Origin of the sequence: Aquabacterium sp. J223, from assembly GCF_024666615.1 — a bacterium.
In the GTDB taxonomy this organism is placed as follows: domain Bacteria; phylum Pseudomonadota; class Gammaproteobacteria; order Burkholderiales; family Burkholderiaceae_C; genus J223.
This window is the reverse complement of sequence record NZ_CP088297.1, coordinates 4,576,206-4,631,274: the sequence shown is the minus strand read 5'-3', so window position 1 is coordinate 4,631,274 and position 55,069 is coordinate 4,576,206. Positions and strand designations below refer to the sequence as shown.

At 72.4% G+C, this 55,069-nt stretch carries 52 protein-coding genes, 2 tRNA genes and 2 pseudogenes (2 of these 56 only partly in view); 28 read left to right on the top strand and 28 right to left on the bottom strand.

The features are described 5' to 3' along the window. The 6 genes from LRS07_RS21790 to LRS07_RS21765 all read right to left on the bottom strand — a co-directional run. Positions 1-691, bottom strand: partial view of a prepilin peptidase gene (locus LRS07_RS21790; RefSeq protein WP_409450578.1) — the 5' portion only. 251 nt of this gene lie to the left of the window's left edge; only the first 691 of its 942 coding nucleotides appear in the window; the start codon lies at positions 689-691; the stop codon falls past the left edge of the window. Positions 692-697: 6 nt separating this feature from the next. After that, the gene (locus LRS07_RS21785) at positions 698-1,939 is read right to left on the bottom strand and encodes a type II secretion system F family protein (protein WP_260499998.1); all 1,242 of its coding nucleotides are present in this window, start codon (positions 1,937-1,939) and stop codon (positions 698-700) included. Between the two features lie 31 nt (positions 1,940-1,970). After that, positions 1,971-3,722 carry a type IV-A pilus assembly ATPase PilB gene (gene pilB / locus LRS07_RS21780; RefSeq protein WP_260499997.1) on the bottom strand — a complete coding sequence of 584 codons (1,752 nt, stop codon included), beginning with the start codon at positions 3,720-3,722 and terminating at the stop codon, positions 1,971-1,973. 136 nt (positions 3,723-3,858) lie between these two features. Next, entirely contained in the window at positions 3,859-4,188 is a 330-nt protein-coding gene (locus tag LRS07_RS21775) for a hypothetical protein (protein WP_260499996.1), read from the bottom strand. A 115-nt stretch (positions 4,189-4,303) separates the two neighbouring features. Next, a tRNA-Pro gene (locus LRS07_RS21770) sits at positions 4,304-4,380 on the bottom strand. 16 nt (positions 4,381-4,396) lie between these two features. Beyond that, positions 4,397-5,326, bottom strand: a complete 930-nt coding sequence (locus tag LRS07_RS21765; RefSeq protein ID WP_260499995.1) for a polyprenyl synthetase family protein — start codon at positions 5,324-5,326, stop codon at positions 4,397-4,399. Between the two features lie 421 nt (positions 5,327-5,747). Here LRS07_RS21765 and rplU point away from each other — a divergent pair, with 421 nt between their 5' ends. From rplU to proB, 4 genes are all read left to right on the top strand, one after another. After that, on the top strand, positions 5,748-6,059 hold the full coding sequence (rplU, locus tag LRS07_RS21760; RefSeq protein ID WP_260499994.1) for a 50S ribosomal protein L21: 312 nt from the start codon (positions 5,748-5,750) through the stop codon (positions 6,057-6,059). Positions 6,060-6,095: 36 nt separating this feature from the next. Beyond that, positions 6,096-6,353 (top strand): 50S ribosomal protein L27, encoded by a 258-nt coding sequence (gene rpmA / locus LRS07_RS21755; protein WP_260499993.1) that lies wholly within the window; start codon positions 6,096-6,098, stop codon positions 6,351-6,353. Positions 6,354-6,444: 91 nt separating this feature from the next. Continuing rightward, positions 6,445-7,509, top strand: a complete 1,065-nt coding sequence (cgtA, locus tag LRS07_RS21750) for an Obg family GTPase CgtA (protein WP_260499992.1) — start codon at positions 6,445-6,447, stop codon at positions 7,507-7,509. Positions 7,510-7,537: 28 nt separating this feature from the next. Next, positions 7,538-8,659, top strand: coding sequence for a glutamate 5-kinase (proB, locus tag LRS07_RS21745; RefSeq protein WP_260499991.1), 1,122 nt, complete (start codon positions 7,538-7,540; stop codon positions 8,657-8,659). A gap of 21 nt (positions 8,660-8,680) precedes the next feature. Here proB and LRS07_RS21740 read toward each other — a convergent pair whose 3' ends face one another. After that, entirely contained in the window at positions 8,681-9,283 is a 603-nt protein-coding gene (locus LRS07_RS21740; RefSeq protein ID WP_260499990.1) for an RNA pyrophosphohydrolase, read from the bottom strand. 184 nt (positions 9,284-9,467) lie between these two features. Between LRS07_RS21740 and LRS07_RS21735 the strand changes: the two genes are divergently transcribed. Beyond that, positions 9,468-11,213 (top strand): proline--tRNA ligase, encoded by a 1,746-nt coding sequence (locus LRS07_RS21735; RefSeq protein WP_260499989.1) that lies wholly within the window; start codon positions 9,468-9,470, stop codon positions 11,211-11,213. Beyond that, positions 11,210-11,833 (top strand): lytic transglycosylase domain-containing protein, encoded by a 624-nt coding sequence (locus LRS07_RS21730; RefSeq protein ID WP_260499988.1) that lies wholly within the window; start codon positions 11,210-11,212, stop codon positions 11,831-11,833. The genes LRS07_RS21735 and LRS07_RS21730 overlap by 4 nt, the downstream gene beginning before the upstream one ends. A gap of 3 nt (positions 11,834-11,836) precedes the next feature. Here the strand turns inward: LRS07_RS21730 and LRS07_RS21725 are convergent, their stop codons facing one another. From LRS07_RS21725 to hemA, 6 genes are all read right to left on the bottom strand, one after another. Then, complete coding sequence (locus LRS07_RS21725) at positions 11,837-12,418, bottom strand: UbiX family flavin prenyltransferase (RefSeq protein WP_260499987.1); 582 nt, start codon at positions 12,416-12,418, stop codon at positions 11,837-11,839. A 4-nt stretch (positions 12,419-12,422) separates the two neighbouring features. After that, complete coding sequence (gene grxD, locus LRS07_RS21720; protein WP_260499986.1) at positions 12,423-12,746, bottom strand: Grx4 family monothiol glutaredoxin; 324 nt, start codon at positions 12,744-12,746, stop codon at positions 12,423-12,425. A gap of 122 nt (positions 12,747-12,868) precedes the next feature. Next, positions 12,869-13,438 carry a hypothetical protein gene (locus tag LRS07_RS21715; RefSeq protein ID WP_260499985.1) on the bottom strand — a complete coding sequence of 190 codons (570 nt, stop codon included), beginning with the start codon at positions 13,436-13,438 and terminating at the stop codon, positions 12,869-12,871. Positions 13,439-13,569: 131 nt separating this feature from the next. Next, positions 13,570-14,415 carry a peptide chain release factor N(5)-glutamine methyltransferase gene (prmC, locus tag LRS07_RS21710; protein WP_260499984.1) on the bottom strand — a complete coding sequence of 282 codons (846 nt, stop codon included), beginning with the start codon at positions 14,413-14,415 and terminating at the stop codon, positions 13,570-13,572. Beyond that, complete coding sequence (gene prfA, locus LRS07_RS21705) at positions 14,412-15,509, bottom strand: peptide chain release factor 1 (protein WP_260499983.1); 1,098 nt, start codon at positions 15,507-15,509, stop codon at positions 14,412-14,414. Before prfA ends, prmC begins: the two co-directional genes overlap by 4 nt. An 81-nt stretch (positions 15,510-15,590) precedes the next feature. Continuing rightward, a complete protein-coding gene (gene hemA, locus LRS07_RS21700; RefSeq protein ID WP_260499982.1) occupies positions 15,591-16,937 on the bottom strand; it encodes a glutamyl-tRNA reductase in 1,347 nt (448 codons plus the stop codon). Positions 16,938-16,986: 49 nt separating this feature from the next. On the opposite strand from hemA, the gene LRS07_RS21695 reads away from it, so the two are divergent. The 5 genes and pseudogenes from LRS07_RS21695 (at position 16,987) to LRS07_RS21675 (ending at position 22,481) form a co-directional block, all read left to right on the top strand. Beyond that, complete coding sequence (locus tag LRS07_RS21695; RefSeq protein WP_260499981.1) at positions 16,987-17,262, top strand: hypothetical protein; 276 nt, start codon at positions 16,987-16,989, stop codon at positions 17,260-17,262. Then, positions 17,259-18,602 carry an adenosylmethionine--8-amino-7-oxononanoate transaminase gene (bioA, locus tag LRS07_RS21690; protein ID WP_260499980.1) on the top strand — a complete coding sequence of 448 codons (1,344 nt, stop codon included), beginning with the start codon at positions 17,259-17,261 and terminating at the stop codon, positions 18,600-18,602. The genes LRS07_RS21695 and bioA overlap by 4 nt, the downstream gene beginning before the upstream one ends. Next, a pseudogene (gene bioD, locus LRS07_RS21685) lies at positions 18,599-19,269 on the top strand (dethiobiotin synthase). The gene bioA and the pseudogene bioD overlap by 4 nt, the downstream one beginning before the upstream one ends. Positions 19,270-19,280: 11 nt before the next feature. Further along, the gene (gene bioF, locus LRS07_RS21680; protein ID WP_260499979.1) at positions 19,281-20,462 is read left to right on the top strand and encodes an 8-amino-7-oxononanoate synthase; all 1,182 of its coding nucleotides are present in this window, start codon (positions 19,281-19,283) and stop codon (positions 20,460-20,462) included. A 105-nt stretch (positions 20,463-20,567) separates the two neighbouring features. Then, a complete protein-coding gene (locus LRS07_RS21675; protein WP_260499978.1) occupies positions 20,568-22,481 on the top strand; it encodes a sensor domain-containing diguanylate cyclase in 1,914 nt (637 codons plus the stop codon). On the opposite strand, the gene miaB is transcribed toward LRS07_RS21675, so the two are convergent. The 3 genes from miaB to LRS07_RS21660 all read right to left on the bottom strand — a co-directional run bounded on the left by miaB (position 22,478) and on the right by LRS07_RS21660 (position 24,622). After that, complete coding sequence (miaB, locus tag LRS07_RS21670) at positions 22,478-23,833, bottom strand: tRNA (N6-isopentenyl adenosine(37)-C2)-methylthiotransferase MiaB (RefSeq protein WP_260499977.1); 1,356 nt, start codon at positions 23,831-23,833, stop codon at positions 22,478-22,480. The two genes, LRS07_RS21675 and miaB, sit on opposite strands and share 4 nt — an antisense overlap. Continuing rightward, positions 23,830-24,225, bottom strand: coding sequence for a hypothetical protein (locus tag LRS07_RS21665; RefSeq protein ID WP_260499976.1), 396 nt, complete (start codon positions 24,223-24,225; stop codon positions 23,830-23,832). The genes miaB and LRS07_RS21665 overlap by 4 nt, the downstream gene beginning before the upstream one ends. 73 nt (positions 24,226-24,298) lie before the next feature. Further along, positions 24,299-24,622: a thioredoxin family protein gene (locus LRS07_RS21660; RefSeq protein ID WP_260499975.1), complete on the bottom strand. Its 324-nt coding sequence runs from the start codon at positions 24,620-24,622 to the stop codon at positions 24,299-24,301. Positions 24,623-24,748: 126 nt separating this feature from the next. Between LRS07_RS21660 and LRS07_RS21655 the strand changes: the two genes are divergently transcribed. Then, complete coding sequence (locus tag LRS07_RS21655) at positions 24,749-26,245, top strand: MFS transporter (RefSeq protein WP_260499974.1); 1,497 nt, start codon at positions 24,749-24,751, stop codon at positions 26,243-26,245. A gap of 131 nt (positions 26,246-26,376) precedes the next feature. Here the strand turns inward: LRS07_RS21655 and LRS07_RS22400 are convergent. Together LRS07_RS22400 and LRS07_RS21650 are read right to left on the bottom strand one after the other, a co-directional pair. Then, positions 26,377-27,063, bottom strand: a pseudogene (locus LRS07_RS22400) (hypothetical protein); the annotation flags it as partial. Between the two features lie 159 nt (positions 27,064-27,222). Further along, positions 27,223-27,414, bottom strand: a complete 192-nt coding sequence (locus LRS07_RS21650) for a hypothetical protein (protein WP_260499973.1) — start codon at positions 27,412-27,414, stop codon at positions 27,223-27,225. A 117-nt stretch (positions 27,415-27,531) separates the two neighbouring features. Here LRS07_RS21650 and LRS07_RS21645 point away from each other — a divergent pair, with 117 nt between their 5' ends. The 6 genes from LRS07_RS21645 to LRS07_RS21620 all read left to right on the top strand — a co-directional run bounded on the left by LRS07_RS21645 (position 27,532) and on the right by LRS07_RS21620 (position 33,717). After that, positions 27,532-28,713: a hypothetical protein gene (locus tag LRS07_RS21645; protein ID WP_260499972.1), complete on the top strand. Its 1,182-nt coding sequence runs from the start codon at positions 27,532-27,534 to the stop codon at positions 28,711-28,713. Then, complete coding sequence (locus LRS07_RS21640) at positions 28,710-29,843, top strand: HupE/UreJ family protein (protein ID WP_260499971.1); 1,134 nt, start codon at positions 28,710-28,712, stop codon at positions 29,841-29,843. Before LRS07_RS21645 ends, LRS07_RS21640 begins: the two co-directional genes overlap by 4 nt. Positions 29,844-29,964: 121 nt before the next feature. Further along, positions 29,965-31,536 carry a DUF4331 domain-containing protein gene (locus LRS07_RS21635; RefSeq protein ID WP_260499970.1) on the top strand — a complete coding sequence of 524 codons (1,572 nt, stop codon included), beginning with the start codon at positions 29,965-29,967 and terminating at the stop codon, positions 31,534-31,536. Positions 31,537-31,547: 11 nt separating this feature from the next. Beyond that, complete coding sequence (locus LRS07_RS21630; RefSeq protein WP_260499969.1) at positions 31,548-31,799, top strand: hypothetical protein; 252 nt, start codon at positions 31,548-31,550, stop codon at positions 31,797-31,799. Positions 31,800-31,871: 72 nt separating this feature from the next. After that, on the top strand, positions 31,872-32,897 hold the full coding sequence (locus tag LRS07_RS21625; RefSeq protein WP_260499968.1) for a S1C family serine protease: 1,026 nt from the start codon (positions 31,872-31,874) through the stop codon (positions 32,895-32,897). 37 nt (positions 32,898-32,934) lie between these two features. Beyond that, on the top strand, positions 32,935-33,717 hold the full coding sequence (locus tag LRS07_RS21620; RefSeq protein ID WP_260499967.1) for a hypothetical protein: 783 nt from the start codon (positions 32,935-32,937) through the stop codon (positions 33,715-33,717). On the opposite strand, the gene LRS07_RS21615 is transcribed toward LRS07_RS21620, so the two are convergent. The 3 genes from LRS07_RS21615 to crcB all read right to left on the bottom strand — a co-directional run bounded on the left by LRS07_RS21615 (position 33,718) and on the right by crcB (position 35,121). Then, a complete protein-coding gene (locus LRS07_RS21615; protein ID WP_260499966.1) occupies positions 33,718-34,128 on the bottom strand; it encodes a response regulator in 411 nt (136 codons plus the stop codon). It abuts the gene before it with no gap. A gap of 58 nt (positions 34,129-34,186) precedes the next feature. Continuing rightward, the gene (locus LRS07_RS21610) at positions 34,187-34,627 is read right to left on the bottom strand and encodes a GAF domain-containing protein (protein WP_260499965.1); all 441 of its coding nucleotides are present in this window, start codon (positions 34,625-34,627) and stop codon (positions 34,187-34,189) included. A 98-nt stretch (positions 34,628-34,725) separates the two neighbouring features. Then, positions 34,726-35,121, bottom strand: coding sequence for a fluoride efflux transporter CrcB (gene crcB / locus LRS07_RS21605; RefSeq protein ID WP_260499964.1), 396 nt, complete (start codon positions 35,119-35,121; stop codon positions 34,726-34,728). A 115-nt stretch (positions 35,122-35,236) separates the two neighbouring features. Here crcB and LRS07_RS21600 point away from each other — a divergent pair, with 115 nt between their 5' ends. Further along, a complete protein-coding gene (locus tag LRS07_RS21600) occupies positions 35,237-36,676 on the top strand; it encodes an MFS transporter (protein ID WP_260499963.1) in 1,440 nt (479 codons plus the stop codon). A gap of 68 nt (positions 36,677-36,744) precedes the next feature. On the opposite strand, the gene LRS07_RS21595 is transcribed toward LRS07_RS21600, so the two are convergent. After that, positions 36,745-36,821, bottom strand: a tRNA-Met gene (locus LRS07_RS21595). Positions 36,822-37,271: 450 nt separating this feature from the next. On the opposite strand from LRS07_RS21595, the gene ftsY reads away from it, so the two are divergent. Next, positions 37,272-38,249 carry a signal recognition particle-docking protein FtsY gene (ftsY, locus tag LRS07_RS21590; RefSeq protein WP_409450658.1) on the top strand — a complete coding sequence of 326 codons (978 nt, stop codon included), beginning with the start codon at positions 37,272-37,274 and terminating at the stop codon, positions 38,247-38,249. A 9-nt stretch (positions 38,250-38,258) separates the two neighbouring features. Here the strand turns inward: ftsY and LRS07_RS21585 are convergent, their stop codons facing one another. Both LRS07_RS21585 and ffh read right to left on the bottom strand, forming a co-directional pair. After that, a complete protein-coding gene (locus LRS07_RS21585; RefSeq protein ID WP_260499961.1) occupies positions 38,259-38,927 on the bottom strand; it encodes a DUF2726 domain-containing protein in 669 nt (222 codons plus the stop codon). Between the two features lie 91 nt (positions 38,928-39,018). Continuing rightward, positions 39,019-40,383, bottom strand: a complete 1,365-nt coding sequence (gene ffh, locus LRS07_RS21580) for a signal recognition particle protein (protein WP_260499960.1) — start codon at positions 40,381-40,383, stop codon at positions 39,019-39,021. Between the two features lie 51 nt (positions 40,384-40,434). Between ffh and LRS07_RS21575 the strand changes: the two genes are divergently transcribed. From LRS07_RS21575 to LRS07_RS21540, 8 genes are all read left to right on the top strand, one after another. Further along, entirely contained in the window at positions 40,435-41,280 is an 846-nt protein-coding gene (locus tag LRS07_RS21575) for a cytochrome C assembly family protein (protein ID WP_260499959.1), read from the top strand. Then, positions 41,277-41,555: a PP0621 family protein gene (locus LRS07_RS21570; protein WP_260499958.1), complete on the top strand. Its 279-nt coding sequence runs from the start codon at positions 41,277-41,279 to the stop codon at positions 41,553-41,555. The genes LRS07_RS21575 and LRS07_RS21570 overlap by 4 nt, the downstream gene beginning before the upstream one ends. Beyond that, positions 41,542-43,443, top strand: coding sequence for a two-component system sensor histidine kinase NtrB (locus tag LRS07_RS21565; protein ID WP_260499957.1), 1,902 nt, complete (start codon positions 41,542-41,544; stop codon positions 43,441-43,443). Before LRS07_RS21570 ends, LRS07_RS21565 begins: the two co-directional genes overlap by 14 nt. Beyond that, the gene (locus LRS07_RS21560) at positions 43,440-45,026 is read left to right on the top strand and encodes a sigma-54-dependent transcriptional regulator (RefSeq protein WP_260499956.1); all 1,587 of its coding nucleotides are present in this window, start codon (positions 43,440-43,442) and stop codon (positions 45,024-45,026) included. The genes LRS07_RS21565 and LRS07_RS21560 overlap by 4 nt, the downstream gene beginning before the upstream one ends. 2 nt (positions 45,027-45,028) lie before the next feature. Further along, complete coding sequence (gene ampD / locus LRS07_RS21555) at positions 45,029-45,622, top strand: 1,6-anhydro-N-acetylmuramyl-L-alanine amidase AmpD (protein ID WP_409450577.1); 594 nt, start codon at positions 45,029-45,031, stop codon at positions 45,620-45,622. A 302-nt stretch (positions 45,623-45,924) separates the two neighbouring features. Continuing rightward, on the top strand, positions 45,925-48,834 hold the full coding sequence (locus tag LRS07_RS21550; protein ID WP_260499955.1) for a ribonucleoside-diphosphate reductase subunit alpha: 2,910 nt from the start codon (positions 45,925-45,927) through the stop codon (positions 48,832-48,834). A 147-nt stretch (positions 48,835-48,981) separates the two neighbouring features. Next, a complete protein-coding gene (locus LRS07_RS21545) occupies positions 48,982-50,223 on the top strand; it encodes a ribonucleotide-diphosphate reductase subunit beta (protein WP_260499954.1) in 1,242 nt (413 codons plus the stop codon). A gap of 275 nt (positions 50,224-50,498) precedes the next feature. Further along, complete coding sequence (locus LRS07_RS21540) at positions 50,499-50,999, top strand: histone H1-like DNA-binding protein (RefSeq protein WP_260499953.1); 501 nt, start codon at positions 50,499-50,501, stop codon at positions 50,997-50,999. A 104-nt stretch (positions 51,000-51,103) separates the two neighbouring features. On the opposite strand, the gene LRS07_RS21535 is transcribed toward LRS07_RS21540, so the two are convergent. The 4 genes from LRS07_RS21535 to accC form a co-directional block, all read right to left on the bottom strand. After that, entirely contained in the window at positions 51,104-52,015 is a 912-nt protein-coding gene (locus tag LRS07_RS21535) for a carbohydrate kinase family protein (RefSeq protein ID WP_260499952.1), read from the bottom strand. A gap of 12 nt (positions 52,016-52,027) precedes the next feature. Beyond that, complete coding sequence (locus tag LRS07_RS21530) at positions 52,028-53,203, bottom strand: zinc-ribbon and DUF3426 domain-containing protein (protein WP_260499951.1); 1,176 nt, start codon at positions 53,201-53,203, stop codon at positions 52,028-52,030. Between the two features lie 109 nt (positions 53,204-53,312). After that, the gene (prmA, locus tag LRS07_RS21525; RefSeq protein ID WP_260499950.1) at positions 53,313-54,215 is read right to left on the bottom strand and encodes a 50S ribosomal protein L11 methyltransferase; all 903 of its coding nucleotides are present in this window, start codon (positions 54,213-54,215) and stop codon (positions 53,313-53,315) included. A 2-nt stretch (positions 54,216-54,217) separates the two neighbouring features. Then, a protein-coding gene (accC, locus tag LRS07_RS21520) for an acetyl-CoA carboxylase biotin carboxylase subunit (RefSeq protein WP_260499949.1) crosses the window boundary here: on the bottom strand, positions 54,218-55,069 show its 3' portion. The gene runs 498 nt beyond the window's last position; only the last 852 of its 1,350 coding nucleotides appear in the window; its start codon lies beyond the right edge, outside the window — the gene reads right to left on this strand; the stop codon is at positions 54,218-54,220.

Here is a 55,069-nt window from a genome sequence, read left to right as displayed (position 1 = left end):
TGGTGAGCTTGAACAGCCAGTACACCGACCAGAGGGAGAGGTAACCCGCCACCGCGCCCCACAGGGCATCGGTCAGCGGCAGCGGCAGCCAGCCCAGCGCGCTGCCGACCAGGCCGGCCCAGGCCAGCGGCAGCGTCAGCGAATCGGGCAGCACGGTGGTGTCCCAGTCGATGGCCGACAGCGCGACCAGCGCCGCGGCGAAGCCGCACCACAGCAGCACCGCGGGCTGGGCGCCGAAGCGCAGCCCGGCGCCGGCGAACAGCGCCGCGGTGAGCAGTTCCAGCAGCGGGTAGCGCAGGCCGATGGCGGCCCCGCAGCCGGCGCAGCGCCCTTTGAGCGTCAGCCAGCCGAGCAGCGGGATGTTCTCGTGCCAGCGCACCGGCCGGCTGCAATGCGGGCAGCGCGAGGCGGGCTTGGCCAGGCCCAGCGCCGGCAAGCCCTGCAGGCGGCCCTCCAGCTCACTGGCGGTGGCGGTGACCGGCTTCGGCGCCGGCAGGCCGAACACCCGCCGATACCCCTCGGCATCGGCCAGTTGGGCCGCCACGTCGCGCCACCACTGGCGCTCCATCATTCGCGGCAGCCGGTGGGCGACGACGTTGAGGAAGCTGCCGACGCACAGCCCGTAGAGGGCGAGCAGCCAGGGCGACAGCAGCGTCGCGACCAGCGGGTCGACGGTGGCGGCGCTGCCCACCACCCCTCAGACCACCGCCCCGAGCTTGAAGATGGGCAGGTACATCGACACCACGATGCCGCCGATCAGCACGCCGAGGATGACGATGATGAAGGGCTCCATCAGGCTGGACAGGCCCTTGACCATCTCGTCGACCTCGTCCTCGTAGAACTCGGCCGCCTTGCCCAGCATGTGGTCCAGCGAGCCCGATTCCTCGCCGATCGAGGTCATCTGCAGCACCATGGTCGGGAAGACACCGGCCGACTGCATCGACGTGGTCAGCGCCGAACCGGTGGAGACGTCCTTCTGGATCTTCTCGGTGGCCTCGGCGTACACCGCGTTGCCCGAGGCCCCGCCCACCGAGTCGAGCGCCTCGACCAGCGGCACGCCGGCGGCGAACATCGTGGACAGGGTGCGCGTCCAGCGCGCGATCACCGACTTGTTGATCAGGTCGCCGAACACCGGGATGCGCAGCAGCAGCCGGTCCATCGCCATCTGCATCTTCTCGGAGCGCTTCCAGGCCTGCAGGAAGAAGTAGATGCCGCCCCCCAGCACGCCGAAGATCAGCCACCAGTAGCTGACGAAGAACTCGGACATCGCGATGACCATCAGGGTCGGCGCGGGCAGATCGGCGCCGAAGGACTTGAACACGTCCTTGAAGGCCGGGATCACGAACAGCATGATCACCGTCAGCACGATGAAGGCGACCACCATCACCGCCACCGGGTAGATCAGCGCCGACTTGATCTTCTGCTTCAGCGCCATCGTCTTTTCCTGGTACAGCGCGAGCCGGTCGAGCAGCGCCTCCAGGATGCCGCCGGCCTCGCCGGCCTCGACCAGGTTGCAGTACAGGGCGTCGAAGTGCAGGGGATGCTTGCGGAACGCGGCGGACAGGCTGGTGCCCGTCTCCACGTCGGAGCGGATGTCGTTGAGCAGCCGCGTCAGCTTGGGGTTGGTCGCGCCGCGGGCGACGATGTCGAAGGCCTGCAGCAGCGGCACCCCGGCCTTCATCATGGTCGCGAGCTGACGGGTGAAGACGGCGATGTCCTTCTGCTTCACCGCGCGGCCGCCGCTGACGCGCCGCTTCTTGCACTTGGTGACCAGGATGCCCTGGCGCCGCAGGCTGGCGCTGACCGCCGCCTCGCCGCCGGAGCGCATCTCGCCGCGGACGATCTTGCCGTTCTTGTCCCGGCCTTCCCACTCGAAGACGAATTCCTTCACGCCGCCGGAGAGGCGGCCGTTGCGGGCGGTGGCGGTGGCGGTGGCCATAGAACTGATTGCCTTCGCGTTGACTGCTTGACTACTCGTTGGTCACGGTGATGACCTCTTCCAGCGTGGTCATGCCGCCACGCACCTTGATCAGCCCGCTCTGCCGAAGGTCGCGCACGCCCTCGGCCTGCGCCTGCTTGGCGATGTCCAACGCGGTGCCCTCGCTGAGGATGATGCGTTGGATCGGCTCCGTGATCGGCATCACCTGGTACAGGCCCACCCGGCCCTTGTAGCCGTTGTTGCACGACGAGCAACCGACGGCCCGGTACGGCTTCCAGGTCCCGTCGAGGTCTTCGTCACGAAAACCCGCCCGCTTGAGCGCTTCGCGCGGATAGTCGGCCGGGACCTTGCAGTTTTCACACAGCCGGCGGGCCAGCCGCTGGGCGGTGATGAGCAGCACGCTGGAGGCGATGTTGAACGGCGCGACGCCCATGTTGAGCAGCCGGGTCAGCGTCGTCGGGGCGTCGTTGGTGTGCAGCGTGGACATCACCAGGTGGCCCGTTTGCGCCGCCTTGATGGCGATGTCGGCGGTCTCCAGGTCGCGGATCTCGCCGACCATGATGATGTCCGGGTCCTGGCGCAGGAACGACTTCAGTGCCGCGGCGAAGGTCAGTCCGGCCTTGTCGTTGACGTTGACCTGGTTGATGCCCGGCAGGTTGATTTCCGCGGGGTCCTCGACCGTGGCGATGTTCACGCCCGGCTGGTTGAGGATGTTCAGGCAGGTGTAGAGCGACACGGTCTTGCCCGAACCGGTCGGACCGGTGACCAGGATCATCCCGTAGGGCCGCTGGATGGCGTGCAGCAGCCGGTCCTTTTCGATCTTCTCGTAGCCCAGCGCCTCGATGCCGAGTTTGGCCGACGAGGGGTCCAGGATCCGGATCACGATCTTCTCGCCGAAGAGCGTGGGCAGCGTGCTGACCCGGAAGTCGATCGCCTTCTGGCCGAACTTCAGCTTCATGCGGCCGTCCTGCGGCACGCGCTTCTCGGAGATGTCCAGGCGGCTGATGACCTTGATGCGCGAGGCCAGCTTGTCCTTGATCGCGATCGGCGGCTGTGTGATCTCGCGCAGTTCACCGTCGATGCGGAATCGCACCCGGTAGTGGTATTCGTAGGGCTCGAAGTGCAGGTCGGAGGCGCGTGCGTTGATCGCGTCGACCAGCATCTTGTGCAGGAAGCGCACCACCGGCGCGTCCTCCACCTCGGCGACGACCTCGTTGTTCTCGGCCGCCGTCGGGTCCTCGTCGGTGACGTCGAAGTCGAAGTCGGTCGCGGCGATCGACTCCAGCGCCTCGTTGGCCGAGGTGGTCTGGCCCTCCAGCAGCTTGGCCAGCTTGTCGTGCTCGACCACCACCCATTCCGGCGCCAGCTGGGTGGCGAACTTGACGCGCTCCAGCGCTTCCTGGTCCGTGGGGTCGGCGCCGCCGAGGAAGAGCCGGTTGCCGCGCTTGCCCAGCACGATGAGCTGGTACTGGACCGCCAGCTTCGGATCGATGACGTTGCGCGGCAGCCGTTGCAGGTCCACCGCCGTCAGGTCGAGCAGCGGCAGGGCCAGGGCGGCGCTCAGCGTGTGCGCCAGGTCGGCGGACGACAGCGCGCCAGCCGCGATGGCGGCCGGGACGAAGCCGATGCGGCGTTCCTTGGCGCTCTTGGCCAGGTCCTCCGCGGTGCGGGGATTCAGGCGTCCGGCATGGACGAGCACCCGCGCCACGCCGGAAAGCGTGGAAGACGGGGTGTCCGCCAAGGTGGTGTCCACAGGTGGGTGCGCGCGAGGGAATCTGCCCATAAAACAGGCAGCGCCGCACTGTAACGCGCGCCCCGCGCCCGCCAGCCCGGCGGACACCCGTGGTTACCGGGCGACGTGGCTCGGTGTCGACAAGTTGGCGGCTGGGCCGCCGTCGACCTGCGGAACGTCGGAGCGGTCAGTTGGCCCGGTTGGCCTTGATCGCGTCCCGCTGTGCTTCCCGGATGACCTTGGCCTCGGTCTTCTCCTGCTTCGCGGCGGCGTCGGCGTCGCGCTTGCAGGCGCGCTCGAGTTTCCCGTCGGCCGCCACCTCGCAGTCGCCCTTGTTCAGGTCGCGGTTGGCTTCGGCGACGTGCTTGCGCGCCTTGTACTGGCTGTCCGACTGGGTCTTGAGGTCACGGGCCTCGCTGCGGGTGAGGCCGCCGGCCGGCGCATCGGCTGCCAGCGCGGTCAGGGGTGCCGCGGCGAATGCGACGCAGAGCAGCGAAAGGCGGAGTTTGGCTTGCATATCGGTCCTTCTCGACGCGCAGGTGGGCGTCGTCCAAGGACGAATGGCAACGGCTGTACCCAGGTGACCGCCGCAAAGAGAACGGGCCGCATGCTGCGGCCCGTCTTTCCATGTCTGGTCGGGGTGAGAGGATTCGAACCTCCGGCCTCTACGTCCCGAACGTAGCGCTCTACCAGGCTAAGCTACACCCCGCGTGGGTCGGGCGGACTCAAGAAGACCGCTCGACCGACTGAACACATAAGTATAGCAAAGCGTCCCGCTGCGGCGAGGTGGGCAGCAGGTCGAGTGCGGCACGCGCCTGCTCCGCCTCGGCCCGCGCGGCGTGGCGCGTGGCCTCGAGCGCGCCGGTGCGGCGCACGATCGTCACGATGTCGGGCAGTCGTTCGACTTCGCCCTGCTCGATGGCGTGGCGGATGAGCTGCCGCTCGGGCTCGCTGCCGCGCGACATCGCCAGCAGCAGCGGCAGGGTCGGCTTTCCTTCGCGCAGGTCGTCGCCGATGTTCTTGCCCAGTTCCTGCGTCGCGCCTTCGTAGTCGAGCAGGTCGTCGACCAGTTGGAAGGCGGTGCCCAGCGCACGGCCATACGTGGCACAGGCCTCTTCCACCGCCGGCGCCGCGTGCGCGAGCACCGCGCCCAGGCGCGCGCTGGCCTCGAACAGCTTGGCGGTCTTGTAGCGGATGACGCGCAGGTAGTCGTCGACGCTCAGGTCCGGGTCGTGCATGTTCATCAACTGCAGGACCTCGCCCTCGGCGATGACGTTGGTGGCATCGGCCAGCACGTCGAGCACCCGCAGCCGGTTCAGCCCGACCATCATCTGGAAGGCGCGCGAGTACAGGAAGTCGCCGACGAGCACGCTCGCCGCGTTGCCGAACAGCGCATTCGCGGTCTTGCGGCCGCGCCGCAGCGACGACTCGTCCACCACGTCGTCGTGCAGCAGCGTGGCGGTGTGGATGAACTCGACGATGGCGGCCAGTTCGTGCTTGTGCGGCCCCTCGACGCCGAGGGCTCCCGCGAACAGCAGCACCAGCCGCGGGCGGATGCGCTTGCCCCCGGCGCCGACGATGTACTCGGAGATCTGGTTCACCAGCGCCACCTGCGAATGCAGGCGCCGGCGGATGACCTCGTCCACCTGCAGCATGTCGGCGGCCGTCGGATCAGGGGGCTCGCCTGCTGTGGCGTCGAAAGGGCAGGGGGCACGAAGGCGTACGGCGGCGGTGGAACCCAGAATTATAGGAAGCGGGCCATCGCTGCTCGGGAAGGCCGAGCGGGCTGCGGTGCGGCTGGGCCGCTGCATTCGACGCCGATGGTGCGCCGCCCGCCCGGCCTGCTACAATCGAGGGCTTTCGCCTTGCCGGCTCACCGCGTCTTGCGTGGAGTCGGCGATGCCGACCGCGCCGCACGACGGCTGGTCGGTGGGTGGGAGACGGTGGCTTGGCGACCCGTTCGCCAGCCGCGCCGAGGTGCCGCCAGGCGCCGCGGTGGGTCCGGCGCACGCCGGGCGGGCGCGGTGCCCGGTCGGTCCGGCCGGGTCACCGCACGATTCAGATGGAAGGGTCCTTATGTACGCGGTCATAAAAACCGGTGGCAAGCAATACAAGGTTGCTGCCGGCGAGAAGATCAAGGTAGAACAGATTGCTGCGGACGTGGGCCAGGAAATCGTGCTCGATCAGGTGCTGGCCGTCCACGACGGCTCGGCGCTGACGGTGGGCGCGCCCCTGGTGTCCGGCGCAAGCGTGAGGGCGACCGTGGTCGCCCATGGCAAGCACGACAAGGTGCGCATCTTCAAGATGCGCCGCCGCAAGCACTACAAGAAGAGCCAGGGTCATCGCCAGACCTACACCGAGATCGAGATTGGCGCCATCGGCGGCTGATCCGGTTCGCTTTTCCCAGCCCAGGAGTTCACCACCATGGCACAGAAAAAAGGCGGCGGTTCCACCCGGAACGGCCGTGATTCCCAGCCCAAGATGCTGGGCGTGAAGGTCTACGGCGGCCAGGTCATTTCCGCCGGTTCGATCCTCGTGCGCCAGCGCGGCACCAAGTTCCACCCCGGCACCAATGTCGGTCTGGGCAAGGACCACACGCTGTTCGCGCTGGTCGACGGCCAGGTCAGCTACGCCGTCAAGGGCGAGAAGAACCGCCACACCGTGTCGGTCACCCCGGTCTGACCGGCCCACGACCACCGCGTGCGGTGATCGTGCTCAAGCCCCGGCCTCGCCGGGGCTTTTGCTTTGTCGCCATCGCTACCATGCTTTCACCATGAAGTTCGTCGACGAGGTCACGATCGACGTTGCCGCGGGCAACGGCGGCGCCGGCTGCGTGAGCTTCCGTCGCGAGAAGTTCATCCCCTTCGGCGGCCCCAACGGAGGCGATGGCGGCCGTGGCGGCAGCGTGTGGGCGGTGGCGGACCTCAACCTCAACACGCTCATCGACTACCGCTACGCGCGCCGGCACGAGGCCCGCAACGGCGAGCAGGGGCGCGGGTCGGACCAGTTCGGCGCGGCGGCCGACGACATCGTGCTGCGCATGCCGGTGGGCACCATCATCTCGGATGCCGAGACCGGCGAGGTGATCGCCGAACTGCTCGAGCCCGACGAGAAGGTGCTCATTGCCAAGGGTGGCGACGGCGGCTTCGGCAACCTGCATTTCAAGTCCAGCACCAACCGGGCGCCGCGCCAGCGCACGCTGGGCTGGCCGGGTGAGCAGAAGAAGCTGAAGCTGGAGCTGCGCGTGCTGGCCGACGTCGGCCTGCTCGGCATGCCGAACGCCGGCAAGTCGACGTTGATCGCGGCCATCTCGAACGCCAGGCCGAAGATCGCCGAATACCCCTTCACCACGCTGCACCCCAACCTCGGCGTGGTGCGGGTGGGGCCGGAGCAGAGCTTCGTCGTCGCCGACATCCCGGGCCTCATCGAGGGCGCGGCCGAAGGGGCGGGGCTCGGCCACCAGTTCCTGCGCCACCTGCAGCGCACGCGGCTGCTGCTGCATCTGATCGACATCGCGCCCTTCGACGACGGCGTCGACCCGGTGGCGCAGGCCAAGGCGATCGTGGCCGAGCTCAAGAAGTACAGCGAGGACCTTTACGCCAAACCGCGCTGGCTGGTGCTCAACAAGCTCGACATGGTGCCGGCGGAGGAGCGGGCCGCCCGCGTCAAGGACATCGTCAAGCGGCTGAAGTGGAAGGGCCCGGTGTTCGAGGTCTCGGCGTTGGCACGGGAGGGTCTGGAGCCGCTGGTGCGCGCCTGCTTCGAGCATGTCGCCTCCGTCAAGGCGCCGCCGCCGGAGGTGGTCGACCCCCGCTTCGATGGGCCGCCCGTCGAATGAGCCGGGCCGCGTTCCGTCCCATCTCGCCATGAACCCAGAGATCCTGAAAGGCGCCCGCCGCATCGTCGTCAAGGTCGGCTCGAGCCTCGTCACCGACGAGGGCCGCGGCATCGACGCCGCAGCCATCGGCAACTGGTGTCGGCAACTGGCCGGCTTGAGCGGCCAGGGGCGCGAGCTGGTGATGGTGTCCAGCGGCGCCATCGCCGAGGGCATGAAGCGGCTCGGTTGGGCCAGCCGGCCCACCGAACTGCCGGAGCTGCAGGCCGCCGCCGCCGTCGGCCAGATGGGACTGGCGCACATGTACGAAAGCCAGCTGAGCCACCACGGCGTGCTGAGCGCGCAGGTGCTGCTGACCCATGCAGACCTCGCCGACCGCGAGCGCTACCTCAACGCCCGCTCGACGCTGCTGACGCTGCTCGCGCTCAAGGTCATCCCGGTGATCAACGAGAACGACACGGTGGTCAACGACGAGATCAAGGTCGGTGACAACGACACGCTGGGCGCCTTGGTCGCCAACCTCGTGGAAGCGGATGCGCTGGTCATCCTCACCGACCAGCGCGGGTTGTACTCGGCCGATCCGCGCAAGGACACGACGGCCCGGTTCATCGACGTGGCGGAAGCGGGCGATCCGGCGCTGGAATCGATGGCCGGCGGGGCCGGCAGCAGCATCGGCAAGGGCGGCATGATCACCAAGGTGCTGGCCGCCAAGCGGGCGGCGCGCAGCGGTGCCAGCACGGTCATCGCCTGGGGGCGCGAGCACGATGTGCTGCTGCGGCTCGCCAGCGGCGAGTCGATCGGCACCGCCCTGGTGGCCGGCATGCCGAAGATGGCCGCGCGAAAGCAGTGGATGGCCGATCACCTGCAGCTGCGCGGCAGCGTGGCGGTCGACGGGGGCGCGGTCGCCCAGCTGCGCCGCGGGGGAAAGAGCCTGCTGCCCATCGGCGTCACGCGCGTGGACGGCGAGTTCCACCGCGGCGACGTGATCGCCGTGCGCGACGACGCCGGCGCCGAGGTGGCGCGCGGCCTGGCCAACTACTCCAGCGCCGAGGCGCGGCTCATCGCGCGCCAGCCCTCCAGCGAGATCGCCCGGCTGCTCGGCTACAGCGCCGAGCCCGAGCTGATCCACCGCGACAACCTGGTCCTGACCTGACGCAGCCTGGCGGCCGCGGGCTCAGCCGGCCGCCGCGTCGGTGCCGTGGGCTTCGGCCCTCGCGTCGTCCTCGGCGCCGAACACCTCCGGCTCGCCGCCCTCGCGCCGTGGCGGGCGCATCCCGCTGCGCAGGTACCGGTTGTGGTGGGTGGTGCGCGGCAGGAAGCGGGCCAGTTCGGTCAGCGCCATCTGGTAGACGCCGCGCTTGAACTCGATCACCACGTCCAGCGGCACCCAGTAGTCGTTCCAGCGCCAGGCGTCGAATTCCGGGTGGTCGGTCGCGCGCAGGTTCATGTCGCAGTCGCGGCCGGTCAGGCGCAGCAGGAACCAGATCTGCTTCTGGCCACGGTAGTGGCCGCGCGCGTCGCGGCGGATGAAGTGCTCCGGCACCTCGTAGCGAAGCCAGTCGCGGGTGCGCGCGAGGATCTTCACGTGTTCGGGCTTCAAGCCCACTTCTTCGTGCAACTCGCGGAACATCGCCTGCTCAGGCGACTCGCCGAACTTGATGCCGCCTTGGGGAAACTGCCAGGAGTGCGTGCGAAGCCGTTTGCCCCAGAACACCTGGTTCCGAGCGTTGAGCAGGATGATGCCGACGTTCGGCCTGAAGCCGTCCCGGTCGAGCATAATCGGCCCCCGATTCTTGAACTGTCACGATTATCCCATCGGGCCGTCGTCTGTCATCAGGACAGTGACCTAGCGCCAGGGGGATCGCCAACCAACTTTGAGCGCGTGACCGGTGGGACGTTCCGTCCTGGCTTGGCGCAGGACAGCCGGTGCCGTGACGCCGCCGCTTCAGCGCCGCGACGCCATGAAAGCCTCCCAGTTCTTCGTCTCCACCCTGAAGGAAGCGCCCGCCGACGCGGAGATCGTCAGCCACCGGCTGATGATGCGCGCCGGCCTCATCAAGCGGCTCGGCGCCGGCATCTACAACTACCTGCCGATGGGCCTGCGGGTGATCCGCAAGATCGAGCAGATCATCCGCGAGGAGATGAACCGCGCCGGCGCCATCGAGCTGCTGATGCCGCTGGTGCAGCCGGCCGAGCTGTGGCAGGAGACCGGCCGCTGGGACAAGATGGGCCCGGAGCTGTTGCGCTTCAAGGACCGCCACGAACGCGACTTCGCGCTGCAGCCCACCAGCGAGGAGGTGGTGACCGACATCGCCCGCCAGGAGCTGCGCAGCTACAAGCAGCTGCCGAAGAACTTCTACCACATCCAGACCAAGTTCCGTGACGAGCGCCGGCCGCGCTTCGGCCTGATGCGGGGCCGCGAGTTCACGATGAAGGACGCCTACTCCTTCGACCGCGACCGCGAGGCCGCCGGCCGCAGCTACGACGCGATGTACCGCGCCTACTGCGCCATCTTCGACCGCCTGGGGCTGCAGTACCGCGCGGTCGCGGCCGACACCGGCGCCATCGGCGGCGACCGGTCGCACGAGTTCCAGGTCATCGCCGACACCGGCGAGGACGCCATCGTCTACTGCCCCACCAGCGACTACGCGGCCAACATCGAGCTGGCCGAGGCGTTGCCGCTGATCGCGCAGCGGGCCGCGCCGACGCAGCCGCTGGCGAAGGCGCCCACGCCGGGCAAGAGCACCTGTGCCGACGTGGCGGCGCTGCTCGGCCTGCCGCTGGCGCAGACCGTGAAGTCGCTGGTGCTGGCCACCGACGACGTCGACGAGGCCGGTCAGCCCGCAGGCACCACCGTGTGGCTGCTGCTGGTGCGCGGGGACCACGACCTGAACGAGGTCAAGGCCGGCAAAGTGGCCGGCCTGAAGGCCGGTTTTCGGTTCGCCACCGCGGCGGAGATCGACTCACACTTCGGCTGCAAGCCCGGCTACCTCGGCCCCATCGGGTTGAAACAGCCGGTTCGCATCGTGGCGGACCGCACGGTCGCGGCGATGAGCGACTTCACCTGCGGCGCCAACGAGGCAGACTTCCATTTCACCGGCGCCAACTGGGGCCGCGACCTGCCGGAACCCGATGTGGTCGCCGACATCCGCAACGTCGTCGCGGGCGATCCCTCGCCGGACGGCCAGGGCGTGCTGGCCATCCAGCGCGGCATCGAGGTCGGCCATGTCTTCTACCTGGGCACCAAGTACAGCGCGGCGATGAACGCCAACTTCCTCGACGAATCCGGCAAGCCGAAGCCCTTCGAGATGGGCTGCTACGGCATCGGCGTCACGCGCCTGGTCGGCGCGGCCATCGAGCAGGGCCACGACGAGCGCGGCATCGTCTGGCCGGCGTCGATCGCCCCGTTCGGCGTCGTGATCTGCCCCATCGGCTACGACCGCAGCGCCGACGTGCGGGCGGCGGCCGACCGCCTGCACGACGAACTGGCCGGCGCCGGCATCGACGTGCTGCTCGACGACCGCGGCGAGCGGCCGGGCGCCATGTTCGCCGACTGGGAACTGATCGGCGTGCCGCAGCGGGTGGTGATCTCCGACCGCGGCCTGAAGGACGGCACGCTGGAGGTCCAGGGCCGGCGCGATGCCGGGCCCACGGCCGTGGCGCCGGCCGACGTCGGCGCTTTCGTGAAGGCGCGGCTGGCCGCATGAACCGTCGCCGCCGGTCCCTGCTGACGGCGGCGGCGCTGGCGCCGCTGGCCGCGGCACCGGCCACCGCCCAGGTGCTGCGCGTCGGCCGCGGCCAGGTCGAGGAGCCGCTGGCCGATTCGGTGCGCACCGCGCTGTCGGCCGCCGTGTCGTTCTCCGGTCCGCCGCGCGCCAGCTTCAGCGATGTCGATCAGCGCCTGGCCTACCTGCGCTGGCTGGGCGCCGCCAGCGACCGGCTGAAGCCCCGCATGCCGGAGACCCCGCTGCGCGTCGAGTTCCTCGAGACCCTGTGGTACGAGAGCAAGCGCGCCGGCCTGGAGCCCGCGCTGGTGCTCGGCCTGGTGCAGGTGGAAAGCGGCTTCCGCAAGTTCGCGATCAGCTCGGCGGGCGCGCGCGGCTACATGCAGGTGATGCCCTTCTGGGCCCGGCTGATCGGCGACGGCGACCCCGCCACCCTGTTCCACGCGCAGACCAACCTGCGTTTCGGCTGCGTCATCCTGCGCCACTACCTCAACGTGGAGCAGGGCGACCTGTACCTGGCACTCGGCCGCTACAACGGCAGCCGCGGCCAGCCGCAGTACCCGAGCGCGGTGTTCGCCAACCAGCAGCGCTGGATGGTCTGAGGCTCAACGCCCGCCGCGCAGCCCTTCCCAGGCCTGCGGGGCCGCACCCCGCACATCGAGCAGCGCCAGCGCCCGCTCCACCGTGTCGTCCACCAGCGCGTCCACCGTCGCCGGCCGGTGGTAGAAGGCCGGCAGCGGTGGAAAGACGATGGCGCCCATCTCGGTGGCGGCCGTCATGTTGCGCAGGTGTGCCAGGTTCAGCGGCGTCTCGCGCACCATCAGCAGCAGACGCCGGCGCTCCTTCAGCGTGACGTCCGCGGCGCGGGTCAGCAGGTTGTCGGACAGCCCGTGGGCGATGGCGGCCAGGCTGCGCATGGAGCACGGCGCCACCACCATCGCGTCCACCGCATGGCTGCCGCTGGCGATGCAGGCGCCAATGTCGCCCGGCGCGTGCGACCGGTCGGCCAGCGCGTCCAGCGCGGCCCGGTCGAGGCCGAGTTCATGGTGCACGTTGAGCAGCCCGGCCGGCGTGACGACGAGTTCCGTGAAGGCCCCGAGCGCGCGCAGCCGCTGCAGCAGCCGCACGCCGTAGACCGCGCCGGAGGCGCCGGTGATGCCGACGACGATGCGGCCGGCCGCGCCCACGGGGTCAGCCCGCCTGGTCACCCAGCAGTTGCTGCAGTTCGCCGGCCTGGTACATCTCCATCAGGATGTCCGACCCGCCGACGAACTCGCCGTTGACGTAGAGCTGCGGGATGGTGGGCCAGTTGGCGTAGGCCTTGATGCCCTCGCGCACGGCCGGGTCCTCCAGCACGTTGACGGTGGCCAGGTCCTTCACGCCGCAGGCCTTGAGCACCTGGATGGCCCGGCCGGAGAAACCGCACATGGGGAACTGCGCCGTGCCCTTCATGAAGAGCACGACAGGGTGGCTCTTCACGATCTCGTCGATGCGCTGCTGGACGTCTTGGCTCATGGCTTCGGGCGACCGCAGGCGCGGCCGCAGAAAAAAGGTGGCGACGGGGAAGCCGCGGTTATACGGCATCCGGCACGGCCGCACGGCCGTCGGGTGATGGCGCGGCGGCCCGGCCGGCGTGCTCAGAAGGCGTAGCTGGCGCCCACCTGCAGCAGCGGCGACAGCCGCAGCTCGCGCAACCGCACGTCGAAGCCGCCCAGCGACAGGTTGTCGAACCGCAGCCCGCTGCCCAGCACGCCGACGTCGGCGTTGAAGCGCCAGGCGCTGCCGCTCGGCCGGTGCGAATAACCGAGCCCGACGTAGCCCTGGGTCTGCCAGCCCTGGTGCCACCGCTCGTCGGGGCCGCCGGCGGCCCCGACCGGGCTGGCCGGCAACCGCATGCCGGTGGGGCTGAACACCAGCCCGGCGGAGGCGCGCAGGCCTTCGCCGCCGGTGCCGCCAGCGCCGCCGGGCCCGGTCTCGCCGAGCAGCCGCAGGCCGGGCGTCGGCCAGGGGCGGCTGGGCAGCATGCGGCGGTCGGTCCAGCCCAGGGGCGGTGGCGTCCACTCGACCCGCGCCTGCCAGCGTGTCCACGGCGAGCGGTCCGGCGTGACGCTGAGGCCCTCCGCCTGCGCGGCGCCGGCCAGCAGCAGCGCCAACGCGCCGGGCATCGCGGCGATCGCGCGGGACGTGAAAGCGGGGCGGCAGCGCATGGGTCCTCCTCGGGCGGTGGACATCGGCCGTGGGGCGACCTTGCCCTCATGCTACGCCCGGCGCCAGGACCTTGCAGCCCCCGGGCCGCGGCGGATGTCACGCCACCGGGCCCGCCGCGCGGCGGCCGTCGTCAGCCGCGCCGGCCGCCGCTGCAGCGGTCGCGGCCGGCCAGGTCGAGGCGGCCCTGCACCGCTTCCAGGCCGGTGCTGCGCAGGCGCTCGCGCACCGCGGGCCCCTGGTCCCAGCCGTGCTCCAGCAACAGCCAGCCGCCGGGGCGCAGGTGGTCGCGGGCGCCGCCGACGATGCGGTGAATGTCCGCCAGGCCGTCGGCGCCGGCGACGAGCGCGCCGCGCGGCTCGTGCCGCAGCGCGGGCAGGTGGGGATCACCTTCGGCGATGTAGGGCGGGTTGGACAGCACCAGGTCGAAGCGGTCGCCGGCCACCGCCTGCCACCAGTCGCCCTCGCGCCAGTCGACCGGCACGCCCAGACGCCGGCCGTTGCCGCGGGCGATGGCCAGCGCGGCGGCGCTGGCGTCCGTCGCGGTGACCCGGGCGCCGGGGTGGCCCGCCGCCACGGCCAGCGCGATGGCGCCGCTGCCGGTGCCCAGGTCCAGCACCGCGGGCGACGGCCGGTCCGCCAGCTCGCCCTGCAGCAGCGCCAGCGCCCAATCGACCAGCACCTCGGTGTCCGGCCGCGGCACCAGCACGCCGGGCGCCACCGCCAGCGTCAGGCCGTGGAAGGCCTGCTCGCCGAGCCGGTACGCCAGCGGCTGGTCGTCGGCCAGCGCCTCGCAGTCGGCCTCGAAGCCGTGCCGCTGTTCCGCCGTCAACCCGGCGTCACCGTGCGCGAGCAGCCAGGCCCTGGGCCGGGCCAGCCGGTGGCCGAGCAGCCGCTGCGCGTCCTGCCGCTCGACGCCGAGCTCACGGGCCCAAGCCAGCGCCTGGTCCACGGTGGTCGCCTCGTCGGGCGCGGTCATGCGCCGCCCTCCTCCAGCGCGGCCAGCTGCTCGGCCGCCCGGGCCTGGCGCAGCGCCTCGGTCAGCGGCTGCAGGTCGCCGTCCAGCACCGCCTGCAGCTGGTAGAGCGTCAGGTTGATGCGGTGGTCGGTCACCCGCCCCTGCGGGAAGTTGTAGGTGCGGATGCGGTCCGAGCGGTCGCCGCTGCCGATCAGCCGCTTGCGGGTGGCGGCCTCCTTCGCCTCGCGCTCCGCACGTTCCTTGTCGCGCAGTCGGGCGGCGAGCACCGCCAGCGCCTTGGCCTTGTTGCGGTGCTGGCTGCGGTCGTCCTGGCACTCGGCCACCAGCCCGGTGGGCAGGTGGGTGATGCGGATGGCGCTGTCGGTCTTGTTGACGTGCTGGCCGCCGGCGCCGCTGGCGCGGAAGGTATCGATGCGCAGCTCCGCCGGGTTGAGCGTCACCTCGGAGGCCTCGTCGGGCTCGGGCATCACGGCGACGGTGCAGGCGCTGGTGTGGATGCGGCCCTGGCTCTCGGTGGCCGGCACCCGCTGCACGCGGTGCCCGCCGGACTCGAAGCGCAGCCGGCCGTAGGCCCCGTCGCCCTCCACCCGCAGCACCAGTTCCTTGTAGCCGCCGAGCTCCGACGCGCTCTCGCTCATCACCTCGCAGCGCCAGCCCTGGCGCTCGGCATGGCGCAGGTACATGCGCACCAGGTCGCCCGCGAAGAGGGCCGACTCGTCGCCGCCGGTGCCGGCGCGCACCTCCAGGAAGGCGTTGCGCTCGTCGTCCGGGTCCTTGGGCAGCAGGGCGGTCTGCAGCTCGGCCTCCAGCCGCTGCATCTCGGCCTGCGCCTCCTGCAGCTCCTCGCGTGCCATCGCGGCCATGTCGGCCTCGCTGGCGGGATCGGCCAGCAGCGCAGCGGCCTCGGCGGCGTCGCGCTCGCGCTGGGCGAAGCGCTGCCAGCGCTCGACCACGGCGCGCACCTCGCCCTGTTCGCGCGCCAGCTTCCGCCAGCGGCCCATGTCGGCCAGCACCTGCGGGTCGTTCAGGCTGGCGTCCAGTTCGGCCAGTCGATGGCCCAGGCGGTCGAACTGCTGGCGCAGGCTGTCGTTCATGGCGGTGGCCGCAGCGCGGCGTGGGAAGGGCAGGGAAGGGGCGTGGCGCGTGCAGGGCGCCGGCGGGCGAACGAGGCGCCGCTAACGCTCGCTGCCGTCGAAGGGGCCGATGGGATCGGCCGGGCTGGTGTCGTCCACGGGCGGCAGCGCCGCCTGCGCGCTGCCGCGCAGGAACAGCCGCGACACCGTCTGCGCCGTCTGACGGCGCTGCGCCGGGTCGGCGCCGTGCAGCTCGGCCAGCGCGCCGTGCAGCATCTTCTGCGTCAGGCCCCGGGCCAGGGCGTCGAGCACCACCTCCACGTCCTCGCCGCGGGCCAGCAGACGGCGGGCACGGGCCAGCTCGGCGGCACGCCAGGCTTCGGCCTGCGTGTTGAGCGAGCGGATCAGCGGCACCGTGGCCCGCTGGTCCAGCCAGTGGGCGAAGCCCTGCACGCCGGTCTCGATGATGGCCTCGGCCTGCGCCACCGCCGCCTGCCGCTTCTCGCCGGCGCTCTGCACCAGCGCCGACAGGTCGTCGACGGTGTAGAGGTAGACGTCCGACAGCTCGCCCACCTCGGGCTCGATGTCGCGCGGCACCGCCAGGTCGACCATGAACATCGGCCGGTGCTTGCGTGCCTTCAGCGCCCGCTCCACCGCGCCAAGGCCGATGATGGGCAGCGAGCTGGCGGTGCAGGAGACGATGGCGTCGAACTCGTGCAGACGGGCTGTGAGGTCGGCCAGCCGCAGCGCCTGCGCGCCGAAGCGGGTGGCGAGCTTCTCGCCCCGCTCCAGCGTGCGGTTGGCCACCGCCATCGCCTTCGGCTCGCGGGCGGCGAAGTGGGTGGCGACCAGCTCGATCATCTCGCCGGCACCGACGAACAGCACCTTCAGCTCGCGCAGGTCCTCGAACAGCTGGCCCGCCAGCCGCACCGCCGCGGCCGCCATGCTGATGGAATGCGCGCCGACCTCGGTGGAGCTGCGCACCTCCTTGGCCACCGAGAAGCTGCGCTGGAACAACTGGTGCAACGTGGTGCCCAGCGTGCCGGCGGTGTCGGCCTCGCGCACCGCCTGCTTCATCTGGCCGAGGATCTGCGCCTCGCCCAGCACCATGGAATCGAGCCCGGCGGCGACGCGGAAGGCATGGCGCGCGGCCTCGCGCTCCTCGCGCACGTAGGTGTGGGCCAGCAGTTGCCCGCCGCTCAGCCGCCCCTGCTCGGCCAGCCAGTCGATCGACGGCTGCACCAGCTCGCGCACCTGCGCCGGTTCGGCGGCGACGTAGAGCTCGGTGCGGTTGCAGGTGGACAGCAGCGCCGCCTCCGGCATGGCGCGCTGCAGCCGCTCGCGGAAGGCCTGCAGCGCCGGCACCAGCTGCGCCGGCGTGAACGCGAACCGGCCGCGCAGGTCCAGCGGCGCGGTGGTGTGGTTCAGGCCGAGGGCGAAGACGCTCATCCACCGGATTATAAAATTTGCCTCCTTTGGCCTGCGCCGATCTTTATCAATGGGACCGATCGACGCCCTCTTGCACCTGCTGAACTTCCTGGCCGCGCCGCTGGGCGTCGGCCTGATCAGCGCGACGCTGGTGCGCCTGCTGTGGCGCCGCGAGCTGAAGTCCGCCGGCTGGCGGCGGCTGGCGCTGTGGTCCTGCGCCGGCGGTGTGGCGGCCGGTGTCGGCGGGCTGGCCTGGTTCGGCCAGGACGGCCGCATGGCCACCTACGGCGCCATGGTGCTGGCCAGCGCGCTGGCGCTGGGCTGGGCCGGCTGGGGCCGGCGTTGAAGACGCTGGCCGAGCGCAGCCGCGCCGCCGTCTGGCACCCCTGCACGCAGATGAAGCGCCACGAGGCGCGGCCGCCGCTGGCCATCGCCAGCGCCCACGGCCCCTGGCTGGTCGGCACCGACGGGCGGCGCTACGTCGACGGCATCAGCTCCTGGTGGGTCAACCTCTTCGGCCACGGCCATCCGCGGCTCGCCGCCGCGCTGAAGGACCAGCTCGACCGGCTGGACCACGTGATGCTCGCCGGCCTGACCCATGCGCCGGTGGTCGAGCTGTCCGAACGTTTGGCCGCGCTCACCGGCCTCGGCCACGCCTTCTACGCCAGCGACGGCGCCTCGGCCACCGAGATCGCGCTGAAGATGAGCGCGCACTGCTGGCGCAACCAGGGCCGGCCGCAGAAGAACGGCTTCATCGGCCTGGCCGGCGGCTACCACGGCGAGACGGTCGGCGCGCTGTCGGTCACCGACGTGCCGCTGTTCCGCGACGCCTACGCGCCGCTGCTGAGGCGGTCGGCGGTGGTGCCGTCGCCCGACGCCCGCGGCGCCGCGCCCGGCGAGACCGCGGCCGACGTCGCCCACCGCGCGGCGCGGGCGCTGGCCGCGCACCTCGAACAGCACCACGCCCACACCGCGGCGCTGATCCTGGAGCCGCGCGTGCAGTGCGCCGCCGGCTTCGCGGTGCACGACGCGGCCTACCTGCGCGAGGTGCGCGCCCTGTGCGACCGCTTCGAGGTGCACCTCATCGCCGACGAGATCGCGGTCGGCTTCGGCCGCACCGGCCACCTCTTCGCCCACCAGTCGGCCGGCATTCGCCCGGACTTCATCTGCCTGTCCAAGGGGCTGACCGGCGGCCTGCTGCCGCTGTCGGCGGTGCTGACCACCGACGCGGTCTACGCCGCCTTCTGGGACGACGACAGCGCCCTCGGCTTCCTGCATTCGCATTCCTACACCGGCAACCCGCTGGCGTGCCGCGCCGCGCTGGCGGTGCTCGACGAGTTCGCCAGCCGCGACGTGCTGGCCGACAACGCCCGGCTGGCGGCCAGGGTGTCGGCCGCGCTGGCGCCGCTGCTGGCCGACGAGCGGCTGGCCCAGCCGCGCCACCTCGGCATGCTGTGGGCCGCCGACGCACGCACCGACGACCCCGGCTTCGCCCAGCGCTTCCACCACGCCGCGCTCGAGCAGGGCCTGCTGCTGCGGCCGATCGGCGCCACGCTGTACTGGATGCCGCCCTACGCGCTGGACGACGAGGCGATCGAGCGGCTGGGCGCGGGCAGCCGCGCCGCCTTCGACGCCGCCTGGCGCGGCCGGCCGACGGCGGCGACCCCGGCGGTGGTGGTGCCGTGAAGGGCGCCTGGTTCGTCACCGGCACCGACACCGGCGTGGGCAAGACGCGGGCGAGCGCGGCCCTGCTGCACGCCGCCCGCCGGCAGGGCCTGCGCTGCGTCGGCATGAAGCCGGTGGCGGCCGGCGGGGGTTCGATGCCGAGGGCCGCTTCGTCAACGAGGACCTGGCGCTGCTGCGCGCCGCGTCGTCCGTCGCCGTGCCGGCCGAGCTCGACAACCCGTGTGCGCTGCCCGACCCGGTGTCGCCGCACCTGGCCGCCCAGCGCGCCGGCGTGCGCATCGACGTGAACCTGCTGGCCGAGCGCGCGGCCGCGCTGCGCGGGCGGGCCGACACGCTGATCGTCGAAGGCGCCGGCGGCTTCCTCGTGCCGCTGGGCGACCGCGCCACCGGCGCCGACCTGGCGCGTGCGCTCGGCCTGCCGGTGGTCCTGGTCGTCGGCCTGCGCCTGGGCTGCCTGAACCATGCGCTGCTGACGCAGGAGGCGATCGCGGCCCGCGGCCTGGTGCTCGCCGGCTGGATCGCCAACCAGGTCGAGCCCGACATGCTCGCGCCGGAGGCCAGCCTGGCCTACCTGACCGACCGGCTGTCCGCGCCGCGGCTGGCCCACTGGCCCTGGTCGCCGGCCGCGGCGCCCGCGGCGCTGAGCTTCGACCGCCTGCCCGGCTGACCCGGCTCGCCATGGCCGACCTGCACACCACCTTCACGCCGGCGCTGGCCGACCTCGACGACCGGCACCTGCGGCGCCGCCGCCGGGTGGTGGCCGCCGGCGAGGGCGCCACGCTGGTGGTCGACGGCCAGCCGCTGCTGGCCTTCGCTGGCAACGACTACCTCGGCCTGGCGCACCATCCGGCGCTGCGCGGGGCGGCGGCCGAGGCGGCCGCCCTCGGGGCCGGCGCCACCGCCTCGGCGCTCATCGCCGGCCAGTCGCCGGCGCACGCCGCGCTGGAGGCCGACCTGGCCGCCTTCGTGGGCGCCGACGCCGCGCTGCTCTTCCACAGCGGCTACGCCGCCAACACCGGCGTGATCCCGGCCTTGGTCGGGCCGACCGACGCGGTGTTCAGCGACGCGCTCAACCACGCCAGCCTGATCGACGGCGTGCGGCTGTCCGGTGCCTCGCGCCACGTGGTGCCGCACCAGGACCTGCGGGCGCTCGATGCCGCGCTGGCCGCCGCGTCCGGCGCGCGGCGCCGGCTCGTCGTCTGCGACGCCGTCTACAGCATGGACGGCGATGTCGCCCCGCTGCCCGACCTGCTGACGCTCTGCGAACGCCACGACGCCTGGCTGATGGTCGACGACGCGCACGGCTTCGGCGTGCTCGGCGACCGCGGCGCCGGCACGGTCGAGCACTTCGGCGTCGCCGGCCATCCGCGGCTGGTGCACATGGCCACCCTGGGCAAGGCGGCCGGTGTCGCCGGCGCCTTCGTCGTCGGGCCGCGGTCGCTGGTCGAGTGGCTGGCCAACCGGGCCCGCACGTACGTCTTCGCCACCGCGCTGCCGCCGATGGTGGTGCAGTCGCTTCGCGCCGCCCTGCGGCTCATCGACGGCGAGCCGCAGCGGCGGCGGCACCTGCAGGCGCTGATCGCGCGCTTCCGCGCCGGGGCCGGGGGCCTGCCCTGGCCGCTGCTGCCGTCGGCCACCGCCATCCAGCCGCTGGTCGTCGGCGGCAACGCCGAGGTGCTGGCGCTGGACGCGGCGCTGCGCGCCCGCGGCCTGTGGGTGCCGGCCATCCGACCGCCCACCGTGCCGGTGGGCAGCGCCCGGCTGCGGGTGTCGCTGTCGGCCGCGCACACCGAGGCCGACGTCGACCGGCTGTGCGCCGCCCTGCGGGCGCTGGCCGTGTCGGGAATTCTCGATGGCTGACGCGGCCGACGGGTCACAAGGGATCCAAAGCTTCAGACTGGCGGCGGTGCGCCGATGACCGCTGGTCGGCACCCTGGCGGATGGCCGTCAACGCACCCACCCGTCATGCCGTTCCCCTTGCCCCTCCTGCGCCGCCTCGGCAGCCGCTTGATGGATGACCCGCGCTGGACGCGGCGCGCCGTCGCGGTGACGGCCGCCCTCGGCATCGTCGGGGTGTTGGCCTCCGCGGCGCTGTCCATCGGCCAGGACCACCGGCGCGAGGTCACGGCGGTGCTGACGGACAGCGAGCGGGCGGCGGCCAAGCTGGCCAGCCGGACCGAGGAGGTGCTGCAGCGGGTCAACCAGACGTCCCTGCTCATCAAGTTCCTGGCCGAGCGGCAGCGGTTGCCGCGCCTGGAGGAACTGGCCGCGGCCGGTGCGCTGACCGCCGACGCCGTTCAATTCGCCTACGTCACCGACGAACGCGGTTTCGTGCGCGACAGCACCTCCGAAGACGTGGCGCTGAACGTGGCCGACGAGGAGTTCTTCAAGCGGCACCGGCGCGATTCGGAGGTTGACCTCCTGGTCGGGCCGCCGCAGCGCGACGCCATCAGCGGCCGGGTGGGCGTGCCGGTGACCCGGCGGCTGATGCGCCACGGGGAGTTCGCCGGCGTGGTGGCGCTCTTCATCGAACCCTCGACGCTGTCGCTGTCCTTCGGCCGGCAGGAGCGCCACGGCACCGCGGTCGGTGTCCTCGGGGCCGACGGCATCTACCGTTCGCGCACCCTGGACGGCCGGGCCACTCATGGCGAGCGTGTGGATCTGAAGCTGGTTCTGGCGCGGGCGGCCGAGGTCAAGCGGTCGCTGCAGCCCGTCGTCAGCCCGATCGACGGCGTGGCGCGGTTCGTCACCGCGGTGCCGGTGCCGCGCTACCCCTTGCACGTGATCGTCGCCCATGACAGCCATCAGGCCTTGGTCGATTACCGGCGCGCCCGCGACCGCACGCTGCTGAGCGCCGTCGCGGCCGTGCTCGGCATGGCCGTGGGCGGCTGGATCCTCGCCGACCTGCTCGGCCGCCTCACCGCGTCGCGGCAGCGGCTGCGGCACTCCGAGGCGTCGCTGCGCGCCACGCTGGAGGGCAGCGTCGACGCGGTGGCCATCCTGCAATCGGTCCACGACGCCACCGGCCGCCTGGTCGACATGCGGGTGCTGGACTGCAACCGCGTGGCGGCGCAGATGCTGGGATGGCCGCCCGGGGAACTGGTCGGCCGGCGGCTGTCCCAACTCATCCCCGGCCTGGTGGCCGGCGACCTGATGCGCGACTTCGAGCGGGTGGCCCGCACGCGGCAGCCGCTGCAGGCCGAGAGGGCCTGCACCGAAGGCCGCCATGCCGGCCTCTGGCTGCACCACCAGTTCATCCCGCTGCCCGACGGCGTGGCGCTCGTCACCCGCGACATCACCCAGCAGAAGGCGGGCGAGCAGCGGCTGGCCGACGAGGTGCGCCAGGACCCGCTGACCAAGCTGCTGAACCGCCGCGGCTTCGAGGAGGCGCTGCAGCGCTTCGAGGCGGCGTCGGCGGCCGGCGGCCTGCCCTTCGCCCTGCTCTACCTGGACCTCGACGGCTTCAAGCGCGTCAACGACGAACGCGGCCACGACGCCGGCGACGCGGTGCTGCAGGGCGTGGCCAAGCGTCTGCGCGGCGCGCTGCGCGATTCCGACCTGGTGGCGCGGCTGGGCGGCGACGAGTTCGCCGTGCTGGCGCCGAAGGCGACGGGGGAGGGGCTCTACCTGCTGTGCGAGCGCATCCTGCAGCGGTTGTCGGCGCCGCATGCGCTGGCCGGTGGACCGTGCTCGGCCACGCCGAGCATCGGCTGCGTGCTGGCGCTGCCCGGCGAGGACGGCGCCGCGCTGCGCCAGCGCGCCGACCAGGTGATGTACCGCGCCAAGCGCGGCGGCAAGGCGCGCTTCATCATCGACGAGGGCCTGGGCGTGGAGCGGCACTCGGCGCCGCTGCCGCTGATGGCGCCGCGGGCCGGCTAGACCGCCTCGCGCACCACCACCTCGCCGCGCAGCGAGTGCGGCAGCGCCGAGGTGATGCGCACGTCCACCATCTGCCCGACCAGCCGCGGGTGTTGCCGGAGCGGGGCCGCGAAGTTGACGATGCGGTTGCACTCGGTGCGGCCCATCAGCTCGTTGGCGTCCTTGCGGCTCGGGCCCTCGACCAGGATGCGCTGCACCGTGCCCACCCGCGCCTCGCTGATGCGGCGCACGTTGGCCTCGATCGTCGCCTGCAGGTGCTGCAGGCGCTTCAGCTTGACGGCCTGCGGCGTGTCGTCGTGCAGCGAGGCCGCCGGCGTGCCGGGCCGCGGGCTGAAGACGAAGCTGAAGCTGGCGTCGAAGCCGATGTCCTCGATCAGCTTCATCGTCTGCGCGAAGTCGGCCTCGGTCTCGCCGGGGAAGCCGACGATGAAGTCCGACGACAGGCTGATGTCCGGCCGCACCGCGCGCAGCGCGCGGATGGTGCTCTTGTACTGCAGCGCGGTGTAGCCGCGCTTCATCGCCATCAGGATGCGGTCGGCGCCGTGCTGCACCGGCAGGTGCAGGTGGTTGACCAGCTTCGGCACCCGCGCGTAGACGTCGACCAGCGCCCGGGTGAACTCGTTGGGGTGGCTGGTGGTGTAGCGGATGCGCTCGATGCCGGGGATCTCGGCCACCGTCTCGATCAGCGTCGCGAAGTCGGCGATCTCGGCGCTGCCCTTGACTTCGGGGCCCATCCGGCCGCGGTAGGCGTTGACGTTCTGGCCCAGCAGCGTCACCTCCCTCACGCCCTGCTCGGCCAGGCCGGCCACCTCGACCAGCACGTCCTCGAACGGCCGCGAGACCTCCTCGCCGCGGGTGTAGGGCACCACGCAGTAGCTGCAGTACTTGGAGCAGCCTTCCATGATGGAGACGAAGGCCGACGCGCCCTCCACCTTGGCCGGCGGCAGGTGGTCGAACTTCTCGATCTCGGGGAAGCGGATGTCCACCTGCGGCCGCGACTCCGCGCGCCGGGCATCGATCATCTGCGGCAGCCTGTGCAGCGTCTGCGGGCCGAACACCAGGTCGACGTAGGGCGCGCGCTCGACGATGGCGGCGCCCTCCTGGCTGGCGACGCAGCCGCCGACGCCGATGAGCACGCCCTTCTGCTTCAGGTGCTTGACGCGGCCGAGGTCGCTGAACACCTTCTCCTGCGCCTTCTCGCGCACCGAGCAGGTGTTGAAGAGGATGAGGTCGGCCTGCTCCGGGTCGTCGGTCTTCTCGTAGCCCTGGGCGGCGCCGAGCACGTCGGCCATCTTGTCCGAGTCGTACTCGTTCATCTGGCAGCCGAAGGTCTTGATGAACACCTTTTTCATGGCCGGCTCCAGGCTTGTGCGGCGGGATCGAACGACCAGCGGGCCGCTTCGTCGGGCGTCGTCGGCCAGGGCCGCCGGGCCCGCTCTTCGGGGTGGAGGATCCACACGTCCTGCAGCAGGCCGGTGGCCGGCTCGACCGTGTAGTGCACCACCGCCTTCAGCCCGGTGAGGCTGGCCGGCGTCTGCACGAAGTTGTCGGCGCCGCGGATGCGCGAGCCGGGCGCCAGGCGCGCCGGCCGGCCGTTGAGCAGCACGTCGGGTGGCGCGGCGAAGGTCAGCTCACCGCGCAGCGCGGTGGCGGGAAAGGGGCGTTGGAGCGACTGCGCAAGGGCCGCGGCGGACAGGCCGAGGCCGAGCAGCAGGCTGGCGGCCTGCGCGACACAGCGGTGCATGGTGTAGAGCCAGGGGCTGTGGAGGAAAGGGCGCGATTGTAGGAAACGCCGCGCCCGCCGGCGGGCGGCCCGCTCAGCCCAGTTGCGCCAGCCCCTGCAGCAGTTCGTCGACGTCGCGCGGCCGCACGCTGCGCGCCACTTCCTTGCCGTCCTTCAGGAACACCAGCGTCGGCCACAGCTTCACGCGGAAGCTGCGGCCGAGGGCGCGGCCCGGGCCGTCCTCCACCTTGACGTGCCGCACCGCGGGGTGGCATTGCAGCGCCTGCTCGATCAGCGGCTGCGCGGCGGTGCAGAAGCCGCACCAGCCGGTGCCGAACTCCAGCACGGCGGGGCCGTGCAGGGTGTCGACCTCCTCGCGCGAGGGGGCGTCGTCGGCGTAGCGGCGTTGGTAGGTCATGGTGGTTCCACGGCTGCGGCAAGCGGCGTTCCGGCGGCCACGCGGCGACATGCCGGCTGCGTCACCATCGGTCACTCGCCCATTTTCCGGTGGCCAGGGGCATCCGCCTTGCCGACCGACGCCTCGATGACCGAAACCGCCCGCCGTTCCCGCGACGCCATGGCCCCGGCCGAGCCCGGCGTCATCTCACGCGACGCCTTCTTCGCGCTCTTCACCGCGGTGATGCTGCCGATGTTCATGGCGGCGGTGGACCAGACGCTGCTGGCCACCGCCACGCCGCGCATCGCCCGCGAGCTGGGCGGCCTGAGCGGCACCGCCTGGATCGCCGTCGGCTACCTGCTGGCGGCCACGCTGATGGCCCCGCTCTACGGGCGCCTGGGCGACCGCTACGGCCGCCGCCGGCTGCTGCAGGTGGCGCTGGGGCTGTTCGCGCTCGGCTCGCTGGCCTGCGGGCTGGCGCCGACGCTGGGCGCGCTGGTCGCCGGCCGGCTGCTGCAGGGGCTGGGCGGGGGCGGGCTGATGGTGATGTCGCAGGCGCTGATCGGCGAGCTGGTGCCGCCGCGCGACCGGCCGCGCTTCCAGGGTTGGTTCGCCATCGTCTTCACCGCCTCCAGCGTCGGCGGTCCGGTGATCGGCGGCGTCGTCGTCAACCACGCCAGCTGGCGCTGGCTGTTCCTGGTCAACCTGCCGCTGGCCGCCATCGCGCTGTGGCGCACGCAGCGCCTGCCTGCACCGCCGCGCGACCACGCCGCCCGCCGGCGCATGGACCCGCTGGGCGCGCTGCTGTTCGCGCTGGCCGCCGGCGCGGCCCTGCTGTGGTTCAGCATGGTCGGGCACGGCTTCGCGCTGCGTTCGGCCACCAGCGCCGGACTGGCGGCCGCGGCGGTGGTCGGCGCGCTGCTGCTGGCGGCCCAGCAGCGCCGGCACCCCGCGCCCTTCCTGCCGCTGGACCTGGTGCGCCTGCCCGGCATGGCACCGGTGTGCGTCATGGTGGTCGCCTTCGCCGGCACGTTGTTCGGCCTCATCTTCCTGCTGCCGATCTACCTGCAGCTGGTGCAGGGCCGGGATGCGGCGTCCTCCGGCCTTCAGCTGCTGCCGCTGACCGGCGGCATCGTCGTCGGCTCGCTGGTCAACGGCCGGCTCACCGCGCGTTGGGGGGTGGCCAACCGGCTGCCGCCGTTCGGCCTCGGCGCGGCCGGCGCGGCGGTGCTGGCACTGGCGCTGCTGCCCGGCGGCCCGGCGCTGACGACGGCGCTGGTGGCGGTGTGCGGTCTGGGCCTCGGCACCGTGATGCCCAACGCGCAGATCACCACCCAGCTGCTGGCCGGCCGGCGGAACCTGGGCACCGCCTCGGCCCTGGTGTCGCTGGTGCGCTCCAGCGGCGCCTCGCTCGGCACGGCGGCCTTCAGCGGCCTGGTCTTCGCGCTGCTGCCGGCCGGGGCGCTGCAGGGCCGGGCGCTGGCCGCCGGCCTGTCCGGCCCCGCGGTCGCCAAGGCCTTCCACCTCGCGTTCGCCGCGGTGGCGTTGCTGGCCTTCGCCGGCGCCTGGGCCGCGACGCGGGTGCCGACGCTGGCCCTGGACCATGGTCGCGACGCGCCGGAGACCATCGCCGGCGAACCTTGACATCGGCCCCCGGCGCGGCCGAGCCCCCGTGGGTCAGGGGCCGCCGCCGTCAACGCCAGGGTGACGAAGCGGCTCTGCCAGACCGCGGGGTCGTGGGCCGAGGGGGCCAGCCAGGTGCCGCGCACCAGCCAGGCGCCGGGCCGCGGCAGGGACACGGTGATGCGACCCTCGACGTCGCTGCGCTGCCAGCCGGCGGAGCCGCCCTGGTCGTCGACCAGCTCGAGCGCCAGGCCGGCCAGCGGCAGGCCGTCCTTCAGCAACTGCAGGCGCAACGGCTGGCCGGCCGGCGGTGCCGGGCCTTCGCGCTCGGGCACCAGGTCCAGGGCCAGCGGGGCGGGCCGGCCGGCGGCCGGGGCCGCGCCATCGGGCGCCGGCAGCCACAGCCGGGCGTGCTTGGTGTAGCGCTCCTTCCACGGCTGGCCGCGGGCCTGCATCTCGGCCCAGCGGGCCCGCACCGCATCGTCGGCCTGGACCTCGTCGAGGTAGACCGCCACCAGCGCCGGGGTCAGTTCCACCTCGAAGGGCATCACCTCGGCCCAGCAGGTGGTGGCCTCGGCCGGCCGCGGCGGGCCGCTGCGCATCAGCAGCGCCTGTGGCTGCACCTGCAGTGGCGCCAGCGCCACCGCCTCGCCGCTCGAACTGCCGCGGCAGCCCTGGCGCTGCAGCTGCACGGGGGCGATGCCGAACTCCTGCACCGGGTAGCGGTTGCCGGTGCCCAGCGCCAGCAGTGCGCCGGCCGCGTTGCGGCGCAACGGCTGGAACCAGGTGTCGTGGGCCCATGCCGCCGCGCCGCTGGTCGCCAGCGCCAGGCCCGCCATCGCGCATCGCCATCGCATCACCGCTGCTACGGCATGGCGGCGCGGTCGGATGCATCCGATGCGCGTCCGGGCGCGTCTGTGATCCCTGCCGCGGCCAAGAAAAAGGCGGTGCCCTGGGGGCCCGCCTTCGTGTTCCGACGCCCCGGTCGGGGCCGGGGGTCACTTCTTCTTGTCGTCCTTCTTCATCTCTTCCTTCTTCATGCCGTCCTTCTTCATGTCGCCCTTCTTGGCATCGGCCGGCATCGCGCCGCTGGCCGGCGGCATGGGGGCCGCACCGGCGTGGGAGGCGGCGTGAACCGGCAGGGCGAAGGCGGCGGCCACCAGGGCGGCCAGGGTCAGGAGCTTGTGCATCGTGAGGACCTCGTGTGGATGACGGTGGCACCTGCTGCCGTCGGCGCGGTGGGCCACCGCGAGCGCCTGCAGGAGGCGTCGATACTATGGCCGCCCCCTCGTCCGGTCAAAGCACGCTTGCCCTCGGTCCTGTTGCTGCTGTGCGGTTGTGCGCTCGCGCTGGCCACGGTGATGGCGTCGGCGGCGCCGTTCACGCCGGGCCGCGACGACGAGGTCGTCGAGCGCCTGCCGCTGCGGCGCGGCCAGCCCGAGGCCGCGCAACTGGCTGGGCTGCGCGCCGCCTGGCGCGCCGACCCGCGCGACCCTGCCCGCGCGGCCGCGCTGGCCGAGGCCTACACCCGGCTCACCGCCGCCGACGGCGACCCGCGCTGGATGGGCCACGCGCAGGCCGTGCTCGCGCCCTGGTGGGACGCCGCGGAGCCGCCGCCCGCGGTGCGGCTGCAGCGTGCGGTGCTGCGCCAGTTCAACCACGGTTTCGACGACGCGCGTGCCGACCTGCAGGCGGTGCTGCGCGCCGAGCCGGACCATGCCGCCGCCTGGGCCTGGCGGGTGGCGCTGGACCTGGTGCAGGCGCGCTACGACGGCGCCCGCGAAGCCTGTGCGCGGCTGGGCGCCGTCGCGCCCGGCCTGGCCGCCGCCGGCTGCGCGGCGCAGGTCGACGGCTTGACCGGCCGCACCGCCGAGGGCGCGGCGCGCCTGCGCCGCGCGCTGGCCGACGACGCGGCCGCCCCGCCCGCGTTGCGGCTGTGGGCGCTGACCCGGCTGGCCGAGATGGAGGCGCGCCGCGGTGCCGTCGCCGAGGCGCAGGCGGCCTTCGACCAGGCCCTGGCGCTGAACCTGCGCGACACCTACCTGCAGGCGGCCCATGCCGACTTCCTGCTCGACGAAGGCCGCGCGGCCGAGGTGCTGACGCGGCTGCGCGACCAGGGCCGGGCCGACGCGCTGCTGCTGCGGCTGGCGCTGGCCGCACAGGCCACCGGCTCGCCCCGGCTGCCCGAGCTGCGGCGCGAGCTGGCCGCCCGCTTCGATGCCGCCCGCCAGCGCGGCGACACCACGCACGAGAAGGAAGAGGCCCGCTTCGCCCTCGAACTGCTGCGCGACGCGCCCCGTGCCCTGGCGCTGGCGCAGCGCAACTACGCGCTGCAGCGCGAGCCGGCCGACGCCCGCGTGCTGCTGGAAGCCGCGCTGGCCGCGCGCCAGCCGGCGGCCGCCGAGCCTGCGCTGCGCTGGCTGGCCGACAGCGGCATCGAGGACACGCGTCTGCAGGCGCTGGCCGGGCGGCTGCGCGCGCTGCGATGACCGCCTGGCTTCGCCCGCTGGCGGGCCTGCTGCTGGCGCTGGCCGCCGCCGGTGCCCTGGCCCACAAGGCCTCGGACAGCTACCTCAGCCTGGCGGTGCACGGCGCGCAGGCCGAAGGCCGCTGGGACATCGCCCTGCGCGACCTGGAGGATGCCGTCGGCCTCGACCTCGACGGCGACGGCGACATCACCTGGGCCGAGCTGCGCGCCCGCCACGCCGACATCGTGGCCCACGCGCTGCCGCGGTTGCAGGCCAGCGCCGACGGCCGGCCCTGCCGATGGCAGGCCGGCGCGCAGCAGGTCGATCGCCACACCGACGGCGCCTACACCGTCATCCCGCTGACCCTGCACTGCGACGCGCCGATCCAGCGCCTGGTGCTGCGCTACGGCCTGTTCGCCGAGCTCGACCCGCAGCACCGCGGCCTGCTGCAGCTGCAGGCCGCGGGCGTGCAGCGCAGCGCGGTGTTCGGCCCCGCGCGGCCGGAGCAGACCTTCGACCTGGCCGACGCCGACCGCTGGGCGCAGTTCGTCGACTACGCGCGCGAAGGCGTCTGGCACATCTGGATCGGCGCCGACCACCTGCTCTTCCTGCTGTCGCTGCTGCTGCCCAGCGCGCTGCTCTGGCGCGAGGGCCGATGGCGGCCTGCGCCCACCCTCGGCGCCCCGGTGCGCGACGTGGTGCGCACCGTCACCGCCTTCACGGTGGCGCACTCCATCACCCTGGCGCTGGCGGTGCTGGGCTGGGTGTCGCTGCCGTCGCGCGTGGTCGAGTCGGCCATCGCGCTGTCCGTGCTGCTGGCGGCGCTGAACAACCTGCGGCCGGTGGTCCGCGGCCCGCTGTGGCGGGTCGCCTTCGCCTTCGGGCTGCTGCACGGCTTCGGCTTCGCCGGCGTGCTCGGCGACCTCGGCCTCGCGCCCGGCGCGCTCGGGCTGTCGCTGCTCGGCTTCAACCTCGGCGTCGAGTTCGGGCAGCTGGTCGTCGTCGCCGTCGTGCTGCCGCTGGCCTTCAGCCTGCGCCGCACGGCCTTCTACCGGCGCGTGGTGCACGTCGGCGGCTCGGTGCTGATCGCGCTGCTGGCGCTGGTGTGGCTGCTCGAGCGGTCGCTGGACCTGCGGCTGCTGGCGGCCTGACCGGCCGGCCACCACACCAAAACCCTCGGCTTCGCATCCGCCGGCGCCGTGTCGCCGTATGGCCGCTGACGACGCCCGCTTCGGCGTCGCCCTCCACGCCATCCGGAAGGACGAGACAACCATGAGCCCACTTGCATCACCGGCGCTGCGCCCGGTGCCCGCGGCCATCGCGGGCCTGCTGATTGCCGCCAGCCTGGCCGCCCAGGCCTCCAGCCACCGCGAGGCGCCGTCGATCACGACCACGCCGAAGGTCGACGCCACGGACTTCTACATGTTCCGCAGCTACGAGGCCGGCCGCACCGACCACGTCACGCTGATCGCCAACTACCTGCCGCTGCAGGACCCCTACGGCGGGCCGAACTACTTCTCGCTGGACCCCAACGCGCTGTACGAGATCCACATCGACAACAACGGCGACGCGCGGGAGGACATCACCTTCCAGTTCCGCTTCCAGAACACGCTCAAGGGCGTGACGCTGCCCATCGGCGGCAAGAACGTGCCCATCCCGCTGATCCAGGCCGGCGCCGTGAGCGGCCTCAAGGCCGCCGCGCTGAACCTGAACGAGGCCTTCACCGTCGACGTGGTGCGCGGCGACCGCCGCGGCGGCACGCGGGCGGCGGTGACCAAGGTGGGCGCCGGCGGCGGCACCAGCTTCGACAAGCCGGTGGACAACATCGGCAACAAGACCATCGGCGACTACGCGGCCTATGCCGGCCAGCACGTCTACACCGTCGCCATCCCGGGCTGCTCGCAGCAGGGTCGGGTGTTCGTCGGCCAGCGGCGCGACCCGTTCGCGGTCAACCTGGGCACCATCTTCGACCTGGTCAACGCGCCGGTGAGCGTCATCACCAACCCGGCCAACATCAACGCCGTGCCGAACACGCTGGCCAACAAGAACGTCACCACGCTGGCGCTGGAGGTGCACAAGGACTGCCTGGTCGCCGGCAACGAGACGGTGATCGGCGGCTGGACCACCGCCAGCCTGCGCCAGGGCCAGCTGATCAACCCGGCGCCGGCGGCCGGCCACCAGACCGCGGCCAAGGTCGGCGGCGCCTGGACCCAGGTCTCGCGCCTGGGCATGCCGCTGGTCAACGAGGTGGTCATCGGCCTGCCGGCGAAGGACCGCTTCAACGCCAGCAAGCCGCGCGACGACGGCCAGTTCGCCGACTACGTGACCCACCCGACGCTGCCGGCGCTGCTGGAGATCGCGCTCAACCTGCCGAACACGGCGCCGAAGAACCTGCCGCGCAACGACCTGGTCACCACCTTCCTGACCGGCATCCCGGGCGTGAACAAGCCGGCCAACGTCACCGCCTCCGAGATGCTGCGGCTGAACACCGCCATCGCGCCGGTGGCCTTCGCGCAGCAGAACCGGCTGGGCGTGGTGGGCGAGATCCTGCGCGTCGGCGGGCCGCAGAACCTGGCGCAGGCGGTGGACCTGGCCGGTTACCCGAACGGCCGCCGGCCGAAGGACGACGTGGTCGACATCTCGCTGATCGCGGTGATGGGCGGGCTGTGCATGGCCAACGGCAGCAACAACGCGCTGCAGTTCGGCGCCGAGTGCAACCCGAACAACGTGCCGCTGGGCAGCACCACCTTCAACCTGCACGACGCGGTGGACCAGGCGGTGGTGCCGCTGCTGTCCACCTTCCCGTACCTGGCGCATCCGCTGCCGGGCGCGCAGTCGCAGTGAAGGAGGCCGCCATGTCCCCCCACACCCGCAAGACCCTGCTGATCGCGCTGCTCGGCACGGCGGCGCTGACCGCCTGCGGCGGTGGCGACGACCCGCCGCCGGACCCGCTGGCGAGCGTGCCGGCCGAGGCCAGCCAGACCAGCGGCGGCCTCATCGCCTACCTGCGCCAGATCGTCGGCCTCACCCCCGAGGACCGCGAGCCGGTGGGCATCGACGCCGTCGACCCGCAGAAGACCGAGAACGAAGAGCCCGAGGCGGTGTGAGCCGCGGGGGGCGGCGGCGGCCTTGAAAGCGGCCGCCGCCGCCCCGACGTGGGCGTCTTTGGACCTTCTGCCATGGGCGCCCGAGACGACTTCACCCTGCCCGACGCAGCCCTGCTGGACGCCTACTCGCAGACGGTGGGCGACGTCGCCGAGCGGGTGGGCCCGGCGGTGGCCGCCATCCAGGTGCACGAGCCGGGCAGCGACGGCGGCCGGCCGATGGGCGGCGGTTCCGGCTTCCTGTTCACGCCCGACGGCTACCTGCTGACCAACTCGCACGTGGTGCGCGCGGGCCGGCCGCCGGCACGCGGCGAGGGCGGCTCGGCGCCCAAGGCCTGGCGCTACACCGCCTCGCTGGCCGACGGCCGCCGCTTCGGCGCGCGATGGGTCGGCGACGACCCCGACACCGACCTCGCGGTGCTCAGCGTCGACGGTCTGGCCGCCGGTGGCCTGGTGCACGCCGAACTGGGCCGCTCCGACACGCTGCGGCGCGGCCAGGTGGCCATCGCCATCGGCAACCCGCTCGGCTTCGAGCACACCGTCACCGCCGGCATCGTCAGCGCGCTGGGGCGCAGCATGCGCGCCAGCACCGGCCGCCTGATCCCCGATGTCGTGCAGACCGACGCCGCCATCAACCCCGGCAACTCGGGCGGGCCGCTGCTCGATTCGGCCGGGCGTGTCATCGGCGTCAACACCGCCATCATCCGCGGCGCGCAGGCCATCGGTTTCGCGGTGGCGGTGGACACGGCGCGCTGGGTCATCCCGGCGCTGATGCGGCACGGCCGGGTGCAGCGTGCACACCTGGGCGTCGCCGGCGCGACCGCGCCGGTGCACCGGCGGCTGGCGGTGGCCTACGGCCTGGACCAGTCCACCGGCGTGCGGGTGCACGCGGTGGAGCCCGGCAGCCCGGCGGCGCTGGCCGGCGTGCACCGCGACGACCTGGTCGTCGGCCTGGACGGCGTGCCGGTCACCAGCGTCGATGGCCTGCACCAGCTGCTGGACGGCAGCCGCGTCGGGCGCCGCTGCGTGCTCAAGCTGCTGCGCGGCACCACCTCGCCGCAGCCGGTGTACCTGACGGTGCAGCCAGGTGCGGCCGCGTGAGGCGGAGACCCGGCGCTGGAATTGCCTGCGGCCGGGCATGCGCCCGCCCTTGCTGCTGCACGTCGCCGTCCTCGCGGCCCTGATGTCGATCGGTCTGCCGGTGAGGGCGCAGGAATCCGACGCCGGCGACGAACCCGCCGAACCCGAACCCGCCTCGTCGAGGCGTGGCGAAGTCAAGCTCACGCTCGGCCACTACGCCGCCCGCCACCGCGCCGCGCCCGACGGCACCGACCTCAACCTGCGCTGGCGCCGCCACGACACCACCCTGTGGGCCGGGGCCTACCACGACGCCGACGTCGGGCGCACGGCGCGGGCGGGCATCGAGGACCGGCGCGCGCCGTGGCGCGAGGCGCCGGTCAAGGTGCTGAGCTCGTTCCAGGTCGCCAGCGGCGGTTTCCGCGGCGGCCAGCTCGGGCTCGAGACCGGCGAGCGCTGGTACGCGCAGGTGTCGCTGGCGCGGACCAACGGCCGGCCCTACGTCAACCTGAACTTCGACCCCAACGACGCCGTGATCGTGGCCGGCGGCTGGCGCGACGAGGCCACGGGGGCCTTCGCCGTCACCGCGGTGCGCGACGACCGCTTCGGCACCGGCCAGCAGCACGTGCACCTCAACGGCCAGTGGGTGCTGCCCGACCACCAGCGCCTGACCGTGGACCTGCTGCGCAAGCAGGGCCGCGGCGACGATCAGGTCTTCATCCGCCGCACCGGCCTCACCGTCACCTGGGACCTGCCGCACTGGTTCGCGCGCCTGGCCTGGGACCCGCGGCAGAACTTCGGCCCGGCGGACGTGCTGCGGCTGTCGGTGGGCGCGCGCTTCTGATCAGGCCGGCTGTGGCGCCACCGTCCGCGGCCGGGCCAGCGCGTTCAGCACGTCCTTGGCCCGGTAGGGCTTGCGCAGCAGGTCGGTGACCCGCAGCTCGTGCAGCCGCTGCTCGGTGGCCGCATGGGGCTGCGGCAGCGTCGCGATGATGCGCAGGTCGGGTCGGCTGGCGGTCCTGCCGGCCCGGATGTCGTCGATCAGGTCCAGCACCGGCAGCGGCGGGTCGACGTCGATGATCAGCAGGTGGAAGGGCCGGAGTTCGAGCTGCCGTCGGCCCAGCTCGACGTTGGTGGCGTCGGTGACGTCGGCCAGTTGCAGCTCCTGCACGGTGTAGACCAGCGTGCGGCGCATGACGAACTGCGACTCGACGATGAGCAGCGCCAGCTTCGGCCGGGAGGGACCGGCGGTCACTGGACTGCCCTCCGCGCCATGCGCTGCGGAGGTCGCACTCGGGGGCGGGCCGGCGCGCTCATGCCCGGTCCTCCGACCGGCCGAGCAGTTCCTCCACCACCAGCCGCCGCAGCGACGCGAGGATCTCCAGGTCGTGCGCGTCCAGACGCCGCGGACGGGTGTCGATCAGGCACAGCGTGCCCACCCGCTGGCCGCCGGGCAGCGCGAGCGGCGCGCCGGCGTAGAAGCGGATGTGCGGGGCACCGGTGACCAACGGGTTGTCGGCGAAGCGGGCGTCGGTGCGTGCGTCCTCGACCACGAGCACGTCGTCCTGCACCACCGCGTGGCCGCAGAAGGAGATGTCGCGCGCCGTCTCGCAGACGTCGAGGCCCACCCGCGCCTTCAGCCACTGCCGGTGCTCGTCGACCAGGCTGACCAGGGCGATGGGCACGCCGAACTCGTCGGCGGCGAAGCGCGCGATGCGGTCGAAGCGTTCCTCGGGGGGCGTGTCCAGCACCATCAGCTCGCGCAGCGCCTGCAGGCGCCGTGCATCGTCGGGGGAATCGGGGCGGGGATCATCAATGGGTTATCGGCCGCCGAGACCTCGTGCTGAAGCGTTCAGCCCGACGCCGACACACCGCGCCACAGGCCCACGGTGGCGATGCCGAGCAGGGTCAGCGCCAGGCTGCCGCCCAGGTGCAGCGCCACGGCGAGCACGGCCGCGCCGGTGCGGCCGTCGGTCAGCGCATCGACCACCTCGGCCGAGAAGGTGGAGAAGGTGGTCAGCCCGCCGAGGAAGCCGGTGACGAGGAACAGCCGCCACAGCGGCGACAGGCCGGGGTGCTGCGCGAAGACCCCCACCGCCACGCCGACCAGGTAGCCGCCGACGAGGTTGGCGGCGAGCGTGCCCAGCGGCAGCGCCGGCCACAGCCCGTTGAGACGCAGCGAGAGCGCCCAGCGCAGCAGCGCGCCGAGGGCGGCACCGAGGCCGATGGCGAAGACCGAGGAGGCCATGGGGCGGTGGAGGGTGGTGAGGTGGCAACGATAGCCGGCCTGCGGCCCGGGTGGGACCGCCGGTCGATGGGCATGGCGCTGGCTGGGTCGCGGCACCGCCGCTTCGCGCCCTCCGATGGCCGCTTCGCCACTGCCCACCGCCAGCGACATCCCCGCCCGCCTGGACCGCCTGCCCTGGTCGCGCTGGCATTGGCGGGTGGTGCTGGCCCTGGGCGTCGCCTGGGTGCTCGACGGGTTGGAGGTGACCATTGTCGGCTCGCTCGGCAGCGTGCTTGAGCGCGACGACACGCTGGGCCTGACCGCCGCCCAGGTGGGCTGGGCCGGGTCGCTGTACGTGGCCGGCGCGGTGCTGGGCGCGCTGGTCTTCGGCCGCATGGCCGACCGGCTGGGCCGCAAGCGCCTCTTCATGGCGACGCTGGCGGTCTACATGATGGCGACCGTGGCCACCGCCTTCAGCTTGAACTTCGCCTTCTTCGCGCTGTGCCGCTTCGCCACCGGGCTGGGCATCGGCGGCGAGTACGCGGCCATCAACTCGGCCATCGACGAGCTCATCCCGGCGCGGGTGCGGGGCCGCGTGAACCTGGCCATCAACGGCAGCTTCTGGCTCGGCGCGGCGCTGGGCGCGGTGCTCAGCCTGGTGGTGCTCGACGCGCGGGTGCTGGGCCCCGAGTGGGGCTGGCGCGCCGGCTTCGCGCTCGGCGCGGTGATGTCGCTGGCCATCCTGCTGCTGCGCCGCCACGTGCCCGAGAGCCCGCGCTGGCTGCTCGCGCACGGCCGCGGCGACGAGGCCGAGCGGCTGCTGCGGGGCATCGAGGCCGAGGTGCGTGCCGAGCATGGCCGGCCGCTGCCGCCGGTGCCGGCGCAGGGCCAGGTGCGCTACGTCGAACGCCGCCTGCCCAGCCTGCGCGAGGTGGCGGCGGTGCTGCTGCGGCGCTACCCGCAACGCAGCGCGGTGGTGCTGTCGCTGATGCTGTCGCAGGCCTTCTTCTACAACGCCATCTTCTTCACCTACTCGCTGGTGCTGACGCGCTTCTACGGCGTGCCGGCCGAGCGGGTGGGCTGGTACATCCTGCCCTTCGCCGCCGGCAACTTCCTCGGCCCGCTGCTGCTCGGGCCGCTGTTCGACCGCTGGGGACGGCGGGTCATGATCGCCACGACCTACGCGCTGTCCGGCGTCGGCCTGCTGCTCACCGGCGCGGGCTTCGTCGCCGGCACGCTGGACGCGCTGGGGCAGACGCTGGCCTGGTCGGCGGTGTTCTTCCTCGCCTCGGCGGCGGCCAGCTCGGCCTACCTCACGGTCAGCGAGGTGTTCCCGCTGGAGATGCGGGCGCTGGCCATCTCGCTGTGCTATGCCGTCGGCACGTTGGCCGGGGGCTTCGCGGCGCCGGCGCTGTTCGGCGCGCTCATCGCCTCGGGCGACCGGTCCAACGTCTTCATCGGCTACGCCATCGGCGCGGCGCTGGTGCTCGTCGCCGCGGCCATCGCCTGGCGCTGGGGCGTGGACGCCGAGCGTCGGTCGCTGGAAGAGATCGCGCCGCCGCTGAACAGCGCCTGAGACGCCGACGAGCGGGCCATGAAAAAGCCCCGTGCGGCCATCGCATGGGCTGCACGGGGCTTGATGTCTGGTGGCGCTTCAGGGACTCGAACCCCGGACCTGCGGATTATGATTCCGTCGCTCTAACCGACTGAGCTAAAGCGCCTACAGCCGGCCATTATAGCCAAGCGTCGGGTCCTCGCACCGCACCGGCTCCACCCCTGCCCGATGTTCAGCTTCTTCAAGAAAAAGGCGGTTCCTGCGCCGCCCGAGACCGCGCCGTCGCCGCGGCCGTCCGACCCCGACGCCACGCAGCCCCCCACCGCCTCAGCATCGGCCGCCGAGCCGGCGCCGCTGCCCGCGGCCGACGCGCCCGCGCCGCCGCCGGCCTGGCAGTTCTGGCGACGCAACACGCCCTCGCCGTCCGCCGCCCCCCGCGTCGGCCGATGCGCCGACGGTCGAGACCGAGCCGCCCGCGCAGGCCTCCGTGCCGTCGCTCGTGCCCGAGCCCGAGCCGCTGCCGGCGTTGTCCGACGCCGAACTGGAGGCCGCCGCCCTGGCCGCCGTGCCGGAGGAGGTCGAGGCCGCGCTTGAGCGCGAGGCCGAATCCGCGCCCGTGCAGGACACCGAGCCGGAGCCTGAGCCAGCGTCCCCGTCGCCGCCGGCGCCCGTCGTCGAGCGCGCCGGCTGGTTCTCGCGCCTGCGCGACGGCCTGCGCAAGACGGGCTCCAACATCGCGCAGGTGTTCACCGGCACGCAGATCGACGAGTCGCTGTATGAGGAACTCGAGGCCGCGCTGCTGATGGCCGACGCCGGCGTCAAGGCGACGGCCTACCTGCTCGACGACCTGCGCCGCCGGGTGAAGGAGGCGCGCGCCACCGACCCCGCGGCGGTGAAGGGCCTGCTCGCCGAGGCGATCGCCGACCTGCTGCGGCCGCTGGAGAAGGGCCTGGTGGTGGGCGAGCACACGCCCACCGTGGTGATGGTCGCCGGCGTCAACGGCGCCGGCAAGACGACCACCATCGGCAAGCTCACGCGCCACCTCGCGCAGGCCGAGCAGAAGGTGCTGCTGGCCGCCGCCGACACCTTCCGCGCGGCGGCCAAGGAACAGCTCGCGGTGTGGGCCGACCGCAACCGCGTCGAGATCGTCAGCCAGGAAGGCGGCGACCCGGCGGCGGTGACCTTCGACGCGGTGACCGCGGGCAAGGCGCGCGGCTGCGACGTGGTGATCGCCGACACCGCCGGGCGCCTGCCCACCCAGCTTCACCTGATGGAGGAGCTGAAGAAGATCCGCCGTGTCATCAACAAGGCCGACGCCACGGCGCCGCACGAGGTGCTGCTGGTGGTCGACGGCAACACCGGCCAGAACGCGCTGGCGCAGGTGAAGGCCTTCGACGACGCGCTTCAGCTCACCGGCCTGGTGGTGACCAAGCTCGACGGCACGGCCAAGGGCGGCGTGCTGGCCGCCATCGCGCTGTGGGGCCGCGAACGCGCCGGCGGGCCGGTGCCGGTCTACTTCATCGGCGTCGGCGAGAAGCTGGAGGACCTGCAGACCTTCGACGCCGCCGAGTTCGCCGCCGCACTGCTGTCGTAGCGGCTCGCATCAACCCTTGTCGCGCGGCAGGCTCGGCTCGTCGTCGAAGTCGTCGAACCAGGTGGAGGGCCGGGCCTCGCGCGGGGCCGCGTTGAAGCGGTCGTCGTCGGGCAGGGCGCCCGGCGTGGTGCGCGGCGCGTCGACGCCGCCTGCCGGCTCGGGCAGGCCGAGCAGCCCGCGCACCGAGTCGATGGCCGGCAGCGGGTCGTCCGGCCACACGAACACCGGGATGCCGGCGGCCTTCAGCACCCGCTGCATGCGCGCCAGCCGCATCTCGGCGCGGGCGCTGGGCCGCGCCGGTTGCAGCTCCACCACCGCCAGCACCTGGAACGATGGCGAGCACACCAGCAGGTCGGCGTTGAGCCGGCCCACCCGCCCCATCCAGCGGGCGTAGGACTGCCGGGTCGGCACGCGCAGGAAGCGCGCCAGCGGCACCTGGGCCAGGATGCGGTGATCGGGCAGGGCGCGCCGCAGCAGGTCGAAGGCCTGGCGTTCGACCGGGTGCAGCAGCGGGGTCGCGGTGGGCGGCCAGTCGGCCACCGTGTCGAGCGCCGGGCCCCGTTCGTCGGCCGGCCTGGCGCCCCCGCGCCGCCAGGCCCACGCGGCGACCAGCAGCAGCAGGACCAGGCCGGCCAGCCACCAGGGCCAGGCGATCGACAACAGCGGGGAGGGCGTCATGGTGGGGGGTCTACAACAACCCCGGGGCGTTGCGGCAAGGCGCGCGCCCGTCAAGGTGTCCGGTCGCAACCGGAGGCGATGGGGCCTGCGTTCAGCGACCCATGCCGGGCAGGCCCTTCATGCCGCCCATGCGCTTCATCATCTTCATCAGGCCGCCGCCCTTCATCTTCTTCATCATGGTCTGCATCTGCTCGAACTGGTTGAGCAGGCGGTTGACCTCCTGCACCTGCACGCCGGCACCGGCGGCGATGCGGCGCTTACGGCTGGCCTTGAGCAGCTCCGGCTTGCGGCGCTCCAGCGGCGTCATCGAGCGGATGATGCCCTCCATGCGGCGCACGTCGCGCTCGGCCTTGTCCATGTCGGCCTGGCCGGCCTTGGCCTGCATCTCGCTGGGCAGCTTGTCCATCAGGCCGGACAGCCCGCCCATCTTCTTCATCTGGCTGATCTGCGAAAGGAAGTCCTCCAGGTCGAAGCCGGCGCCGGACTTGACCTTGTCGGCCAGCTTCTGCGCGGCCTGGAGGTCGACGCCCTTCTGCACCTCCTCGACAAGGGCGACGATGTCGCCCATGCCGAGCACCCGACCGGCATGGCGCTCGGCGTCGAACACCTCCAGCCCGTCGATCTTCTCGCTCACGCCGGCGAACTTGATCGGGGCGCCGGTGACCTGCCGCACCGACAGCGCGGCGCCGCCGCGCGAGTCGCCGTCGAGCTTGGTCAGCACGATGCCGGTCAGCGGCAGCGCTTCCCTGAAGGCCTTGGCGGTGTTGACCGCGTCCTGGCCCTGCATGGCGTCGACGACGAACAGCGTCTCGATCGGCTTCAGGGCCGCGTGCAGGTCGCGGATCTCGGCCATCAGCGCCTCGTCGATGGCCAGCCGGCCGGCGGTGTCGACGAGCAGCACGTCGATGTAGTGGCGCCGCGCGTAATCGAGCGCCGCCAGCGCGATGTCGCGCGGCTTCTGGCCGGCGTCGGACGGGAACCACTCCGCGCCCGCCTGCTGGGTCACCGTCTTCAGCTGCTCGATGGCGGCCGGCCGGTAGACGTCGGCCGAGACGGTGAGCACCTTCTTGCGGCGGCGCTCGATCAGGTGCTTGGCCAGCTTGGCGGTGGTGGTGGTCTTGCCCGCGCCCTGCAGGCCGGCCATGAGGATGACGGCCGGCGGCTGGGTGGCGAGGTCGAGGTCGCTGACCCCTTCCCCGATGGTCGCGGCCAGCTCCTTGTGCACGATGCCCACCAGCACCTGGCCCGGGTTGAGCGAGCCCACCACCTCCTGGCCCAGCGCCTTCATCTTCACGCGGGCGATGAAGTCGCGCACCACCGGCAGCGCGACGTCGGCCTCCAGCAGCGCCATGCGCACCTCGCGCAGCATGTCCTGCACGTTGTCTTCGGTGATGCGGGCCTGGCCGCGCATCGTCTTGACGAGGCGTGAAAGGCGGTCGGTGAGGGTGGATGCCATGCGGCTGCAGGTGCGGGCGCGCCCCGGGGTGGAACACTTAAACTCGACTCGATGATTCTATCGATCGGTCCCGCCGCCGGCCCTCTGTGGCAGGCGCTGGCCCTGGCGGCCGCGGTGGCCTACGCCGCCGCGGCGCTGGCGCCGGAAGGCGCCCCCGGCGGACACCGCGTGGCGGCGCTGACGCTGGTCGTCGGCTGGCTGGTGCACGCGCTGGTGTGGCTGGGCGCCATCGCGGGACTCGACGAACCGGGACAGGGCCCGCGCTTCGGCTTCGCGCCGGTGCTGTCGGTGACGGTCTGGCTGGTGCTGGGCGTGCACGCGGTGGAAAGCCGCTTCTTCCCGCTGCCCGGCGTGCGCCGGGTGCTGGCCGCGCTCGGGGTCGTGGTGGTGCTGCTGGCGCTGGCCTTTCCCGGCGACCGGCACCCGGTGGCCTCCCCCTGGCTGCCGCTGCACTGGCTGCTGGGCGTCGCCTCCTACGGGCTGTTCGGCGCGGCGGTGCTGCATGGCTGGCTGCTCGACCGCGCCGAGGGCCAGCTGCGCGGCCGGCAGCTGCAGCCGCTGGCGGCGGGCGGGCCGGCCGGCCCGCTCGGGCTGCCGCTGCTGCGGCTGGAGAAGCTGACCTTCCGCTTCGTCGAGGCCGGCTTCGTCGTGCTCACCGCGGCGCTGCTGCTCGGCGCCGGGGCCAGCGCCAACTGGCGCTGGGACCACAAGACGGTGTTCTCGCTGCTCGGCTGGGCGGTGTTCGCCGCCCTCATCGTGGGCCGCCACTGGCAGGGCTGGCGCGGCCGCCGCGCGACGCGCTGGCTCTACGTCGGAGCCGGCCTGCTGGCCCTGGCCTACCTCGGCTCGCGCTTCGTGCTCGAGGTGCTGCTGCAGCGGGGGACGGTGGCCGCATGAAGTACCTGATCTGGGTCCTGGTCATCGGCCTGCTGTGGTGGTGGTGGACGGTCAAGGCGCGCGGGCCGCGCACGCCACCCCCGCGGTCCCAGCCGGCCGACAGGGCGGCGGCACCGAGCGGCCCGCAGCCGATGGTGCGCTGCGCCTACTGCGGGCTGCACCTGCCGCGCAACGAGGCGCTGCCGCCGCCACCGGCCGTCGACGCCGGTGTCGGCGCGCAGACCGAGCGCCTCTACTGCAGCGAGGCCCACCGCGCCGCCGATGCCGGCCGCTGAGGACCGCCTGCGGCGCGCCGAGCGCCGCCGCGCCGAGCGCCGGCGGGCCGAGGACGCACGGGCCTGGGAGGTCCCTGGCTTCGGCTCGCCGGCCGACACCGCCTGGCTGGCGTCCGGCGACGAGGACGACGACCGCAGTCGGCTCTCGCCCGACTGGCAGGCCGCCGAGGCGGACACCCGCTTCCTGTCGCGCCAGGCGCGTCGGCTGGTGAGCGGCAGCGGCGGCTTCGACCGCATCTACCGCGCCTTCGTCGCCGCCCGCGCCGGGCTGGGCCTGGCGCTGGTGCTGGCGCAGGGCCTGGCCTGGCTGCTGAGCCCGACGCCGAGCGCGGTCTCCGCGCTGCTGTGCGTGGCCTATGCGGCGCAGGCGCTGGCGCTGTGGCTGCTGCCGCGCTTCGGCGGCCGGGTGCGGCCGGCCGCGATGGCACGTCCCGGCAGCGGACCGTGGCTGGCCACCATCGGCGTCGACCTGCTGGCCTTCTCGCTGCTGCACCTGCTGTCGCGCCAGGGCGCGCTGAACTACACGCCGCTGCTGGTGCTGCCGCTGCTGATGGCCGGGGTGCTGAGCCCGCGCCTGCTGGCGCTGGGCACCGCCTCGGCCGTGGCCCTGATGCTGCTGGGCGTGGCCTGGCGCGGTGTGCAGGAAGGCGGCGAGGTGGCCACCCTGATGGCGCAGGCGGGCCTGGCCGGCATCGGCTTCTTCGTGCTGACGCTGCTGGCCGGCGAACTGGCCGGCCGTCTCGCCCGCGAGGAGCGCACCGCGCGCGGCAGCATGGCGCTGGCGCGCCAGCAGGCACAGCTCAACCGCCTGGTGATCGAGCAGATGCACGAGGGCGTGATGGTGGTCGACCGGCGCAGCCGGGTGCGCACCGCCAACCCGGCGGCCCGGCTGCTGCTCGGCGAGGCGGGCATGTGGCCGCCGGCGCCGTTCACGCTGGACGACAGCGAGGCCTGGCGAGCGCTGCGCGACGCCGTGCAGCAGGCCTTCGACGACCGGGCCTGGCCGACCGACGGCCGCGAAGTGCCGCTGCGCTTCGCCGGCGGCAGCCAGCGCACGGTGGTCGCCCGCCTGCGCTTCACCCCGCCGGGCACGCGGGCCGCCGACGGCCAGGCGGGCGAACTGCTCGCGGTGCTGTTCCTGGAGGACCTGCGCCTGGTGCAGGCGCGCACGCGCGACGCCAAGCTGGCCGCCATGGGCCGCATGTCGGCCGGCATCGCGCACGAGATCCGCAACCCGCTGGCCGCCATCACCCAGGCCAACGCACTGCTGGAGGAAGACGAGCTGAGCGACGGCCAGCGCCTGCTCACGCGCATGGTGGGCGAGAACGCGCAGCGGCTGAAGCGCATCGTCGACGACGTGATGGAGGTGGCGCCCGGCGTGCCGCCGGCGCCGGTGGTCTTCGACGCCCGGGAGGCGGTGGCCGCGATGGTCGACGACTGGCGGCGTGCGCACCGCCTGCCCGCCGACGGCAGCAGCCCGCTGCAGGCCGTCTGGCCGTCGCAATCGTTGCCGGTGCGCTTCGAGCCCGAGCACCTGCGCCGGGTGCTGGTCAACCTGCTCGACAACGGCCTGCGCCATGCCAGCGGCCGGCCGGCCTCGGTGCGCCTGCGGCTGGACCGGGCCGACGACGGCCAGGTGCGGCTGGCCGTGCGCAGCGACGGCGAGCCGATCGCACCGGAGGTGGAGCGTTACCTCTTCGAGCCCTTCTATTCGACGCGCAGCCGCGGCACCGGGCTCGGCCTGTATATTTGCCGCGAGCTGTGCGGGCGTTACGGCGCACGGATCGACTACCGACTGCGGGACCCGGACGAGGACTGCCGCAACGAGTTCGTCGTGCTGATGCGCGGCGGCGATGCTGCAGGGTCCGAGGCCACCTCCTCCACGTGACGACCTCTCCTCCCTCGCACTTCAGCCTGCTGGTCATCGACGACGAGCCGGACCTGCGCACGCTGTACGAGCTCACGCTGCTGCGTGAGGGCTACGACGTGGAAACCGCCGGCTCCGTGCAGGACGCGCTGCTGCAGTTGCGCGACCGCACCTACAGCGCCGTCATCACCGACATGCGGCTGCCCGACGGCAGCGGGCTGGACATCCTGCGCTCGCTGGAGGAGCGGGGCCGGCGCGAGAAGACCATCGTCATCACCGCCTACGGCTCGTCGGAGAACGCGGTGGAGGCGCTCAAGTGCGGCGCCTTCGACTACCTGACCAAGCCGGTGGACCTGCGGCAGTTCCGGCAGGTGGTGGCGTCGGCGCTCGGCCGGCTGCCGCAGGGCGGGCCGACCGTGGTGCCGTCGAGCCTGCCGTCGGCCGGCGGCGCGCCGGCCCCCGCCGCCGCGGGCGAGCCCGCCGTGCGGCGCAGCCCGGTGCCGCCGGCGGCGGTGGTGAACAGCGCCGAAGCCGCGGCGCCGGTGGCCGTCAGCCTGGCGCGCATGGTCGGCCAGTCGCAGGCCATGCAGCAGGTGCGGGCGCTGGTGGACAAGGTGGCCCGCAGCATGGCGCCGGTGCTGGTGCAGGGCGAGTCCGGCACCGGCAAGGAACTGGTGGCAAGGGCCATCCACGAGGTGTCGTCGCGGGCCGGCCAGCCGTTCATCGCGGTCAACTGCGGCGCCATCCCGGAGGCGCTGCTCGAGGCGGAGTTCTTCGGCTACCGCAAGGGCGCCTTCACCGGCGCGCAGGAGGACCGCGAGGGCTTCTTCCAGGCGGCGAACGGCGGCACGTTGTTCCTCGACGAGATCGGCGACCTGCCGCTGGCCATGCAGAGCAAGCTGCTGCGCGTGATCCAGGAACGCGCGGTGCGGCCGGTGGGCGCGACGGCGGAGCAGCCGGTCAACGTGCGGCTGGTCAGTGCCACCCACAAGGACCTGCAGACCGAGGTGATGGCCGGCCGCTTCCGGCAGGACCTGTACTACCGGCTCAACGTCATCCAGATCCGGGTGCCGCCGCTGCGCGAGCGGCTGGAGGACCTGCCGTCGCTGTGCGATGCGGTGCTGCAGCGCATCGCGCGCGACGCCGGCGTGTCGCCGCGGCCGATGCTCTCGCGCGAGGCGCTGGCGCACCTGGCCGGCTACGGCTTTCCCGGCAACGTGCGCGAACTGGAGAACCTGCTGCACCGCGCGGTGGCGCTGTCCAGCGGCGAGGTGATCGAACGCGCCGACCTCGGCCTGCCCGACGACGTGTTCGTCGACAGCGAGCTGGTGGAACTGGACGCGGCGCCCGCCGCGCCGGCGCCGGCTGCGGCACCGCCGGGTGTGGCGGCCGGGGAGGCGCCGCTGCCCACCGACCTGGTCGCCCACCTCGACGACGTGGAGCGCGACATCCTCGTGCGGGCGCTGGAGCGCCACCGCTTCAACCGCACCGCCGCCGGTGCCAGCCTCGGCCTGTCACTGCGGCAGATGCGCTACCGCATGGCGCGGCTGGGCATCAACGTGGCCGACCACCTCGGACTGGGTCCGCTGGACAAGGGGCCCTGACCTTGGGCGCGTCGACGGGCTGGACCGACGGCTGGTGGTCCGGCGCGCGGGCGGTGCCGTCGCCGAACTTCGGGCCGCGGCCGGCCGGCGTCGCGGTCGACCTGCTGCTGCTGCACTCGATCAGCCTGCCGCCGGGCGTCTACGGCGGGCCGCAGATCGAGCAGCTGTTCACCAACCGGCTGGACTGGGACGCGCACCCTTACTTCGGGCAGATCCGGGGCCTGCAGGTGTCGTCGCACTTCGTGATCCGGCGCGACGGCGAAGCGCTGCAGTTCGTCTCCTGCGATCACCGGGCCTGGCATGCGGGGCGCTCGAGCTGGCGCGGCCGCGACAACTGCAACGACTACGCGGTCGGCGTGGAGCTGGAGGGGCTGGAGGGCGAGCGCTTCGAGCCCGCGCAGTACGACGCGCTGGCCGCGCTTGCGCGCGCGCTGTGCGAGGCGTACCCCATCGCCGCCGTGGCCGGCCACGAGCACGTCGCGCCGGGCCGCAAGGCCGACCCCGGACCGGGCTTCGACTGGGCCCGGTTGCGGGCGTCGCTGGGGCCGTCGCACGGTGCCTCGGGCGTCGCAGGCGGCCTCGACTTCGCCGCCTGAACGAGACCGCTCTTAGCGGCCGGGGACGGTCGCCGTCAAGAGGAGTTGCGGGCACGCGCACCTCCGTTGCGGATCTCCCGCGAACGCTAGATATGGGGTAAATTCACCCTGCTCGACACCATAGCTAGTGCACCCGATGTCCCGAACCATCCACGCCCGGTGCACGGCTTCTACACATGGTTGTCCACATTCGCGCGCCCCGATGCGCGCGACCCCACCCTCCCTGTGCGCCGTCGTCTGACCGACGTCGACGCTCCGCTCCCGCCGCCGCATGGCCTGAATTGTCAGAAGAAGGACCCCGCATGCAGACCGCCGACCTCTCGCGCAGCACCGAATCCGCCCCGCTCATCGCCACGCCGGCCTCCGACCCGTCACGTGGTGCCCGCAGCGCCTACCACGGCTACCAGATCATTCGCCGCAACGGCGCGGTCGTCTCCTTCGAGCCCAGCAAGATCGCCGTCGCGCTGATGAAGGCCTTCCTCGCGGTGCATGGCACGCAGGGCGCGGCGTCGGCCAGCGTGCGCGAGACCGTCGACGGGCTGACCGAGTCGGTGGTGCGCGCGCTGCTGCGCTCGCGTCCGGGCGGCGGCACCTTCCACATTGAAGACGTGCAGGACCAGGTCGAGCTCGGCCTGATGCGCGGCGGCCACCACGAGGTGGCCCGTGCCTACGTGCTGTACCGGGAGCGCCGTGCGCAGGAGCGCGCCCGGCAGGGCGAGGCGCCGGCCGCGGCGGCCCCGCAGCTCTTCGTCACCGACGGCGGCCAGCGCGTGCCGCTGGACGAGCGCCGGCTGCAGGCGCTGGTGGAGTCGGCCTGCGCCGGCCTGGGCGACGAGGTCAAGCCGCAGCCCATCCTGGCGGAGACCCGTCGCAACCTGTACGACGGCGTGCCGCTGGACGAGGTTTACAAGGCCGCCATCCTGGCCGCGCGCACGCTGATCGAGAAGGACCCCGGCTACACCCGCGCCACGGCGCGGCTGCTGCTGCACACCATCCGCAAGGAGATCCTGGGCGAGGAGGCGGTGCAGGCCGAGATGGCCGATCGTTACGCCGAGTACTTCCCCGGGTTCATCAAGAAGGGTGTGCAGGCCGAACTGCTGGACGACAAGCTGCTGCAGTTCGACCTCGCCCGCCTGGGCGCGGCGCTGAAGCCCGAGCGCGACCTGCAGTTCGACTACCTTGGCCTGCAGACGCTGTACGACCGCTACTTCCTGCACATCGACGAGCAGCGCATCGAGCTGCCGCAGGCCTTCTTCATGCGGGTGGCGATGGGCCTGGCGCTGGGCGAGATCGACCGCGAGGCGCGTGCGATCGAGTTCTACGACGTGCTGTCCAGCTTCGACTTCATGAGCTCGACGCCGACCCTCTTCAACAGCGGCACCCGCCGCAGCCAGCTGTCGTCGTGCTACCTGACGACGGTGGCCGACGACCTGGACGGCATCTACGAGGCGCTGAAGGAGAACGCGCTGCTGTCGAAATTTGCCGGCGGCCTGGGCAACGACTGGACCCGGGTGCGCGCGCTCGGCTCCTACATCAAGGGCACCAACGGCAAGAGCCAGGGCGTGGTGCCGTTCCTCAAGGTGGTCAACGACACCGCGGTGGCGGTCAACCAGGGCGGCAAGCGCAAGGGCGCGGTCTGCGCCTACCTGGAGACCTGGCACCTGGACATCGAGGAGTTCCTGGAACTGCGCAAGAACACCGGCGACGACCGCCGGCGCACGCACGACATGAACACCGCGAACTGGGTGCCCGACCTGTTCATGAAGCGGGTGATGGAGGGCGGCGAGTGGACGCTGTTCTCGCCCAGCACCTGCCCGGACCTGCACGACAAGTTCGGCAAGGACTTCGAGGCCGCCTACACCGCCTACGAGGCCAAGGCCGAGCGCGGCGAGATCAAGCTGTTCAAGAAGATCCCGGCCAAGGACCTGTGGCGCCGCATGCTCTCGATGCTGTTCGAGACCGGCCACCCCTGGATCACCTTCAAGGACGCCTGCAACGTGCGCAGCCCGCAGCAGCACGTCGGCGTGGTGCACAGCAGCAACCTGTGCACCGAGATCACCCTGAACACCAGCGACAACGAGATCGCGGTGTGCAACCTCGGCTCGGTGAACCTGGCGCAGCACCTGAAGGACGGCCAGATCGACCAGGCGAAGCTGAAGAAGACCGTCTCCACCGCGATGCGGATGCTCGACAACGTGATCGACATCAACTACTACGCGGTGAAGAAGGCGCGCGACTCCAACCTGCGCCACCGCCCGGTCGGCCTGGGGATCATGGGCTTCCAGGACTGCCTGTACCAGCTGCGGGTGCCCTACGCCAGCGCGGCGGCGGTGGAATTCGCCGACCGCTCGATGGAGGCCGTGTGCTACCACGCCTACTGGGCGTCGACCGAGCTGGCCGAGGAGCGCGGCCGCTACTCCAGCTACCGCGGCAGCCTGTGGGACCGCGGCATCCTGCCGATCGACTCGCTCGACCTGCTGGCCGAGCAGCGCGGCGGCTACGTCGACGTGGACCGCTCGACGTCGATGGACTGGGACGCGCTGCGCGGCCGCATCGCGCAGCACGGCATGCGCAACTCGAACTGCATCGCCATCGCGCCGACGGCCACCATCTCCAACATCATCGGCGTCGACGCGTCGATCGAGCCGTCGTTCGGCAACCTGTCGGTCAAGTCCAACCTGTCCGGCGAGTTCACCGTCATCAACGAGTACCTGGTGCGCGACCTGAAGAAGCTGGGCCTCTGGGACGACATCATGGTCATGGACCTGAAGCACTTCCAGGGCTCGCTGTGGGCGATCGACCGGGTGCCCGGCGAGCTGAAGCAGCTCTACGCCACCGCCTTCGAGGTCGAGGCCGAGTGGCTGGTCGAGGCCGCCTCGCGCCGCCAGAAGTGGATCGACCAGGCGCAGAGCCTGAACATCTACATCGCCGGCGCCTCCGGCAAGAAGCTGGACGACACCTACAAGCTGGCGTGGACGCGCGGCCTGAAGACCACCTACTACCTGCGCACCAAGAGCGCCTCGCACGTCGAGATGAGCACGGTCAAGGCCGGCTCGTTGAACGCGGTGAGCGGCGCCACCGGCGGCGGCACGCGCGGCGCCTCGGCGCTCGACGCGGCGGCGGCGCAGGTGCGTGCGGCCGCGGCCGCGGAGCCGGCTTCCGACATCAAGTTCTGCGCCATCGACGACCCCGGTTGCGAAGCCTGCCAGTGACGCTGCGCGTGCGCCACACGGTCTTGCCGGCGCGCAAGACCGTGCATTCGATGCAGGCTCGCAACGAAGCGGGGTGTCAAGGCATCGCAAATGCTTGGTGTTCGCACACAACACTCAGATAATTCAATTCACAGGAAGTCCATCCACATGCTGGTCTGGGAAGACGACGTCGATCAAGGCGTTCCACGCAAGCCGTCCAACAGCGCCCCCCAAGCGGTCCGGGCCGAGTCGGTGTCTCTCCAACAATCGCCAAGGCTTCCGATCCCGCCCGTCGCCGAACCCGTCCGCGCCGCCTCGCCGGTGGTGTCGTCCAGCGTGCCGGTGACGGCCGCCCCGGCCCGGCCGGTCGCCGCCGCCGAAGCGCCCAGCGGCCGCCGCGTCAACGTGGCCGACAAGCGCATCATCAACGGCCAGACCGACGTCAACCAGCTGGTGCCCTTCAAGTACAAGTGGGCCTGGGAGAAGTACCTCGCCACCTGCGCCAACCACTGGATGCCGCAGGAAGTGAACATGAGCCGCGACATCGCGCTCTGGAAGGACCCCAACGGCCTGACCGAGGACGAGCGCCGCGTCATCAAGCGCAACCTCGGCTTCTTCGTCACCGCCGACTCGCTGGCCGCCAACAACATCACCCTCGGCACCTACCGCCACATCACGGCGCCGGAGTGCCGGCAGTTCCTGCTGCGCCAGGCCTTCGAGGAGGCCATCCACACCCACGCCTACCAGTACATCGTGGAGTCGCTGGGCCTGGACGAGAGCGAGATCTTCAACGCCTACCACGAGGTCTCGTCGATCCGCGAGAAGGACGAGTTCCTGATCCCGTTCATCGACGCGATCATGGACCCGCACTTCAAGACCGGCACGCCGGAGAACGACCAGACGCTGCTGAAGAGCCTGATCGTCTTCGCCTGCCTGATGGAAGGCCTGTTCTTCTACGTCGGCTTCACGCAGATCCTGGCGCTGGGCCGGCAGAACAAGATGACCGGCGCGGCCGAGCAGTACCAGTACATCCTGCGCGACGAGTCGATGCACTGCAACTTCGGCATCGACCTCATCAACCAGATCAAGCTGGAGAACCCGCACCTGTGGACGGCGGAGTTCAAGACCGAGATCAAGGCGCTGTTCCTGAAGGCGGTCGAGCTGGAGTACCGCTACGCCGAGGACACCATGCCGCGCGGCGTGCTGGGCCTCAACGCCTCGATGTTCAAGGGCTACCTGCGCTACATCGCCAACCGGCGGGCGACGCAGATCGGCCTCGAGGAGCTCTTCCCGAACGAGGAGAACCCGTTCCCGTGGATGAGCGAGATGATCGACCTCAAGAAGGAGCGCAATTTCTTTGAAACCCGCGTCATCGAATACCAGTCCGGTGGCGCATTGAGCTGGGACTGATTCCGCAAGGAACCAGACCGGGGGCGTGATCGACGTCCCCGACTGCCGGATGGCCGCCGCCAGAGCGACACCGCAGCCCATCGATCGGTGAGATCAAGATCCGCGAGCCCCGATGTGCCGACGCCAGAAGCGGCACGCGGCGGCTCGCCACCCCGTTCACCGACACCGGGGGTGCACCGGCCGTTGCCAAGACGGCCGGGCGACAACCGGGCGGTGAAACGCCGCGCCGACTCGAGCGGTGCGGTGCTCTTTGCAACTTGATCAAGGAGATTGAAATGGCAACTGCGAAGAAGGCTGCGGCGAAGAAGGCCCCGGCGAAGAAGGTGGCCGCCAAGAAGGCGCCCGCGAAGAAGGTGGCGGCCAAGAAGGCGCCGGCGAAGAAGGTCGCGGCCAAGAAGGTCGCCGCCAAGAAGGCGCCGGCCAAGAAGGTCGCTGCGAAGAAGGCGCCGGCCAAGAAGGCGGCGGCGAAGAAGGCCCCGGCGAAGAAGGTCGCGGCCAAGAAGGCGCCGGCCAAGAAGGCCGCTGCGAAGAAGGCGCCTGCGAAGAAGGCCGCTGCGAAGAAGGCCGCGCCTGCGAAGAAGGCGGCTGCGAAGAAGGCGCCTGCGAAGAAGGCGGCGAAGAAGGCGGCGGCCAAGAAGGCCCCGACCCCGACTGCGCCTGCGGCCCCTGCTGCAGCCCCTGCGCCCGCCGCGGCCGCGCCGGCGCCTGCGCCGGCGGCCAAGACGGCGCTGAGCCCGGCCGCGGCCTGGCCCTTCCCGACGGGCAACAAGCCCTGACGGGGCGGGGCTGTCCGGCGCCTCGGCGCCGGCCGCCTTCGGCCCCCCGGCCCGGCATCGCAAGGTGCCGGGCTTTTTTCTTTTCCGGGCCCTGGCCCTGACGGTCAGTCGACGCCCAGCGCCGCGCGGTCCAGCGTGTGGTTCTGCGGGCCGGCGCTGGCGATCTTGATCGCGCCGATGCGGTTGCCCAGCGCCACGCAGCGCTGCAGCGGCCAGCCGCGCTCCAGGCCATAGAGCAGGGCGGCGCGGAAGGCGTCGCCGCAGCCGGTCGGGTCGACCACCGCCTCGGCCTTGACGCCGGCCACCGCGGTGCGCTGGCCCTGCTCCCACACCTCGCAGCCGTCGGCGCCGAGCGTCACCACCACGCCGCGCAGGTGGGGCTGCTGCGACAGCGCCTGCAGGCTCCAGCCGGTGCGCTCGCACAGCATGCGCGCCTCGTAGTCGTTCAGCGCGACCCAGGTGGCCCGGCCGACGAAGCGCTTGAGTTCCTCGCCGTCGAACATCGGCAGGCCCTGGCCGGGGTCGAAGATGAAGGGGATGCCGGCGGCGTGCAGCTGCTCGGCGTGCAGCAGCATGGCGTCGCGTCCGTCGGGGGCGACGATGGCGATCTTCAGGTCGGCCCGCGGCGGCACCGCCGTCAGGTGCGCGTTCTGCATCGCGCCCGGGTGGAAGGCGGTGATCTGGTTGTTGTCGGTGTCGGTGATGATGATGGCCTGGGCGGTGTAGGTGCCGCCGTCACGCCGCACGCAGCTGGTGTCCGCCCCCCAGGCCTGCAGCCGCGTCAGGTAGTCGCCGCCGTCGTTGCCGAGGGCGGCCAGCACCACCGCCTGACCGCCGAGCTGGTGCAGGCTGTAGGCGATGTTGCCGGCGCAGCCGCCGAACTCCCGGCGCAGCGTCGGCACGAGGAAGGACACGTTCAGGATGTGCACCTGCTCGGGCAGGATCTGCTGCGCGAAGCGGCCGGGGAAGGTTGTGATGGTGTCGAAGGCGAGTGAGCCGCAGATCAGGGCCGGCATGGGGTTCTTTCGTCAGGGGTAGAAGATCTCGACGGTGTAGCCGGCGACCTTGGCGCCGTCGACGCCGACCACCGCCTGCAGCGAAAGGTCGCTGCGGGCGGCGATGCGCGGCTCGGTCGCCCCGAGCTCGGCCAGCGTCAGCACCTTTCGCGCCACCAGGTCGCCCTGGCTGTCGGTCAGCGCCAGCTCGACGGAGGGCAGCGCCACCGCCAGGTCCAGCCGGTTGCGCAGCACGAGGGTCAGGCGGTAGCGGTCCGGGGCGCCGGCCTGCACCAGCGCGCTGGTGTCGACGACCAGGCCGTCCAGCCGGCGCACCGGCGGCAGCGTGCAGCCGGCGACGCCGCACAGCGACTGCAGCAGCGGCTCCGCGCCCGGTGCATGGGCGGCCAGCCAGCCGCGGCCGTGCCAGGCTAGCTGGCCGAGCAGCAGCAGCGCCAACAGCAGCGACGCCGCCACCAGACCGGCACGCACCTGCGGGCGCTGCCAGCGCTCGACGCTTTCGGCCTGGCGCACGAAGGTGGGCGCCTCGTCGTCGAGCACCGGGGGCGCGGGCCGTGGGGCCGGCGCGGGCTGCGGCCGGGGCGCAGCGGCCTGCAGCGGCACCGGTGCCGACGGCGGCGGCGGCAGGCCGTCGACCAGGTCGACGTTGAAGCGCGCATGCGCGAAGCCGCTGCCGTCGTCGTCCTCGCCGTCCGCCTCGTTCCCGGTCACGGCAGGGGCCGACGCGTCCTCGTCGGCCGAGCGGCGCATCAGCAGCGGGCCGTCGCGCAGCAGGTGGGCCAGTTCGGGGTCTCGCGGCGTGGCCGGGGGCGCCGGTCGCGCCGCGGTGGGCGCGCCTTCCGTTCCGCCCGCCGGCACGGCCGGCCACGTCGACGTCGTGCGCGGCGGCGGCGCGATCGGCGCTGCGCCATCGTCCAGCCCCGCCGCCGCCGAACCGGCCGGCGCCTGTGATGGAGGCGGCACCGCGGCGGTGTCGGCTGCCGGCGCCGTCACCAGTGGCCCGAGCCCCGCCGGCCGTGAGCCGCTCCAGGGCGGCGGCACATCGCGCTCCAGGTCGAACACGCTTTCGCGGGCGTTGAAGATCTCGCCGCAGCGGCCGCAGCGCACCCAGCCGTCCGACACCTTGAGCTGGTCCTCGACGACCCGGAACACGGTGCCGCAGGCGGCGCAGCGGGTCGCCAGGCTCAATGTCAGCCCCTCGTCCGCCGGGCACGCCGGCCGATCCCCCATGGGGAGGGCGGGCCGGCCCGAGAGCGGCACGGCGCTCGGCCCGCCTGCAGCGCTTCGGTCCAGGGGGTCATGCCGGCAGGCTCCCGGTCATAAGGATCCAGCCATCGTCCTCGTCGGCCACCTGCAGCCGGCACCAGGGCGCGTAGGCGTCCTGCAGCAGCGCGGCCTGCCGCGACAGGATGCCCGCCAGCACCAGGTCGCCGCCGGGCCGGACGTGGCCGCACAGCAGCGGCGCCAGCAGCGTCAGCGGCGTGGCCAGGATGTTGGCCAGCACCAGCGGGTAGCGGCCCTGGGCGCGGTCCGGCAGCCCCGCGTGGAGCTGCACGCCGTTGGCGGCGGCGTTGGCTTCGGTGGCGGTGACCGCGGCAGGGTCGATGTCCACCGCGTCGATGCCGCGCGCGCCGTGCAGCGCCGCGCCGATGGCCAGGATGCCGGAGCCGCAGCCGTAGTCCAGCACCCGGTCCCAGCCGGCGCTGCGGTGGTCGGCCTGGCGCGCGATCCAGCGCAGGCACATGCGGGTGGTCGGGTGGGTGCCGGTGCCGAAGGCCAGGCCCGGATCGAGCCGGATCACCTTCGCGGCGCCGGCCGGCGGCTGGTGCCAGCTGGGCACGATCCAGAAGTCGTCGGCGACGTGCACCGGCGCGAACTGCGACTGGGTGATGCGCACCCAGTCCTCGTCGGGCACCACGTCCAGCGACTGCACCTGCAGGCCGTCGGTCCAGTCCTGCGCCAGCAGCAGGGTGAGGGCGTCGGTGGCCTGCGCCTCCTCGGCGAACAGCGCCTTCAGCGTCGAACGGTCCCAGCCGGACTGCGGTGGCGGCAGGCCGGGTTCGCCGAACAGCGCCCGCTCGGCACCGCTGTCCGCGTCGGCGTCCTCCACCGACACCGACAGCGCCTCCAACTCGCCCATCAGCGCCTCGGACACCGGCTCGACCAGCGCCTGCGGCGCGCGCAGCACCAGCTCGAACATGGTCAGCGCTTGTGCTGGGCCATCCAGCCTTCGAGGTAGTGGATGCTGGTGCCGCCCTCGACGAACTTGGCGTCCACCATCAGCTCGCGGTGCAGCGGGATGTTGGTCGAGATGCCCTCGACCACCGTCTCCTGCAGGGCGGTGCACATGCGCGCCAGCGCCTGGTCGCGGGTGTCGCCGTGGCAGATGATCTTGCCGATCATCGAGTCGTAGTTCGGCGGCACGTAGTAGTTGGTGTAGGCGTGCGAGTCGACGCGCACGCCCGGCCCGCCCGGCGGGTGCCACATGGTGATGCGGCCGGGCGAGGGGGTGAACTTGTACGGGTCCTCGGCGTTGATGCGGCACTCGATGGCGTGGCCGCGCATCTGGATGTTGCGCTGCGTGAAGGGCAGTTTCTCGCCGGCGGCGATGCGGATCTGCATCTGCACGATGTCGATGCCCGTCACGAGTTCGGTCACCGGGTGCTCCACCTGCACCCGGGTGTTCATCTCGATGAAGTAGAACTCGCCGTTCTCGTAGAGGAACTCGAACGTGCCGGCGCCGCGGTAGCCGATCTTCTTGCAGGCGGCGGCGCAGCGTTCGCCGATGCGCTCGATCACCCGGCGCGGGATGCCCGGCGCCGGCGCCTCCTCGATGATCTTCTGGTGCCGGCGCTGCATCGAACAGTCGCGTTCGCCGAGCCACACCGCGTTGCGGTGGGTGTCGGCCAGCACCTGGATCTCGATGTGCCGCGGGTTCTCCAGGAACTTCTCCATGTAGACCGACGGATTGCCGAAAGCCGCGCCGGCCTCGCTGCGCGTCATCTGCACCGCGTTGACCAGCGCCGCCTCCGTGTGCACCACCCGCATGCCGCG

Bases quoted from the DNA above. Each gene is read 5' to 3' on its own strand.
- rplU (WP_260499994.1), top strand. From the start codon at position 5,748: ATGTACGCGGTCATAAAAACCGGTGGCAAGCAATACAAGGTTGCTGCC.
- LRS07_RS21715 (WP_260499985.1), bottom strand. From the start codon at position 13,438: ATGCGCTGCCGCCCCGCTTTCACGTCCCGCGCGATCGCCGCGATGCCC.
- LRS07_RS21600 (WP_260499963.1), top strand. From the start codon at position 35,237: ATGGCCGCTTCGCCACTGCCCACCGCCAGCGACATCCCCGCCCGCCTG.
- LRS07_RS21575 (WP_260499959.1), top strand. From the start codon at position 40,435: ATGATTCTATCGATCGGTCCCGCCGCCGGCCCTCTGTGGCAGGCGCTG.
- grxD (WP_260499986.1), bottom strand. From the start codon at position 12,746: ATGAGCCAAGACGTCCAGCAGCGCATCGACGAGATCGTGAAGAGCCAC.
- LRS07_RS21630 (WP_260499969.1), top strand. From the start codon at position 31,548: ATGTCCCCCCACACCCGCAAGACCCTGCTGATCGCGCTGCTCGGCACG.
- LRS07_RS21545 (WP_260499954.1), top strand. From the start codon at position 48,982: ATGCTGGTCTGGGAAGACGACGTCGATCAAGGCGTTCCACGCAAGCCG.
- LRS07_RS21675 (WP_260499978.1), top strand. From the start codon at position 20,568: ATGCCGTTCCCCTTGCCCCTCCTGCGCCGCCTCGGCAGCCGCTTGATG.
- LRS07_RS21695 (WP_260499981.1), top strand. From the start codon at position 16,987: ATGGGACCGATCGACGCCCTCTTGCACCTGCTGAACTTCCTGGCCGCG.
- crcB (WP_260499964.1), bottom strand. From the start codon at position 35,121: ATGGCCTCCTCGGTCTTCGCCATCGGCCTCGGTGCCGCCCTCGGCGCG.
- LRS07_RS21570 (WP_260499958.1), top strand. From the start codon at position 41,277: ATGAAGTACCTGATCTGGGTCCTGGTCATCGGCCTGCTGTGGTGGTGG.
- prmA (WP_260499950.1), bottom strand. From the start codon at position 54,215: ATGTTCGAGCTGGTGCTGCGCGCGCCGCAGGCGCTGGTCGAGCCGGTG.
- LRS07_RS21625 (WP_260499968.1), top strand. From the start codon at position 31,872: ATGGGCGCCCGAGACGACTTCACCCTGCCCGACGCAGCCCTGCTGGAC.
- prfA (WP_260499983.1), bottom strand. From the start codon at position 15,509: ATGAACGACAGCCTGCGCCAGCAGTTCGACCGCCTGGGCCATCGACTG.
- prmC (WP_260499984.1), bottom strand. From the start codon at position 14,415: ATGACCGCGCCCGACGAGGCGACCACCGTGGACCAGGCGCTGGCTTGG.
- cgtA (WP_260499992.1), top strand. From the start codon at position 6,445: ATGAAGTTCGTCGACGAGGTCACGATCGACGTTGCCGCGGGCAACGGC.
- LRS07_RS21735 (WP_260499989.1), top strand. From the start codon at position 9,468: ATGAAAGCCTCCCAGTTCTTCGTCTCCACCCTGAAGGAAGCGCCCGCC.
- LRS07_RS21550 (WP_260499955.1), top strand. From the start codon at position 45,925: ATGCAGACCGCCGACCTCTCGCGCAGCACCGAATCCGCCCCGCTCATC.
- rpmA (WP_260499993.1), top strand. From the start codon at position 6,096: ATGGCACAGAAAAAAGGCGGCGGTTCCACCCGGAACGGCCGTGATTCC.
- LRS07_RS21565 (WP_260499957.1), top strand. From the start codon at position 41,542: ATGCCGGCCGCTGAGGACCGCCTGCGGCGCGCCGAGCGCCGCCGCGCC.
- LRS07_RS21640 (WP_260499971.1), top strand. From the start codon at position 28,710: ATGACCGCCTGGCTTCGCCCGCTGGCGGGCCTGCTGCTGGCGCTGGCC.
- LRS07_RS21540 (WP_260499953.1), top strand. From the start codon at position 50,499: ATGGCAACTGCGAAGAAGGCTGCGGCGAAGAAGGCCCCGGCGAAGAAG.
- LRS07_RS21635 (WP_260499970.1), top strand. From the start codon at position 29,965: ATGAGCCCACTTGCATCACCGGCGCTGCGCCCGGTGCCCGCGGCCATC.
- ffh (WP_260499960.1), bottom strand. From the start codon at position 40,383: ATGGCATCCACCCTCACCGACCGCCTTTCACGCCTCGTCAAGACGATG.
- miaB (WP_260499977.1), bottom strand. From the start codon at position 23,833: ATGAAAAAGGTGTTCATCAAGACCTTCGGCTGCCAGATGAACGAGTAC.
- LRS07_RS21765 (WP_260499995.1), bottom strand. From the start codon at position 5,326: ATGCTGCAGGTGGACGAGGTCATCCGCCGGCGCCTGCATTCGCAGGTG.
- LRS07_RS21610 (WP_260499965.1), bottom strand. From the start codon at position 34,627: ATGGTGCTGGACACGCCCCCCGAGGAACGCTTCGACCGCATCGCGCGC.
- pilB (WP_260499997.1), bottom strand. From the start codon at position 3,722: ATGGGCAGATTCCCTCGCGCGCACCCACCTGTGGACACCACCTTGGCG.
- LRS07_RS21585 (WP_260499961.1), bottom strand. From the start codon at position 38,927: ATGACGCCCTCCCCGCTGTTGTCGATCGCCTGGCCCTGGTGGCTGGCC.
- LRS07_RS21535 (WP_260499952.1), bottom strand. From the start codon at position 52,015: ATGCCGGCCCTGATCTGCGGCTCACTCGCCTTCGACACCATCACAACC.
- LRS07_RS21660 (WP_260499975.1), bottom strand. From the start codon at position 24,622: ATGACCTACCAACGCCGCTACGCCGACGACGCCCCCTCGCGCGAGGAG.
- hemA (WP_260499982.1), bottom strand. From the start codon at position 16,937: ATGAGCGTCTTCGCCCTCGGCCTGAACCACACCACCGCGCCGCTGGAC.
- LRS07_RS21775 (WP_260499996.1), bottom strand. From the start codon at position 4,188: ATGCAAGCCAAACTCCGCCTTTCGCTGCTCTGCGTCGCATTCGCCGCG.
- LRS07_RS21620 (WP_260499967.1), top strand. From the start codon at position 32,935: ATGCGCCCGCCCTTGCTGCTGCACGTCGCCGTCCTCGCGGCCCTGATG.
- LRS07_RS21665 (WP_260499976.1), bottom strand. From the start codon at position 24,225: ATGCACCGCTGTGTCGCGCAGGCCGCCAGCCTGCTGCTCGGCCTCGGC.
- LRS07_RS21650 (WP_260499973.1), bottom strand. From the start codon at position 27,414: ATGCACAAGCTCCTGACCCTGGCCGCCCTGGTGGCCGCCGCCTTCGCC.
- LRS07_RS21785 (WP_260499998.1), bottom strand. From the start codon at position 1,939: ATGGCCACCGCCACCGCCACCGCCCGCAACGGCCGCCTCTCCGGCGGC.
- LRS07_RS21730 (WP_260499988.1), top strand. From the start codon at position 11,210: ATGAACCGTCGCCGCCGGTCCCTGCTGACGGCGGCGGCGCTGGCGCCG.
- LRS07_RS21655 (WP_260499974.1), top strand. From the start codon at position 24,749: ATGACCGAAACCGCCCGCCGTTCCCGCGACGCCATGGCCCCGGCCGAG.
- LRS07_RS21740 (WP_260499990.1), bottom strand. From the start codon at position 9,283: ATGCTCGACCGGGACGGCTTCAGGCCGAACGTCGGCATCATCCTGCTC.
- proB (WP_260499991.1), top strand. From the start codon at position 7,538: ATGAACCCAGAGATCCTGAAAGGCGCCCGCCGCATCGTCGTCAAGGTC.
- bioF (WP_260499979.1), top strand. From the start codon at position 19,281: ATGGCCGACCTGCACACCACCTTCACGCCGGCGCTGGCCGACCTCGAC.